The organism is Streptomyces sp. NBC_01497, assembly GCF_036250695.1.
GTDB lineage: Bacteria > Actinomycetota > Actinomycetes > Streptomycetales > Streptomycetaceae > Streptomyces.
Window position 1 is genome coordinate 4,259,158 of the sequence record NZ_CP109427.1, and the last position, 57,671, is coordinate 4,316,828.

46 protein-coding genes (1 of these 46 running past the window's edge) are annotated in these 57,671 nt (G+C 72.6%); 23 read left to right on the forward strand and 23 right to left on the reverse strand.

The window, feature by feature from the left end; all coding sequences use genetic code 11:
• Positions 1-48: 48 nt before the first annotated feature.
• Positions 49-948 carry an LLM class flavin-dependent oxidoreductase gene (locus OG310_RS18225; protein WP_329456933.1) on the reverse strand — a complete coding sequence of 300 codons (900 nt, stop codon included), beginning with the start codon at positions 946-948 and terminating at the stop codon, positions 49-51.
• A gap of 557 nt (positions 949-1,505) precedes the next feature.
• Here OG310_RS18225 and OG310_RS18230 point away from each other — a divergent pair.
• The gene (locus OG310_RS18230) at positions 1,506-2,291 is read left to right on the forward strand and encodes a VOC family protein (RefSeq protein WP_329456934.1); all 786 of its coding nucleotides are present in this window, start codon (positions 1,506-1,508) and stop codon (positions 2,289-2,291) included.
• Between the two features lie 10 nt (positions 2,292-2,301).
• Here OG310_RS18230 and OG310_RS18235 read toward each other — a convergent pair whose 3' ends face one another.
• The 3 genes from OG310_RS18235 to OG310_RS18245 form a co-directional block, all read right to left on the reverse strand.
• Positions 2,302-2,832 carry an RNA 2'-phosphotransferase gene (locus tag OG310_RS18235; protein ID WP_329456935.1) on the reverse strand — a complete coding sequence of 177 codons (531 nt, stop codon included), beginning with the start codon at positions 2,830-2,832 and terminating at the stop codon, positions 2,302-2,304.
• Positions 2,833-3,253: 421 nt separating this feature from the next.
• Entirely contained in the window at positions 3,254-4,162 is a 909-nt protein-coding gene (locus tag OG310_RS18240; protein WP_329456936.1) for a metal-dependent hydrolase, read from the reverse strand.
• Positions 4,159-6,105, reverse strand: coding sequence for an SDR family oxidoreductase (locus OG310_RS18245; protein ID WP_329456937.1), 1,947 nt, complete (start codon positions 6,103-6,105; stop codon positions 4,159-4,161). Before OG310_RS18245 ends, OG310_RS18240 begins: the two co-directional genes overlap by 4 nt.
• Before the next feature lie 549 nt (positions 6,106-6,654).
• On the opposite strand from OG310_RS18245, the gene OG310_RS18250 reads away from it, so the two are divergent.
• The 5 genes from OG310_RS18250 (at position 6,655) to OG310_RS18270 (ending at position 11,111) form a co-directional block, all read left to right on the forward strand.
• A complete protein-coding gene (locus tag OG310_RS18250) occupies positions 6,655-7,605 on the forward strand; it encodes an ABC transporter ATP-binding protein (protein ID WP_329460239.1) in 951 nt (316 codons plus the stop codon).
• Complete coding sequence (locus OG310_RS18255) at positions 7,602-8,627, forward strand: ABC transporter permease (protein WP_329456938.1); 1,026 nt, start codon at positions 7,602-7,604, stop codon at positions 8,625-8,627. The genes OG310_RS18250 and OG310_RS18255 overlap by 4 nt, the downstream gene beginning before the upstream one ends.
• Positions 8,624-9,535 (forward strand): ABC transporter ATP-binding protein, encoded by a 912-nt coding sequence (locus OG310_RS18260; RefSeq protein WP_329456939.1) that lies wholly within the window; start codon positions 8,624-8,626, stop codon positions 9,533-9,535. The genes OG310_RS18255 and OG310_RS18260 overlap by 4 nt, the downstream gene beginning before the upstream one ends.
• A gap of 38 nt (positions 9,536-9,573) precedes the next feature.
• On the forward strand, positions 9,574-10,293 hold the full coding sequence (locus OG310_RS18265; RefSeq protein ID WP_329456940.1) for an ABC transporter permease: 720 nt from the start codon (positions 9,574-9,576) through the stop codon (positions 10,291-10,293).
• Between the two features lie 203 nt (positions 10,294-10,496).
• On the forward strand, positions 10,497-11,111 hold the full coding sequence (locus tag OG310_RS18270) for a dihydrofolate reductase family protein (protein ID WP_329456941.1): 615 nt from the start codon (positions 10,497-10,499) through the stop codon (positions 11,109-11,111).
• A gap of 140 nt (positions 11,112-11,251) precedes the next feature.
• On the opposite strand, the gene OG310_RS18275 is transcribed toward OG310_RS18270, so the two are convergent.
• Complete coding sequence (locus tag OG310_RS18275) at positions 11,252-12,646, reverse strand: MFS transporter (RefSeq protein ID WP_329456942.1); 1,395 nt, start codon at positions 12,644-12,646, stop codon at positions 11,252-11,254.
• Between the two features lie 267 nt (positions 12,647-12,913).
• Between OG310_RS18275 and OG310_RS18280 the strand changes: the two genes are divergently transcribed.
• Entirely contained in the window at positions 12,914-15,565 is a 2,652-nt protein-coding gene (locus OG310_RS18280; RefSeq protein WP_329456943.1) for a glycoside hydrolase family 78 protein, read from the forward strand.
• A 396-nt stretch (positions 15,566-15,961) separates the two neighbouring features.
• Here OG310_RS18280 and OG310_RS18285 read toward each other — a convergent pair whose 3' ends face one another.
• Positions 15,962-18,148, reverse strand: coding sequence for an ATP-binding SpoIIE family protein phosphatase (locus tag OG310_RS18285; RefSeq protein WP_329456944.1), 2,187 nt, complete (start codon positions 18,146-18,148; stop codon positions 15,962-15,964).
• Between the two features lie 226 nt (positions 18,149-18,374).
• Here OG310_RS18285 and aspS point away from each other — a divergent pair, with 226 nt between their 5' ends.
• Entirely contained in the window at positions 18,375-20,138 is a 1,764-nt protein-coding gene (gene aspS / locus OG310_RS18290; protein WP_329456945.1) for an aspartate--tRNA ligase, read from the forward strand.
• A 194-nt stretch (positions 20,139-20,332) separates the two neighbouring features.
• On the opposite strand, the gene OG310_RS18295 is transcribed toward aspS, so the two are convergent.
• A complete protein-coding gene (locus OG310_RS18295; protein ID WP_329456946.1) occupies positions 20,333-21,292 on the reverse strand; it encodes a pirin family protein in 960 nt (319 codons plus the stop codon).
• 547 nt (positions 21,293-21,839) lie between these two features.
• Positions 21,840-22,313: an SseB family protein gene (locus OG310_RS18300; RefSeq protein ID WP_329456947.1), complete on the reverse strand. Its 474-nt coding sequence runs from the start codon at positions 22,311-22,313 to the stop codon at positions 21,840-21,842.
• 285 nt (positions 22,314-22,598) lie between these two features.
• On the opposite strand from OG310_RS18300, the gene OG310_RS18305 reads away from it, so the two are divergent.
• Entirely contained in the window at positions 22,599-24,425 is a 1,827-nt protein-coding gene (locus OG310_RS18305; protein ID WP_329456948.1) for an acyl-CoA dehydrogenase, read from the forward strand.
• A 200-nt stretch (positions 24,426-24,625) separates the two neighbouring features.
• Here the strand turns inward: OG310_RS18305 and OG310_RS18310 are convergent, their stop codons facing one another.
• Positions 24,626-25,873: a hypothetical protein gene (locus OG310_RS18310; RefSeq protein ID WP_329456949.1), complete on the reverse strand. Its 1,248-nt coding sequence runs from the start codon at positions 25,871-25,873 to the stop codon at positions 24,626-24,628.
• 292 nt (positions 25,874-26,165) lie between these two features.
• On the opposite strand from OG310_RS18310, the gene OG310_RS18315 reads away from it, so the two are divergent.
• Positions 26,166-27,479: a M18 family aminopeptidase gene (locus tag OG310_RS18315; protein WP_329456950.1), complete on the forward strand. Its 1,314-nt coding sequence runs from the start codon at positions 26,166-26,168 to the stop codon at positions 27,477-27,479.
• 293 nt (positions 27,480-27,772) lie between these two features.
• Positions 27,773-27,997 carry a DUF6458 family protein gene (locus OG310_RS18320; protein WP_329456951.1) on the forward strand — a complete coding sequence of 75 codons (225 nt, stop codon included), beginning with the start codon at positions 27,773-27,775 and terminating at the stop codon, positions 27,995-27,997.
• Between the two features lie 52 nt (positions 27,998-28,049).
• Here OG310_RS18320 and OG310_RS18325 read toward each other — a convergent pair whose 3' ends face one another.
• Positions 28,050-29,897: an NHL domain-containing thioredoxin family protein gene (locus tag OG310_RS18325; RefSeq protein WP_329456952.1), complete on the reverse strand. Its 1,848-nt coding sequence runs from the start codon at positions 29,895-29,897 to the stop codon at positions 28,050-28,052.
• Positions 29,898-29,944: 47 nt separating this feature from the next.
• Between OG310_RS18325 and OG310_RS18330 the strand changes: the two genes are divergently transcribed.
• Together OG310_RS18330 and OG310_RS18335 are read left to right on the forward strand one after the other, a co-directional pair.
• Entirely contained in the window at positions 29,945-30,748 is an 804-nt protein-coding gene (locus OG310_RS18330) for a phosphotransferase (protein WP_329456953.1), read from the forward strand.
• Positions 30,749-30,758: 10 nt separating this feature from the next.
• A complete protein-coding gene (locus tag OG310_RS18335) occupies positions 30,759-31,253 on the forward strand; it encodes an LURP-one-related/scramblase family protein (RefSeq protein WP_329456954.1) in 495 nt (164 codons plus the stop codon).
• A gap of 198 nt (positions 31,254-31,451) precedes the next feature.
• Here the strand turns inward: OG310_RS18335 and OG310_RS18340 are convergent, their stop codons facing one another.
• Positions 31,452-32,693 carry an MFS transporter gene (locus OG310_RS18340; protein WP_329456955.1) on the reverse strand — a complete coding sequence of 414 codons (1,242 nt, stop codon included), beginning with the start codon at positions 32,691-32,693 and terminating at the stop codon, positions 31,452-31,454.
• A gap of 249 nt (positions 32,694-32,942) precedes the next feature.
• Positions 32,943-33,461, reverse strand: coding sequence for a MarR family winged helix-turn-helix transcriptional regulator (locus OG310_RS18345; RefSeq protein ID WP_329456956.1), 519 nt, complete (start codon positions 33,459-33,461; stop codon positions 32,943-32,945).
• A 91-nt stretch (positions 33,462-33,552) separates the two neighbouring features.
• On the opposite strand from OG310_RS18345, the gene OG310_RS18350 reads away from it, so the two are divergent.
• Positions 33,553-34,149 (forward strand): YceI family protein, encoded by a 597-nt coding sequence (locus OG310_RS18350; RefSeq protein WP_329456957.1) that lies wholly within the window; start codon positions 33,553-33,555, stop codon positions 34,147-34,149.
• Positions 34,150-34,361: 212 nt separating this feature from the next.
• Here OG310_RS18350 and OG310_RS18355 read toward each other — a convergent pair whose 3' ends face one another.
• Positions 34,362-35,198: a carbon-nitrogen family hydrolase gene (locus tag OG310_RS18355; RefSeq protein WP_329456958.1), complete on the reverse strand. Its 837-nt coding sequence runs from the start codon at positions 35,196-35,198 to the stop codon at positions 34,362-34,364.
• Between the two features lie 190 nt (positions 35,199-35,388).
• Between OG310_RS18355 and OG310_RS18360 the strand changes: the two genes are divergently transcribed.
• Entirely contained in the window at positions 35,389-36,213 is an 825-nt protein-coding gene (locus OG310_RS18360; RefSeq protein WP_329456959.1) for a maleylpyruvate isomerase family mycothiol-dependent enzyme, read from the forward strand.
• A gap of 125 nt (positions 36,214-36,338) precedes the next feature.
• On the opposite strand, the gene OG310_RS18365 is transcribed toward OG310_RS18360, so the two are convergent.
• The 5 genes from OG310_RS18365 to OG310_RS18385 all read right to left on the reverse strand — a co-directional run bounded on the left by OG310_RS18365 (position 36,339) and on the right by OG310_RS18385 (position 42,791).
• On the reverse strand, positions 36,339-37,589 hold the full coding sequence (locus tag OG310_RS18365; protein WP_329460240.1) for an MFS transporter: 1,251 nt from the start codon (positions 37,587-37,589) through the stop codon (positions 36,339-36,341).
• A 104-nt stretch (positions 37,590-37,693) separates the two neighbouring features.
• Positions 37,694-38,356, reverse strand: coding sequence for a GntR family transcriptional regulator (locus OG310_RS18370; RefSeq protein WP_329456960.1), 663 nt, complete (start codon positions 38,354-38,356; stop codon positions 37,694-37,696).
• 157 nt (positions 38,357-38,513) lie between these two features.
• Positions 38,514-40,658, reverse strand: a complete 2,145-nt coding sequence (locus tag OG310_RS18375) for a translation factor GTPase family protein (protein ID WP_329456961.1) — start codon at positions 40,656-40,658, stop codon at positions 38,514-38,516.
• A 152-nt stretch (positions 40,659-40,810) separates the two neighbouring features.
• Positions 40,811-41,677: an AAA family ATPase gene (locus OG310_RS18380; protein WP_329456962.1), complete on the reverse strand. Its 867-nt coding sequence runs from the start codon at positions 41,675-41,677 to the stop codon at positions 40,811-40,813.
• A gap of 154 nt (positions 41,678-41,831) precedes the next feature.
• Complete coding sequence (locus tag OG310_RS18385; protein WP_329456963.1) at positions 41,832-42,791, reverse strand: ABC transporter substrate-binding protein; 960 nt, start codon at positions 42,789-42,791, stop codon at positions 41,832-41,834.
• Positions 42,792-43,268: 477 nt separating this feature from the next.
• On the opposite strand from OG310_RS18385, the gene OG310_RS18390 reads away from it, so the two are divergent.
• Genes OG310_RS18390 through OG310_RS18405 form a run of 4 tightly spaced genes read left to right on the forward strand, consistent with a single transcriptional unit; the run spans position 43,269 to position 48,422 of the window.
• The gene (locus tag OG310_RS18390; RefSeq protein ID WP_329456964.1) at positions 43,269-46,844 is read left to right on the forward strand and encodes a sensor histidine kinase; all 3,576 of its coding nucleotides are present in this window, start codon (positions 43,269-43,271) and stop codon (positions 46,842-46,844) included.
• Positions 46,831-47,301 carry a roadblock/LC7 domain-containing protein gene (locus OG310_RS18395; protein WP_329460241.1) on the forward strand — a complete coding sequence of 157 codons (471 nt, stop codon included), beginning with the start codon at positions 46,831-46,833 and terminating at the stop codon, positions 47,299-47,301. Before OG310_RS18390 ends, OG310_RS18395 begins: the two co-directional genes overlap by 14 nt.
• A 52-nt stretch (positions 47,302-47,353) precedes the next feature.
• A complete protein-coding gene (locus OG310_RS18400) occupies positions 47,354-47,803 on the forward strand; it encodes a DUF742 domain-containing protein (RefSeq protein WP_443078862.1) in 450 nt (149 codons plus the stop codon).
• Positions 47,754-48,422, forward strand: a complete 669-nt coding sequence (locus tag OG310_RS18405) for a GTP-binding protein (protein ID WP_329456966.1) — start codon at positions 47,754-47,756, stop codon at positions 48,420-48,422. Before OG310_RS18400 ends, OG310_RS18405 begins: the two co-directional genes overlap by 50 nt.
• A gap of 207 nt (positions 48,423-48,629) precedes the next feature.
• Here the strand turns inward: OG310_RS18405 and OG310_RS18410 are convergent, their stop codons facing one another.
• Genes OG310_RS18410 through OG310_RS18420 form a run of 3 tightly spaced genes read right to left on the reverse strand, consistent with a single transcriptional unit; the run spans position 48,630 to position 51,219 of the window.
• Positions 48,630-49,304, reverse strand: a complete 675-nt coding sequence (locus tag OG310_RS18410) for an ABC transporter permease (RefSeq protein WP_329456967.1) — start codon at positions 49,302-49,304, stop codon at positions 48,630-48,632.
• Positions 49,301-50,080, reverse strand: coding sequence for an ABC transporter permease (locus OG310_RS18415; protein ID WP_329456968.1), 780 nt, complete (start codon positions 50,078-50,080; stop codon positions 49,301-49,303). Before OG310_RS18415 ends, OG310_RS18410 begins: the two co-directional genes overlap by 4 nt.
• Entirely contained in the window at positions 50,077-51,219 is a 1,143-nt protein-coding gene (locus tag OG310_RS18420; RefSeq protein WP_329456969.1) for an ABC transporter ATP-binding protein, read from the reverse strand. Before OG310_RS18420 ends, OG310_RS18415 begins: the two co-directional genes overlap by 4 nt.
• A gap of 536 nt (positions 51,220-51,755) precedes the next feature.
• On the opposite strand from OG310_RS18420, the gene OG310_RS18425 reads away from it, so the two are divergent.
• Entirely contained in the window at positions 51,756-52,826 is a 1,071-nt protein-coding gene (locus OG310_RS18425; RefSeq protein ID WP_329456970.1) for an LLM class flavin-dependent oxidoreductase, read from the forward strand.
• A gap of 209 nt (positions 52,827-53,035) precedes the next feature.
• The gene (locus OG310_RS18430; RefSeq protein ID WP_329456971.1) at positions 53,036-53,707 is read left to right on the forward strand and encodes an FMN reductase; all 672 of its coding nucleotides are present in this window, start codon (positions 53,036-53,038) and stop codon (positions 53,705-53,707) included.
• Between the two features lie 271 nt (positions 53,708-53,978).
• Here the strand turns inward: OG310_RS18430 and OG310_RS18435 are convergent, their stop codons facing one another.
• Together OG310_RS18435 and OG310_RS18440 are read right to left on the reverse strand one after the other, a co-directional pair.
• Positions 53,979-55,127, reverse strand: a complete 1,149-nt coding sequence (locus OG310_RS18435) for a MerR family transcriptional regulator (RefSeq protein ID WP_329456972.1) — start codon at positions 55,125-55,127, stop codon at positions 53,979-53,981.
• Between the two features lie 549 nt (positions 55,128-55,676).
• On the reverse strand, positions 55,677-56,108 hold the full coding sequence (locus OG310_RS18440; protein WP_329456973.1) for a hypothetical protein: 432 nt from the start codon (positions 56,106-56,108) through the stop codon (positions 55,677-55,679).
• Positions 56,109-56,279: 171 nt separating this feature from the next.
• Here OG310_RS18440 and OG310_RS18445 point away from each other — a divergent pair, with 171 nt between their 5' ends.
• Positions 56,280-56,756: a DUF7144 family membrane protein gene (locus OG310_RS18445; protein WP_329456974.1), complete on the forward strand. Its 477-nt coding sequence runs from the start codon at positions 56,280-56,282 to the stop codon at positions 56,754-56,756.
• 261 nt (positions 56,757-57,017) lie between these two features.
• Positions 57,018-57,671: the 5' portion of an endonuclease/exonuclease/phosphatase family protein gene (locus tag OG310_RS18450; protein WP_329456975.1), read on the forward strand. The gene runs 330 nt beyond the window's last position; 654 of the gene's 984 nt are visible here — the first part of the coding sequence; the start codon lies at positions 57,018-57,020; its stop codon lies off the right edge, out of view.

Below are 57,671 nucleotides of genomic sequence, written 5' to 3' on the forward strand. Positions count from 1 at the left end.
GTCCCCCTCTGAGCGCCCGGGGACGGCCCCGCCCGCGTCCACCGGTGGTCAGGCGCGCAGTTGGGCCAGGCCCTCGGTGGCGATACGTTCGTAGACCGCGGGGTCGGTGTCGAAGTCGGAGTCCGGGATCGGGGCGTGCACGACGATCTCCGTGATGCCCAGTTCGGCATGGCGTCCCGCGAAGTCGACGAAGGCGTCGACCGACGACATGGGACGGTCGCGCTCCGGGGTGAAGCCGGTGAGCAAGACCTTGTCCAGCTCGCCCGGGTCCCGGTCGATCGCGGCGCAGGCGGCGCCGAGGCGGTCGATCTGACCCCGGATCGCGGCGTGCGACTGTTCCGGCGTGCCGCTCTCGAAGAGGGCGGGGTCACCGGTGGTCACCCAGGCCTGACCGTGCCGGGCGGCCAGCTTCATTCCGCGCGGTCCCGTGACGGCGACGGCGAACGGGAGCCGGGGTCGCTGCACACATCCTGGGATGTTGCGGGCCTCGTCGGCGGAGTAGTACGTGCCCCGGTGGGTGACGGCGGGCTCCGTCAGCAGCCGGTCGAGCAGCGGCACGAACTCGGCGAGGCGGTCGGCCCGCTCCCTCGCCGACCACGGGTCCTGCCCGAGCACGGTCGCGTCGAAGCCGGTGGTACCGGCGCCGATGCCGAGCGTCACCCGCCCGCCGGAGATGTCGTCCAGCGTCATCAGGTCCTTGGCGAGGGTGACGGGGTGCCGGAAGTTGGGCGAGGTGACCAGCGTGCCGAGGCGGATGCGACGGGTGGCCGCGGCGGCCGCGGTCAGGGTGGGCACGGCGCCGAACCAGGTCGTGTCGCGGAACGTGCGCCAGGACAGGTGGTCGTAGGTGTAGGCGGTGTGGAAGCCGAGCTCCTCGGCGCGCTGCCATACCTCCCGGCCCTTGTCGTGCCAGCGGCGGATCGGCAGGATCACAGTGCTCAGACGCATGCGGCCACCCTATCCACGGTCACCGGACCGACGGCGGGAGCCGCCGAGGCGCTGCCCGGAACGGCCCCACCACGGGCGGAGGCCTCCCGTCGGGCGCTGCCCGCACGAGCGGGAGGCCTTCCCGTCGGCCGGCCCCACCGGGAGCGGAGACCCTCCCGTCGGGGGCCGCCCGCACGGCGGACGCGCTCACGGGCCACGCGCTCACCGGCCACGCACGCCCTCCCGGGCCACCCCCTCACCGAGCTGGCTGCCGGACGGGCGGGGGTTTCGGGACGGGCGCGTTGGTGAACGAGGGCCTACGGTCCCGGGGTCTGCCGCCACGACAGGACGGCACTGGTTGCGGGGGTGGCGGGGGCGGGAGACGCTGTAAGCGCGGTGCGCGAAGCGGCGTGCCGTGCGAGGTTTCTGCGTGGGCGCGCGAGGTCGCACGACCGCACCGCCGGCCAGGGCCGGTGACCCGGCAGTCCGGTGGCGGCGGGGCGTGCGTCACCGCGTGGGCGCACGAGGTAGCCGCCGTACCGGCCCCGGCCGGCGGAACTCCCGCTTGGAGGCGAGAGATGCCTGAAGTCACCGATCCGTACCCGCCCGGGACACCCTGCTGGATCGACCTCATGGTGCCCGACCAGCAGGCGGCGCTCGATTTCTACCGGGACCTCTTCGGCTGGCAGGGCGAGGTGGGGTCGCAGGAGTTCGGCGGATACTCGGTCTGCACCCAGCGGGGCAGGCCGGTCGCCGGGATCATGCAGGCCATGTCCCCTAACGGCGAGCCGCTCCCGCCGGCCAGTTGGACGACGTACTTCGCGAGCGCGGACATCGGCAGCACCGAGAGCCGGGTCGTGGACGAGGGCGGGGCGCTCCTGGTGCCGCCGATGCAGGTCGGCGAGCTGGGCTGGATGATGGTCGGCGCGGACCCGCAGGGCGCGGTGTTCGGGCTGTGGCAGGCCAAGGACTTCCCCGGCGCGGGCATCGTCAACGAACACGGGGCGCTGCTCTGGAACCAGCTGATCACATCGGAGATCCCGGCAGCGCGGCAGTTCTACCACGCGTTGGGCATGGAAGCCGCGCCGCTGCCGGGCATGCCCGGGTTCACCGGGTTCAAGGTCCAGGGCCACACGGTCGGCGGTGTCCAGGACATGCACAACATGGACGAGGGCATTCCGCCGCACTGGCTCGTGCACTTCGCGGTGGACGACGCGGACAGCACGGTCGACGCGGTGGTCCGTGCGGGCGGCACGGTGCGGGTGCCCCCCTTCGACCTGGAGAAGGTCGGCAGGATGGCCGTGGTCCAGGATCCGCAGCAGGCGCTGTTCGCGGTGGTCGCGCCGGCCGGGCAGACGGCCTGAGTCAGCTGTCTCACCGGCGGTTCCTGAGACGCAGGTAGCGCGGCGGTACGGCGGCGGTCAGCCATACGTCGTTCGCGGTGCGGTGGAAGGTCAGGCCGGCCGCGTGCATCGCCGCCGCGTCGATGGCGAGGACGACCGGTCTGCCCCGGCGGGCGCCGACGCGGGTGGCGGTCCCCCGGTCGGGGGACAGATGGACATGGTGGCGGCGCATCGGCCGCAGGCCCTCGGCCCGGATCGCCGGGAGGCTCGCGGGCACCGTGCCGTGGTAGAGGTACGCGGGCGGTGTGAGCGCGGGCAGGTCCAGGTCCACGGGGACGGTGTGGCCCTGCTGGGCCCGGATCCGGTCGTTCTCGACGGCGAAGCGTTGTTTGTCGTTCGTGGCGACGACGCGTTCCAGTTCGGCGCGGTCGACGGGGAAGCCGTCGCAGGCGGCGGCTGCGAGGAGCACGTCGATGTCCACCCAGCCCTGTGCGTCGAGGGTGATGCCGATGCGGTCGGGGCGGTGGCGCAGGTGCAGGGACAGGTAGCGGGACACCTTCACGACGTGGCGGTCGTCGGTCCTTCCCGTGCCGTCCGTCCTGTCCGTCCGGTCCCTCTCGTCCGTCTCCCCTGTTCCTCCCGTTTCCGCCGGTTGCCTTGCTTCCCCCGTTCTCCCCGTTCTCCCCGTTCTCCCTGCTTCCCCTGCTTCCCTTTCTCTGTCTTCGCTCATGGTGTCAGCCTGTCGCCGTACCGCACCCGTCCGCCATTGCTTTTCAGATGTTCAGGATCCTGATGTTTGATCCACAGCCAACCCGGCTTATCCACAGGCAGATTGACTCCCCTGTGGACAACTGAAGCGGCTCGGGGGCCCCTTGAGGCTCCGGCACGTGCCCGTACGCGAGTTGGGTTACGACGCGTCAAGACAGGTAATCCACAGCCCTGGTTCACCAAGGAAGCCGCTGCGCAATGTTCTTGAGGGAAGTTCATATGCCGCCGCGGGGACGCGGTATGCGGCCCAGGTACGTCAGCGCGGCCGCCATGGAACCCTCCCGAGAGGGGTGGAACGACCTGCGGAAGTAGCGGGGCACCGCTGCCCCGAGCGACCTCCATGAAGGCAGCAGGCCTTTCTCGATCGCCCTGTTGTGACCCGCCAAGGTGTAGGTGGGCTTTCCTGGGGGGATGGTGGGGTCGTGCCGGATCAGGTGACGGGTACCACGGATCCACAGGCCCAGCAGCGCGGGCGCGGTGACGCACATCGTGCCCCTTCTGCGGAGTCGCCGGAGCGCGCCGGGACCGCCGCAGTGCTCGTACATGTCGAAGGCCACAGACCGGTGTTCGACCTCCTCGGCGCCGTGCCAGCGGAGCAGGTGCAGCATCACCGGGTCGGCGCCGGCCCGGTCGAGTCCGTCCGCAGTAAGCACCCAGTCCCCCAGTACGGCGGTGAACTGCTCGATGGCCGCGACGAACGCCAACCGGTACAGGATCCAGCGGCTCTTGGGCAACGGGACCCACCACGGCGGCACCGGTCCCAGCAGCCGCTCGAAGAGGGCGTCCACCCGTCGTGTGAAGTCCGCCGTGTCCAGGTCCTGAGCGGCCAAGTGGTCGAGTACGTGGGAGTGCTGGACGCTGTGCGTGGCCTCCTGTCCCATGAACCCCTTCACGCGGGCCAGCAGGTCGGGGTCGTGTACGCGGGGCAGCGCCTCCTTGAAGACCTGGACGAACCAGCGCTCGCCCGCGGGCAGCAACAGGTGCAGCACGTTGATGACATGACCGGCCAGCGGCTCGCCCGGGATCCAGTGCAGGGGCGTGCCGTGCCAGTCGAAGTCGACGCGCCGGGGGGCGGGAGGGCCCGGTGCCGATGGCGGGCCCCCGGCGGGGTGTGCGGTCGTCACAGGGGCGGCTCCCGTCGTGCGATGGCCGCCCGCGCGCCGCGGGACAGCCGGGCCAGCGCGCGCAGGCCGTACGCCTCGGGTGTCACGGGGACCACCGCGTCGTTGCGTACGACGGCGCGCAGCACCGCGTCGGCGACACGCTCCGGCGGATAGTCGCGGAGCGCGTACAGGCGGGTGGTCCGGTGCCTGAGGCGTTCCTGCTCCTCGTCGCTGACGCCGGTGAAGCGGGCCGTGGCCGTGATCCCGGTGTGGACGAAGCCGGGGCAGACGGCGGAGACACCGATGTCCCGCTCCGCGAGTTCGGCCCGCAGGCATTCGCTGAGCATCAGCACCGCCGCTTTAGACGTGCTGTACGCGGGCAGCGCACGCGAGGGCTGGAAGGCCGCGGCGGAAGCGGTGTTGACGATGTGTCCGCCCTGTCCGCGCTCGGCCATCAGACGGCCGAAGAGACGGCAGCCGTGGATGACGCCCCACAGGTTGGCGTCGAGCACCTTCCGCCAGTCCTCGGCGGTGGTGTCGAGGAAGGAGCCGGACATCCCGATGCCCGCGTTGTTGACCAGGACGTCGGGCACGCCGTACGTCTTCTCGACCCGGGCCGCCAGCGCCTCCATGGCGTGCTCGTCACCGACGTCGGCGTGCTCGGGCCAGGCCTCGCGGGCGCCCGCGGCGCGGGCTTCGCCCGCGGTGCGCGCGGCGCCCTCGCCGTCGATGTCGACCGCGACGACCCGGGCGCCGGCCCGCGCGAAGGCGAGGACGGTGGCCCGGCCGATGCCGCTCGCAGCCCCGGTCACGAGGATGAGACGGCCGGCGAAGCGTGCGGCGCCGGCCTGCGCGGCGGGAGTGTCCTTCCCGGTCCCGGGGAGCCGAGCGCCGGGCAGCCGGGCCCCGGGCACGGGCCCTGCCCCGGTGGCCGGTTCTCGTCCGTGACCGCGTTGCCCGCCCCGGGCCGGCCCCTCGCCGCGTGCAAGGTCCTCGCCCCGCGCCGAGGTCTCTCCGTGCCCCGCGTCCTCGGTGCCTTCGCCATCCCGCTCCCGGTCCGTCACGAAGTCCGCGATCCAGGTGCTGAGCTGGTCGGGACGGGTACGGGGGAGCCAGTGCTTGGCCCGTACGGTGCGGCGGGTCAGGCGCGGGACCCAGCGGTCGAGGTCGTCGTACAGCCGCTCCGAGAGGTACGGGTCCCCGGTGGGCACGATGAGCTGGACCGGCACATGGGCATGGGCGTCGGGGCGCGGATCGCGCAGCCGCGCGCGGACGTTGTCGCGGTAGAGCCAGGCGCCGTTGGCGGCGTCCTCGGCCAGAGTGGGAGCGGGGTAGACGTCCTCGCCGCCGGTCTCCGGCAGGTTCTCCGCACGCCGCAGCATGGCGGGCCAGCGTCGGCCGAGCGGGCCGCGCCAGGCGAGTTCGGGAAGCGCGGGCGTGTGCAGCGCGTAGACGTACCAGGACTTCGCGCCTTGCGCGAGGAGTTGCGCGGCGGCGCGCGGTGACCTCTCGGCCGCACGGTCGCGCAGCCAGTGCCCCAGGTGGTCCAGGGAGGGCCCCGAGAGCGAGGTGAACGACGCGACGCGGCCCCGGGTGCGGGGGCTCGTGGCGAACTCCCAGCCCTGGACCGAACCCCAGTCGTGGCCCACGAGATGGACCGGCCGGTCCGGGCTGACGGCGTCCGCGACGGCGAGGAAGTCGTCCGTGAGGCGGTCGAGCGTGAAGCCGCCGCGCAGCGGGTGGGGGGCGGCGGAGTGACCGTGGCCGCGGACGTCGTAGAGGGCGACGTGGAAGCGTGGCGCGAGGCGCCGGGCCACCGGCAGCCACACCTCCTTGCTGTCCGGGTAGCCGTGCACGAGGAGGACGGTGGGCCGGTCGGGGCCGGGCGAGCCGAACTCCGCCACGTCGAGGGTGATACGGCCGCTGGGGACCGTGCGGGGGGTGGGCCGTGGGCTGTCGGTCATGATGTGGCGTTCGCCTCCAGGGTTGCGCTACGCGCTGGTAGCGTCACGCGGCAGCGCCGGACGCGTCAAGGGTGATGCGGCGCGGACCCGGGGGCTCCCTGTCCCGGAACCAGCCCCACCGGCACGTCTCCGGCACACCTCCGGCCGGGGAACCAGCCTCACTGACATGCTGCCTGGCCCGGAACCAGCCCCACCGGCACGCCTCCAGCCGGGGAACCAGAGCCGCACCGGCACGCTTCCGGGCCCCGGAAGCAACCAACCGGCACGCCTCCGGGCCCCCGGACGGAGTGTCGCGGACGCCGCTGCCCGGCCCAGGAACCGGGCCTCGCGGATCCGCTGTCCGCCCCCGCGCCGGTGCTTCGTCGTGCGCGTCACCGTCCGGGCCCCGGGGGGCGCCGCCCCTCCCAAGGGCCGCGCCCGCGCTCCCCGGTGTCAGCCTTGCGGGCGGGTGTCCCTGGGCGCACGTACGACCCGAGGCTGATGCCGGGACCGCCGGCAGGGTTGACGACCGGAGCGCGGCGCGCCGTTAGCGTCTGTGACGTGACTGCTGTGATTGCGACCGAAGGTCTGAGCAAACGGTTCCCCCGGGTGACCGCGCTCGACCGGCTCACCCTGGACATCGGGGCCGGTGTAACCGGGCTCGTCGGCGCCAATGGCGCCGGCAAGTCCACGATGATCAAGATACTTCTTGGTCTCTCGCCCGCGACGGAAGGCCGGGCCGCCGTACTGGGGCTGGACGTGTCGACCGGTGGTGGCGCCATCCGGGAACGGGTCGGCTACATGCCGGAACACGACTGCCTGCCGCCCGACGTGTCGGCGACGGAGTTCGTCGTCCATATGGCGCGCATGTCGGGGCTGCCGCCCACCGCCGCGCGGGAGCGCACGGCGGACACCCTGCGCCACGTCGGTCTGTACGAGGAGCGCTATCGCCCCATCGGCGGCTACTCGACGGGCATGAAGCAGCGGGTGAAGCTCGCCCAGGCGCTGGTGCACGACCCGCGGCTGGTCCTGCTGGACGAGCCGACGAACGGGCTCGACCCGGTCGGCCGGGACGAGATGCTGGGCCTCATCCGCCGCGTGTACACCGACTTCGGCATCTCCGTGCTGGTGACCTCGCACCTGCTCGGCGAACTGGAGCGCACCTGCGACCACGTCGTCGTCATCGACGGCGGCAAGCTGCTGCGGTCCAGCTCCACCAGTGACTTCACGCAGATGACCACGACGCTCGCGGTCGAGGTCACCGACTCCGACGCGTACCCGGACGGCACCGGTGCCCTGCGGGACGCGCTGACAGCGGCGGGGGTGACCCTCCTCGCCGCGAGCGAGCAGGGCCTGCCCGGCGCCGGCCACGTCCTCCTCGTCGAGGCGACCGGCGAGGAGATCCACGACACCGTGCGGGACACCGTCGCACGTCTCGGCCTGGGGCTCGTCCGCATGGAGCAGCGGCGTCACCACATCGCCGAGGTCTTCCGGCAGGAGAAGGAAGGGGTCCCCGCATGAGCGTCCCGAACGGCATGGGCGGCCCCGGCGCCGGGAGTACCGCTCCCGGCACGGGCGCCCCCGGCACCACGGTCCCCGCGGGCGGCGGCCCGCCCGCCGGTACGAGCCCGGGTACGGACCCCCGTGCGGGCGCCGGGCCGGGCGCCGACGCCACCACCCGGATCCACAACATCGGCTACCGGAACTACGACGGCGCCCGCCTCGGCCGCTCCTACGCCCGCCGGTCCCTCTACACGCAGTCGCTGCGCGGGGCCTTCGGCCTCGGCAGGTCCGGCAAGTCCAAGGTCCTGCCGATGATCCTGTTCGCCGTGATGTGCCTGCCCGCGGCGCTCGTCGTCGCCGTCGCCGTGGTGACCCACGCGAAGAACCTCAGCGTCGAGTACACGCGGTACGCGATCCTGCTGCAGGCGGTGATCGGCCTGTTCCTCGCGGCGCAGGCCCCGCAGTCGGTCTCGCGCGACCTGCGCTTCCGCAGCGTTCCGCTGTACTTCTCGCGCCCCATCGAGCGGCGCGACTACGTGCTCGCGAAGTTCGGCGCGATGAGCACGGCGCTGTTCGTGCTGACCGCCGCGCCCGTCGTGATCCTCTACATCGGCGCGCTGCTGGCGAAGCTGGACTTCGCCGATCAGACGAAGGGGTTCGGTGAGGGCCTCGTCTCGGTCGCCGTGCTGTCGCTGCTGTTCGGCGGTATCGGGCTGGTGCTGGCGGCGCTGACCCCGCGCCGCGGGTTCGGGGTGGCGGCCGTGATCGCCACGCTCGTCATCTCCTACGGCGCGGTCTCCACGGTCCAGGTGATCGTCTGGGCCGGGACGCCGAGTTCGGCCGTCAGCTGGCTCGGGCTGTTCTCACCCATCACGCTCGTCGACGGCTTCCAGACCGCGTTCCTGGGGGCGAGTTCGTCGTTCCCCGGCGGGATGGGCCCCGGCGCCGGCACCGGTGTCGTCTACCTGCTCGTCATCCTCGGCCTCGTCGCCGGTTCGTACGGAGTCCTCATGCGCCGCTACCGGGAGGTCGGGCTGTGACCACGATCGAGATCGACCACGCCTCCCGCTGGTTCGGCAACGTCGTCGCCGTCAACGACGTCACCATGACGATCGGCCCCGGCGTCACCGGCCTCCTCGGCCCCAACGGCGCCGGGAAGTCCACCCTCATCAACATGATGGGCGGCTTCCTCGCGCCCTCCACCGGTACGGTCACGCTCGACGGCCGGCCGATCTGGCGCAACGAGGACGTGTACCGCGAGATCGGTATCGTGCCCGAGCGCGAGGCGATGTACGACTTCCTGACCGGTCTCGAATTCGTCGTCGCAAACGCCGAGTTGCACGGTCTCGGCGAGCGTGAGGCGCACGCGGCGCTCGCCACGGTCGAGATGGCGTACGCGCAGGACCGCGCCATCTCGACCTACAGCAAGGGCATGCGGCAGCGCGTCAAGATGGCGTCCGCGCTCGTCCACGACCCGTCGGTGCTGCTGCTGGACGAGCCGTTCAACGGCATGGACCCGCGTCAGCGCATGCAACTCATGGAGCTGCTACGACAGATGGGAGCGCAGGGCCGCACCGTGCTGTTCTCGTCCCACATCCTCGAAGAGGTCGAACAGCTCGCCTCGCACATCGAGGTGATCGTCGCGGGACGGCACGCCGCGAGCGGCGACTTCCGGCGCATCCGCAGGCTGATGACGGACCGCCCGCACCGCTATCTCGTACGTTCCAGCGACGACCGGGCGCTCGCCGCCGCGCTCATCGCCGACCCGTCGACGGCGGGCATCGAAGTGGACCTGGCCGAGGGCGCGCTGCGCGTCCAGGCGGTCGACTTCGGCCGCTTCACGACCCTGCTGCCGCAGGTGGCGCGCGCGCACTCCATCCGGCTGCTGACGGTCTCGCCGTCCGACGAGTCGCTCGAATCGGTCTTCTCGTACCTCGTCACGGCCTGATCCCGGCCCACCCACCTCGAAAGGAGTGTGAACGCACCATGTACAACCCCACTGTCGCGCGGCTCACGTACCGCGCCCTGCTGGGCAGGCGCCGGGCCGCGATCCTCTTCATCCTGCCCGCGCTGCTGATCGTGATCTCGGTGGCCGTACGGCTGGTCAAGGGCGCGGACGACGGTACGGCGTCGGACCTGCTGGGCAGTTTCGGCATCGCCACGATGGTGCCGCTGATCGGCGTGATCGCGGGCACCGGCGCGATCGGCCCCGAGATCGACGACGGTTCGATCGTCTACCTGCTGTCGAAGCCGGTGAAGCGGCCCACCATCATCGTCACGAAGCTGACGGTCGCGATCGCCGTGACGATGGCCTTCTCGGCGATCCCGACGCTGATCGCCGGGTACATCCTGAACGGCAACGGCGCGCAGATCGCGGTGGCCTACACCGTCGCCGCGCTGGTCGCGTCGATCGCGTACAGCGCGCTGTTCCTGCTGCTCGGCACGGTCAGCAGGCACGCGGTCGTCATCGGCCTGGTCTACGCGCTGGTGTGGGAGGCGCTGTTCGGCAGCCTGGTCCCGGGTGCGCGGACCCTGAGCGTGCAGCAGTGGGCGCTCGCGCTCGCGCAGCGGATCGCCGGCCACGACGCGGTGTCCTCGGACGTGGGTCTGCCGGTCGCGGTGGTGCTGCTGCTGGTGGTCACCGTCGGGGCGACCTGGTACGCCGGACAGCGGCTGCGGACGCTGAAGCTGGCGGGCGAGGAGTAGCCCCGGGGCGCGCCGGCCGGCGGGAGGACCGCCGCGCGGCGGGCGGCGGCCGGGAGTCGCGGGGGCATACGGCGCACACGAGGACGCGCGGCACACCCGGCACACCCGGCGCGTACGGCGCGTACGGCACATCCGGCGGGCGCGACGCGCGGAGGACGGCGTTCCGGTGCCGCGCCGGGCGCCTGGCTGGTACCTCTTGGGCCATGCGCGACATCGTCCTGTCCCTGTCCGTGTCGCTGGACGGGTTCTTCGAGGGGCCCGGCGGCGACATCAGCTGGCACCGGGTCGACGACGAACTCCACCAGCACCTCAACGACCGGCTCCGCACCATGGGCGGTTTCCTCACCGGCCGCGCCACCCACGAGCTGATGGCGGCGTACTGGCCGACCGCCGACGCCGGCCCGGCGGCCTCCGGGCCCACCGCCGAGTTCGCCGGGATCTGGCGCTCGATGCCGAAGACCGTGTACTCCCGCACGCTCGCGCCGGGCCCCGCGCCCTGGAACGCGACCGTGGTGCCGGAGGTCGTCGTGGCGGACGTACGCGCCCTGAAGGCACAGGAGGGCGGGGACCTCGTGGTCGGCGGCCCGAACCTCGCGGCGACGTTCCTGCGGCACGGCCTGGTCGACGAGTTCCGTACCTACGTGCATCCGGTCCTCGTCGGGGGCGGCACCCGGCTGTTCCCCGAAGTGCCCTTCGCCGGGGCGGACCGTGCGGTGGGGCTGCGGCTCGTGGAGAGCCGCACCTTCGGCAACGGGGTCGTCCTCCTGCGCCACCGTGTGGACGCGGACGACCCGGCCCTGGAGGGCCGTCGGCAGTAGCCGGCCGCCGGGCAGCACCCGGCCGCACCGCCACGTACAGCACGGCACCCGGCGGGGCCGGCACGCACCGTGCCCGGCCGCCACGCACCGCACGGCACCCGGCGGCGCCAGTACGCGTGCCCGGCACCGCCGCCCGGGCACTACCTCGGCGCCACCAGCGCCTCCTTGACGAACCAGCCCTTGCCGCCGTCCGCGTTCCGGTGGCCGGTCTGCGTCAGCAGCAGGTTGTTGGTCTCCGGCGCCCACATCAGCGAGGTCACGCCGCCGATCAGCGACACGGCCCCCATGAACACCATCGACCAGCTCAGTCCCAGGTGGTCCAGGGAGAGCGGCAGCAGGAACGTGCCCATCGCCGCGCCGATCCTGCTGGCCGCCGACGACAGGCCGACGCCGGAGGTGCGGATCGACGTCGGGAAGAGCTCGTCCGGGTAGATGCCCGGCAGGATGCTCATGATCCCGTAGCTGAACAGGTAGCCGAAGAAGCAGACGGTCGCCAGCCACACCGGCAGCACCGCGTCCAGCGCGACGACGAACAGCATCAGCGCGCAGACGAACATCGGCCAGACGAGGATCGTGCGCCTGCCCACGCGGTCCACCAGCCACCAGCCGGTCGCCGCACCGATCAGCGCGATGATCGTGCCGATCAGGGCGCCCGCGAGCGCGGAGCCACCGAGGCCGATCGCCCTGAGGACGGTCGGCTGGAAGAAGGTCAGCGCGAAGTACGGCAGGACGATGCAGATCCAGAAGACGCAGGTGAAGACCGTACGCCGGAGGTAGTCGGGGGAGAACAGATCCCGGTAACGGGTCTCCTCCGCGCGCTCGGAGCGCCAGTCCTCGGTGTCCATCGAGACACCGAGATCCTCCTCGACGATCCGCGCGGCCTCCTCCTGGCGGCCCTTGGAGATCAGCCAGCGCGGCGACTCGGGCAGACCGTGCCGGATCATCAGGCACGCCACGGCGGGGATGGCGCTCGCGGCGAGCGTGTAGTGCCAGGCGCCCGGCCAGTTGGTGTTGACGACGTACCCGATGAGGTAGGCGACGACATAGCCGACGTTCCACAGGATTTCGAGGATCCCGAGGTAGTTGCCGCGTTTCTTGGTGGGCGCGAACTCGGCGAGCAGCGGTGAGCCGATGGAGTAGTCGGCGCCGACGGCGAGACCCATGATCAGCCCGAGCGCGAACACCTGCCAGGCGGCCGTCACGAAGAACATCAGCACGGCGCACGCCAGGAAGACCGACAGGTCGATCGTGAACATGGGGCGGCGGCCGAGCTTGTCGGTCAGGTAGCCGAGGCAGAGCCCGCCGAAGAACGTGCCGATCAGCGTCGAGGACGAGATCAGCGAGTTCCAGGTGGACGTGACGCCGATGTCGCGGGCCATCGCCGTACCGGCGAGCGCGGCGGCGACGGAGGCGAAGACGAACCCGTCGATGAACATCCCGCCGCCGGTGGCGATGGTCAGGCGCCGCAGGAAGCGCCGGGTCGCGGAACTCGCCTGCGTCACCTCACGGGGGGCGTCGTGTGCTGCTGTCGTCATCTGGTGCCTTCCGAGGGACTGATGACCTTGCCCCTCTCCGGAATCCGAAGAAACATTCCTGTGAATACGGTTTACGCGAGATCACGGGGTGGCGCCCGCTCTACTGCACAGGGGCGCGACGCGGCGAACGGGCGCCACCAGCGGGCGCGATCCGTTCGTGGGAGTGGTCGGGGCCGTGGCGCCCTTCCCCGACGAGATCGATCTCGGCACGATCGGGAGCGGGGCCCGGCCGGGCCCGTACGGCGCCACGACCACGAGGAGGGCCCGGTGGCATCGATCGTTCTTGACGCCCCGCGCGCGGAGCACCATCCGGCGGACCGGATCGGGATCGGGGAGCGGCGGCCCCGGCTGTCGTGGACCGTCCGCGAGGCCCCGCACGGCTGGGTGCAGGGCGCGTACGAGGTGCAGGTCACGGAGGAGGCACGGGGCGGCGCGCTGCCCCTGTTCGAGAGCGGCCGGATCGAGGGCGGCGACTCGCTGCTGGTGCCGTGGCCTGCGCCACCGCTGCGGGCGCGGCAGCGGTGCGCGGTGCGGGTACGGGTGTGGGGGCGGGGCGACGGGGCGCACGACGGAGGCCCTTCGCCGTGGAGCCCGTCGCTGACCGTGGAGGCCGGGCTGCTGGCCCCGGCCGACTGGACGGCGGTGATGGTCGGCCCCGACGGGGAGCGCGACCCCGGGGCGTGGGAGCGGGCCGACCTGCTGCGCGGTGCGTTCGAGCTGCCCGCGCCGCCCGCGTACGCCCGCCTGTATGTGACGGCGCGTGGCGTCTACGAGGTGGAGCTGAACGGCGCCCGGGTCGGCGACGAGGTGCTGGCCCCCGGCTGGACCAGCTACCGCCGCCGCCTGCGGTACCGGACACACGACGTGACGGCTCTGCTGCACGCGGGCTCCAACGTGCTCGGCGCGCACCTCGCCGACGGCTGGTTCCGGGGCCGCATCGGCTACGGCGGCGGCACCCGCGACATCTACGGCGAGCGCACCGGCCTGCTCGCGCAGCTGGAGGTGGTCTGCGGGAACGGCACGACCGTCCGCTTCGGCACCGGACCCGGCTGGCGGACCGCGCCGGGCCCGGTCATGCGGGCGAGCCTGTACGACGGTGAGCACCACGACGCCCGCAGGGAGCGGCGCGGCTGGTCGGAGCCCGGCTACGAGGAGGCGGCGCGGGACGCGGGACCGGGGGCCTGGCGTCGCGTGCGGGTCGCGACGGACTTCGACCCGAGGACTTTGCGCGCGCCCACGGGACCGCCCGTGCGGCACACACGGGACATCGCGCCGGTCTCCGTCACGACCTCGCCGTCCGGGCGGACGGTCCTCGACTTCGGGCAGAACCTCGTCGGCCGGCTGCGGCTGCGGCTGCACGGCGACCCGGCCGCGCGCGGCAGCGAGGTGACCGTACGGCACGCGGAGGTGCTCCAGGACGGCGAACTGTGCACCCGGCCGCTGCGGGACGCACAGGCCACCGACCGCTATGTGCGGGCCGGGCGGCACGAGGAGGTGTGGGAACCCCGGTTCACCTTCCACGGCTTCCGCTACGCGGAGATCGCCGGCGGCCCCGAGCAGCTCGACCCGGCGGATGTGACGGCCCGGGTGATCGGCAGCGACCTGCGGCGCACGGGCTGGTTCGCGTGCTCCGACGACGACGTCAACCGGCTGCACGAGAACGTGCTCTGGAGCATGCGCGGCAACTTCGTCGACGTGCCGACGGACTGCCCCCAGCGCGATGAGCGCCTCGGCTGGACGGGCGACATCCAGGTCTTCACGCCGACCGCCGCGTTCCTCCACGACTGCTCCGGCATGCTCGCGTCCTGGCTGGCGGACCTGGCGGCCGACCAGTACGCGGACGGCACGGTGCCGCTGATCGTGCCGGAGATCCCCACCCCCGAGTGGCTGCCGGCCTGGCCGATGGCGGTGTGGGGCGACGCGGCCGTGCTGATGCCATGGGAGCTGTACCGGGCCTACGGCGACGAGGGACTGCTGCGCGACCGGTACGGCAGCGCGCGGGCCTGGGTCGACCGGGTCCTTTCCGGCGGTACGGACGGTTCGACCGGCCGCCAGCTCGGCGACTGGCTCGACCCGGCGGCGCCGCCGGACGACCCGTGGGCGGCGCGCACCGACGCCGGGCTGGTCGCGGCGGCGTACGCGGTCCGCTCGACGCAGGTGCTGGCGCGGATCGCGGCCGTCCTCGGCGAGAGCGGCGACGCGGAGCGCTACCGGGCGGCGGCGGCCGGGGCGCGGGAGCGCTTCGTGGCCACGTACGTCACCGGCGACGGGCGGCTGACCAGCGACAGCCAGACGGCGTACGCGCTGGCCCTGGTCTTCGGCCTGCTGCCGCCCGCCCTGGTGGCAGGGGCGGGCCGGCGGCTCGCGGAGCTCGTCGCGGCGGACGGCCACCACATCGGCACGGGCTTCGCGGGCACGCCGGTGATCTGCGAGGCGCTGACGCGTGCGGGCGCGCTGGACGACGCGTACCGGTTGCTGCTGCAGCGCGGGTGCCCGTCCTGGCTCTACCCGGTGACGCGGGGGGCCACGACGATCTGGGAGCGGTGGGACAGCCTGCTGCCGGACGGCACGGTCAACCCGGGCGAGATGACGTCGTTCAACCACTACGCGCTCGGCGCCGTCGCCGACTGGCTGCACACGCGGGTCGCGGGGCTGTCGCCGGCGGCGCCCGGCTGGCGGCGGGTGCGGATCGCGCCCTGTCCCGGCGGCGGCCTGACCTGGGCACGGGCCCGGCACGAGACGCCCTACGGGACGGCGGAGGTGAGCTGGCGGATCGACGGGGGGCGCCGCCTGGAGACGGAGTTCACCATCCCGATCGGCACCACGGCGGAGGTCGACCTGCCGGGCCTCGACCCGTACGAGGTGGGCCCGGGCAGGCACCGTGCGGGGGTGGACCTGCCGGCGCCATCGGGCAGGTGAGGTGGCCCCTGCGACGCGCGGGGCCCTTGGGGCGGCCCCGGGGGCCGGGGCCGGGCACCCGACGCGCGGGGCACCCCGCGTGCCGGGCCGCTGACACGTGCGGGTGCCCGGCCGTGCACCGCCGCCACGTGCGGGGCGCCCGCCGTGTTCCGCCGCCACCGGAGGGAGCCTGCCATGCCAGGCCCCCGGGGCCGGGCACCCGACGCGCGGGGCACCCCGCGTGCCGGGCCGCTGACACGTGCGGGTGCCCGGCCGTGCACCGCCGCCACGTGCGGGGCGCCCGCCGTGTTCCGCCGCCACCGGAGGGAGCCTGCCATGCCCCGGCCGCCAACAGCCGCCACCGGCCGCGCACCGCAGGGGCCCGGCGCGAGTGTCACGCCCGGGCCGCGGGCGCCGCTACATCGCGGGCGTCTGCTCCCGCAGCTCGAACCAGATCATCTTGCCGTCGCCGCGCGGGTCCACGCCCCATTCGTCGGCCAGGACCTCCATCAGCACGAGGCCCCGCCCGCTGGACGCCATCTCGCCGGGCCTGCGCCGGTGCGGGAGTTCGTCGCTCGTGTCCGCGACCTCCACACGCAGGGTGCGGCCACCCGACTCGCCCGCCGTCTGCGCCGACACCAGGGCGTCGCCGTCGGTGTGCACGAGGACGTTCGTGACCATTTCGGAGACCATCAGGACCGCCGAGTCGACCTGCTCCTCGTCCGGCCAGTCGTGCATCAGGGCGCGCAGCTGGTGGCGGGCGTCCGCGATGCGCTCGGGATCGGCCTGCGCGATGGTGAGGGCCGCGCGGCGCGGCGCGAGCAAGCCGCCGCTCGCGGACGAGGGATCGCGGGAGAGCAGCACCAGGGCGATGTCGTCCTCACGCCGTTCCGCGAGCGGGCCCGTCGTGTAGTGGGAGATCGGCCCGTGCACGGACTCGATGAGCCCGTCCGCCAGCTTCTCCAGGGACTCCTTGTCCAGCGCGCTGTCCGTGTGCTGCTCGATGATCGGCCGCAGCCGGTCCCAGCCGGTGAACATGTCGTGCCCGCCGGTCTCGATCAGCCCGTCCGTGCACAGCATGATCACTTCACCGTGGCCGAGGACCAGCCGGGTCGTCGGATAGTCCGAGTCCGTCTCGATGCCGAGCGGCAGTCCGCCCTCCGTCTTGCGGATGATCGCCGTGCCGTCCGCCATCCGGATCACCGGGTCGGGGTGGCCGGCGCGGGCGATGTCGATGGTGCCGGTGACCGGGTCGACCTCCAGGTAGAGGCAGGTCGCGAAGCGGGGCCCGGCCTCCTCGTCCTCCTCCTCGTACGGAAGCCCGTCGCTGCCCACGATCGGGTGCTGCTGGAGCCCGGAGAAGAAGCGGGACGCGCGGGCGAGCACCGCGTCGGGCCTGTGGCCTTCCGAGGCGTACGCGCGAAGGGCGATCCGCAGCTGCCCCATCAGGCTGGCCGCCCGCACGTCGTGCCCCTGTACGTCCCCGATGACCAGCGCGAAGCGCCCTTCGGCCGCGGAGCCGCCGGGCAGCGGGATCATGTCGTACCAGTCGCCGCCGACGACCAGGCCGCCGCCGGTCGGCACGTACCGCGCGGCGACCGACATGCCGGGCAGGTCCGGCGCGAGCCGGGGCATCATCGAGCGCTGGAGACCCTGCGAGAGCGCGCGTTCGGTCTCGGCGATCTCGGTGCGGGCGAGGGCCTGGGCCAGCATCCGCGCGACGGTCGTCAGCACCGACCGCTCGTCGGGCGAGAACGCGACGCGCTGGTTGAACGCGGCCATCCAGGCGCCGAGCGTGCGCCCGGCGACGACGAGCGGCAGGTACGCCCAGGACGTCCGGCCCATCGGCCGCACGTACGGCCACATCTCCGGGTAGCGGCGCTCGTACTCCTCGGGGGAGGGGATGTAGACGGCGCGGCCCGTGCGGATCACCTCGGACGCCGCGTAGTTCGCGTCGAGGGTGAGGCGCCGGTCGAACTCCTCGGAGGCCTGCATCGGGCCGTAGATCCCGATCAGTTTGATCCGCTCCCCCGTGACGCCGAAGACGGCCAGGCCGTCCGGGGAGAACCCCGGCATCGACAGCGACGCGGCGACCCGGAGCACGTCCTCGGTGGAATGGGCCTCCGCCAGCGCCCGGCCCGCGTCCAGCAGGAACGCCTCGCGCGAGCGGCGCCAGTCCCCCGTGATGTGCGTACCGGAGACGGCCGTGCCCGGCTCGGACTCCGCGACCTCCTGCAGGCCGCCGACGAGCGCGTACATCCGGCCGAGTCCACCGGCCGCGTCGCGCGAGCCGCCCGCCTCACCGTGCACGTACGGCTTGGAGCGCGAACGCACCGTCCGCAGGACGCGGCCCGTCTCGTCCACAATGCGCAGCCGGACCTCGGCGAGGCTGTCCTCGGCGACGGCGAGGCCGATGATGCCGTCCATCTCGTTCCAGTCGACCGGATGCACCCGGGAGCGGATCTCGGGCACGCCGACGACCCTCGCCCTGGCGTCGAACCCCAGCATCCGGGCCGCCTCGGCGTCGAGCGAGACCGTGTGAGAAGTGGTGTCCCAGCGCCACGTGCCCGTCGCGATCGCCGACAGAACGTCCTCTGTGCGCATTTTCCCACTGTATGGACAGGTTCCGATTCCCTGCCACCGAGCGCCCGCCGCCTGCCGCGCCCCGCGCCGGTGGGGCAGAGCCACCTCCCTCACGGGCCGGGCGGCCGGGAAACGCCGTGAAGGGCGTGCGCGGCGGGCGATAGAGTTGCGGTGGCCGTCCGAACCGTCCCGGCCCCGAGTCCGTACGGTTCGCCCACCCCACCACCCCAGGACTGGATGAACGACGATGCATCGGTACAGGTCCCACACCTGCGGCGAGCTCCGCGCCTCTGACGTCGGCACCGACGTCCGGCTGAGCGGCTGGCTGCACAATCGCCGAGACCTGGGCGGCATCCTCTTCATCGATCTGCGCGACCACTACGGTCTCGTGCAGCTGGTGGCCCGGCCGGGTACGCCCGCCGTGGAGGCGCTGTCGCACCTGACCAAGGAGACCGTCGTACGGATCGACGGCACGGTCTCCGCCCGCGGCGCGGACAACGTCAACCCCGAACTGCCGACCGGCGAGATCGAGATCGAGGTCTCCGCGGTCGAGGTGCTCGGCGCGGCGGCCCCGCTGCCGTTCACCATCAACACCGACGACGGTGTGGGTGAGGAGCGGCGCCTGGAGTACCGCTTCCTCGACCTGCGCCGCGAGCGCATGCACCGCAACATCATGCTGCGCACGGCTGTGATCTCCGCTATCCGGCACAAGATGACGACGCTCGGCTTCAACGAGATGGCCACCCCGATCCTCACCGCGACGTCCCCCGAGGGCGCGCGCGACTTCGTGGTGCCGTCCCGGCTGAACCCCGGCAAGTTCTACGCGCTGCCGCAGGCGCCGCAGCAGTTCAAGCAGCTGCTGATGGTCTCCGGCTTCGACCGCTACTTCCAGATCGCGCCGTGCTTCCGCGACGAGGACGCCCGTGCGGACCGCTCGCCCGGCGAGTTCTACCAGCTCGACCTGGAGATGAGCTTCGTCGAGCAGGAGGACGTGTTCGGTCCGGTCGAGAAGCTGATGACCGAGCTGTTCACGGAGTTCGGCCAGGGCCGCGAGGTCACCTCGCCGTTCCCGCGCATCCCCTTCCGCGAGTCGATGCGCAAGTACGGCAGTGACAAGCCGGACCTGCGCGCGCAGTTGGAGCTGCACGACATCTCGGACGTCTTCGAGCATTCCGAGTTCAAGGCGTTCGCGGGCAAGCACGTGCGCGCGCTGCCGGTGCCGGACACGGCGGGTCAGTCGCGGAAGTTCTTCGACCAGCTCGGCGACTACGCGGTGGAGCAGGGCGCGAAAGGCCTGGCCTGGGTGCGTGTCGGTGACGACGGCGCGTTGAGCGGCCCGATCGCGAAGTTCCTCACCGAGGAGAACGTCAAGGTCCTCACCGAGCGCCTGTCGCTCGCCCCGGGCCACGCGGTGTTCTTCGGCGCGGGCGCCTACGACGAGGTCTCGAAGATCATGGGCGCGGTCCGCGTCGAGGCCGCGAAGCGCTCCGGCCACTTCGAGGACGGCGTCTTCCGGTTCTGCTGGATCGTCGACTTCCCGATGTACGAGAAGGACGAGGAGAGCGGCCGGATCGACTTCTCCCACAACCCCTTCTCGATGCCGCAGGGCGGCCTTGAGGCGCTGGAGACGATGGACCCGCTGGACATCCTGGCGTGGCAGTACGACATCGTCTGCAACGGCATCGAGCTGTCCTCCGGCGCGATCCGGAACCACGAGCCCGAGGTCATGATCAAGGCCTTCGGGATCGCCGGGTACGAGCGCGGCGACGTCGAGCGCGACTTCGCCGGCATGCTGCGCGCGCTGCGCTTCGGCGCCCCGCCGCACGGTGGCATCGCCCCGGGCATCGACCGCATGGTGATGCTGCTCGCCGACGAGCCGAACATCCGCGAGACCATCGCCTTCCCGCTCAGCCAGAACGCGCAGGACCTGCTGATGGGCGCGCCGAGCGAGCTCCCGGAGGCGCGGCTGCGCGAGCTGCACATCTCGCTGCGCAAGCCGCAGGGGAAGTGACGCCGTAGCGCCACCGCGCGCACCGAGGGCCGGCCGGGACAGTGATCCCGGCCGGCCCTCGGCCGTTCTCGTCCCCCTCGCCGGCGTCCGTCCCGGGTGCGGAGCCGCTGCGGGGGCGCGGCGCGGGGCACGCACGACACCGCCCCGCGACGGCGGCGGCCGTCACGGGGCGGGGGCTTGGGGGGCGGGTCGGGTCAGGTGTGCGGGAGCGTGGCCGGGGCGGTGCCCAGGCGGCCCGCCTGGAAGTCGTCGAACGCCTGGCGGAGTTCGGCCTGGGTGTTCATCACGAACGGGCCGTAGTGCGCCATCGGCTCCCGGATGGGGCGGCCACCGAGGAGCACGACCTCCAGGTCCGGGGTGTTCGCGTCCTGACTCTCGTCCGCGCGCACGGTCAGCGAGCCGCCCGCGCCGAACACGGCCGTCTGACCCGTGTGCACGGGACGGCGGTCCGTACCGACCGAGCCGCGGCCCGCGAGCACGTACGCCAGGCCGTTGAAGTCCTCGCGCCACGGCAGTGTGATCTCGGCGCCGGGCCTGACCGACGCGTGGATCATGGTGATCGGCGTGTGCGTGACGCCGGGGCCCTCGTGGCCGTCCAGCTCGCCGGCGATGACGCGGAGCAGCGCGCCGCCGTCGGGCGTGCTGAGCAGCTGGACCTGGCCGCCGCGGATGTCCTGGTAGCGGGGGTTCATCATCTTGTCCGACGCCGGGAGGTTCACCCAGAGCTGGAGGCCGTGGAAGAGGCCGCCCGAGACGACCAGCGACTCCGGCGGCGCCTCGATGTGCAGCAGGCCGGAGCCCGCCGTCATCCACTGGGTGTCGCCGTTGGTGATGGTGCCGCCGCCGCCCTGGCTGTCCTGGTGGTCGAAGACGCCGTCGATGATGTAGGTGACGGTCTCGAAGCCGCGGTGGGGGTGCCACGGGGTGCCCTTCGGCTCTCCCGGCGCGTAGTCCACCTCGCCCATCTGGTCCATCATGATGAACGGGTCGAGGTACTGGTAGTTGATCCCCGCGAAGGCCCGGCGCACCGGGAAGCCCTCGCCCTCGAAGCCGCTGGGCGCCGTGGTGACGGCGAGCACGGGACGGGCGGCGGCTTCGGCGGGAGCGGCCACGCGCGGCAGGGTCAGCGGGTTTTCCACGGTCACAGCAGGCATGAGAGCCCTCCTCGGTGTCTTCGTCCCTCAATTTAGTTGAAGAGTGAACATTCCGCAAGCGTGACGGGTCCGCGCGGCGGGCCGCCCCGCCCCGGGCGCGGCCGAACGGGCGGTGCGGAGGGCGATCGGGGAGCGGTGGGGACAGGGCGGGGCGCGTCGAGGCGGGCCGGCTCGACGCCGGAATGGATCGGGCGCCGGTGCGGGACAGGGCCGGTGCGGGACGGGGCCGGCCCGAGCGCCGGCCGAGATCCGGCTCAACCGGCGGGAAAGGAGGTCACGGGCACCCGCCGGTGGTCACGGGCACCCGCCGGTGCGGGACGCCGTCGCCGGAGCGGGCGGTGGCCGGCGAGGCTGCCGGCGCTCGCCGTGCCGGGAGGCTACGGGCGGGGCGCGTCCGTGCGGGCGGCGCGGGGAAGGCGGAGCACACGGAGGCCCCGGGCGGTGAGGCGCCGGGCGTCGAGCTTCCCCACGTCACGGTCGGGGGGCCGGGCGTCGGGGTCCGGCGCCGAGGTCCCGGGCGTCGAGCTGGTGCCCGGTGTGCGGCGACTCAGCCGTACATGCGGCGCATCGCGTAGTCGACCATCTGCTCGACGGCCTTCGCGTCGAAGACCATCCGGTGCTCGCCCTCCATGTCCAGGACGAAGCCGTACCCGGTGGGCAGCAGGTCGATCACCTCGGAGCCGGTGATCACGAAGTACTTGGAGTCCTTGCCCGCGTAGCGGCGCAGCTCCTTGAGCGTGGTGAACATGGGGATGACCGGCTGCTGCGTGTTGTGCAGGGCCAGGAAGCCGGGTCCCTCGCCGCGCGGGCAGTAGACCTTCGACGTGGAGAAGATCTGCTGGAAGTCCTCGGCGGACAGCACGCCCGTGGTGAACGCCTTCACGGCGTCGGCCAGCGACGGAGGGGACGGCTCCGGGTACAGCGGCTGCTCGCCGTAGCCTCCGCCCATCGGCTGCTGCTGCTGATGGCTGGGCTGGGCGTACTGCTGCTGGGCGCCAGGCGTCTGCTCGTAGCCGTACATGGCCGCAAGAATACTGAGGATCGCGGGCCCGTGGGCCGCGGGGCGGCGCCGGTTCCGGCGGGCCTCGCGGGTGCGCCTCCAGGGGTGCGCCCCGTACGCGGTGGCGTCGGCGCGCGAGGGGGAGCCGCGTCACACATCCCTGGCCGGGGTTGCCCTTATTACCGACGGGTAGCATCATCGAAGGCACTGCACAACGCTGAACGCCGGATATCGCCGAACCTGATACATGTCTGAGGAGCCGACCCCCCTCCGGGCCTCCTCGTGAGCCTTTACGGAGCCGTGGCCATGGGGCACTACAAGTCGAACCTCCGCGACATCGAGTTCAACCTCTTCGAGGTGCTCGGCCGGGAGAAGCTGTACGGCAGCGGTCCCTTCGCCGAGATGGACGTGGAGACCGCGAAGAGCATCCTCTCCGAGGTGACCCGCCTCTCCGAGCAGGAGCTCGCCGCGTCCTTCGCCGACGCGGACCGCACTCCGCCGGTCTTCGACCCCGGGACGGGCACCGCGCCGCTCCCCGAGACCTTCAAGAAGTCGTACGCGGCGTTCATGGACTCCGAGTACTGGCGGCTCGGCCTGCCCGAGGAGATCGGCGGCACCACCGCCCCGCGCTCCCTCATCTGGGCGTACGCGGAGCTGGTGCTCGGCGCGAACCCGGCTGTGTGGATGTACTCGTCGGGTCCCGCCTTCGCCGGCGTCCTCTTCGAGGAGGGCACCGAGGAGCAGAAGAAGATCGCGGCGCTCGCCGTCGAGAAGCAGTGGGGCTCGACGATGGTGCTGACCGAGCCCGACGCGGGCTCCGACGTCGGCGCGGGCCGTACGAAGGCGGTCCAGCAGGAGGACGGGTCCTGGCACATCGAGGGCGTGAAGCGGTTCATCACGTCCGGTGAGCACGACCTCTCCGACAACATCCTCCACTACGTGCTCGCCCGTCCCGAGGGTGCGGGCCCCGGCACCAAGGGCCTGTCCCTCTTCCTCGTGCCGAAGTACCACTTCGACCAGGAGAGCGGCGAGCTCGGCGAGCGCAACGGCGTCCGGGCGACCAACGTCGAGCACAAGATGGGCCTCAAGGCCTCCAACACCTGCGAGATGACCTTCGGCGGCGACGTGCCCGCCACGGGCTGGCTGGTCGGCGACAAGCACGAGGGCATCCGGCAGATGTTCCGCGTCATCGAGTTCGCCCGCATGATGGTCGGCACGAAGGCCATCGCCACCCTCTCCACCGGCTACCTCAACGCGCTGGAGTACGCGAAGGAGCGGGTGCAGGGCCCCGACCTCGCGCAGTTCACGAACAAGGCGGCCCCCAAGGTCACCATCACCCACCACCCCGACGTGCGCCGCTCGCTGATGACGCAGAAGGCGTACGCGGAGGGCATGCGCGCGCTCGTCCTCTACACGGCCGCCGTGCAGGACGAGATCACCGCCAAGGAGGCCGCGGAGGAGGACACGTCCGCACTGCACGGCCTCAACGACCTGCTGCTCCCGATCGTCAAGGGCTACGGGTCGGAGAGGTCCTACGAGCAGCTGGCGCAGTCGCTCCAGACGTTCGGCGGCTCCGGCTACCTCCAGGAGTACCCGGTCGAGCAGTACATCCGGGACGCGAAGATCGACACCCTCTACGAGGGCACCACCGCGATCCAGGGCCAGGACTTCTTCTTCCGGAAGATCGTCCGGGACCAGGGTGTCGCGCTGAACACGCTCTCCGAGGAGATCAAGCAGTTCCTCGCGGTGTCCACCGGTGGTACGGACCTGGCGCCCGCGCGTGAGGCGCTCGCCAAGGCCGCAGGCGACCTGGAGGCGATCGTCTCCGCGATGCTCACCGACCTCACCGCCACCGGCGAGGACGTGAAGAGCATCTACAAGGTCGGGCTGAACACCACGCGGCTGCTGCTGGCCTCCGGCGACGTGATCGTCGGCTACCTGCTGCTGCGCGGCGCCGCCGTGGCCGCCGAGAAGCTGCAGACGGCGTCCGCGAAGGACGTGCCGTTCTACCAGGGCAAGATCGCGGCGGCGAAGTTCTTCGCGGCGAACGTCCTGCCGGGCGTCGGCATGGAGCGGACGCTCGCGGAGAACGTGGACCTCTCGCTGATGGAGCTGGACGAGTCGGCGTTCTGACCTCGCCGGTCCGCGGGCAGGTCCCGGGGACCGGCCAGGCCGGCCGCTGCGACGAACGCGAGAGGGTGCCCCCGCACGGGGGCACCCTCTCGCGTTCATGGGCGGTCATTGACGTCTCGGATGTCTTCGACGCCGCGTCCGTCTTCGACGTCATGGATGCCACGGACGTCACGGACGACGTCACGGACGTCACGGACGTCTCAGAAGTCGATCGTCGCGCTGCCGTGCACGCCCGTGTTCCGCAGCGGCCCGAATCCGTCGGCGAGGAGTTCGGCGGAGACGCTCAGCGAACGGCCCTCGGCGCCACCGCTACCGCCGTCCCCGTGGTGGCGGACGTCGCCGGAGGCGCCGGCGCCCCGCCGGAGGGTGGCGGGCCCGGCGGTGCTGGTCGCCGGCGGGCCGCCCACGCCCCGGGGCAGGGTGATCGTGAACGGCACCGCCAGTGCCGCGCCAGGGCGCAGCTCGTGGCCCAGGGCGGCCGGCGTCGCGGCCACCAGCGACCCGCCGGGGAGGCGGGTGACGCTCAGCGCCGTTCCGTCCACGCTCACGCGCACGTCCCCCGGGTCGAGGCCGGCGCTGTCGTCCAGCACGAACCGCGCGCCCACGCCCCGGAAGCGGGGGCCCACCGCCGGCGTGCGGAAGGTGGCCAGGCCGCTGATGCGGTGCCCGGCCGGGGTGTTCGGCGCGTGGTGCAGGGTGACGTCCGCGCTCGTGGTGCCGTCGACGGCGAAGTCGTACGTGATGCCTTCGAGGGTCAGGTTGTCGACGTACGTGTCGAGCGTGCCGGCGGATTCGCCGGGGCCGCCGGCGTTCCCGATGAGACCGACCACCCCGCTCGTGTCGCTGCCGCACGCGTCGGCGAACTCGCCGAGCGGTGCGTCCTGGCCCGCTTCGTGGCCGGGGATCGCGCGCGACGTGCGCCAGATGCCGTCGGGGCCGGACTCCCAGTGCTGCCACACGTCCGGGACGACACCGCCGCGGCCCCGGCCGTCCGTCGCGAGCTGCGGCTGGAAACTCAGCGTGGTGAAGGCGCCGTGGCAGAGCATCGGCAGCTGGAGGCCGGCGCCCGTGCGGACGGCCGTCGTGTGCGCCCCGTCGACGTACGAGTCGTACGAGATCCCGGACGCCAGCAGGGTTCTCAGCGCGACCGGGGTGGTGAAGTAGTGCGCCGCCTGCGACTGCTGTCCGGGTCCGGCCTTCAGGTGGAGGCTGCCGTCGAAGCGGTCGGGTGCGGCCAGCGCCGCGATCTCCTCGACGCCCGGATGCCTGGTCGTCGTCGGATCGTCCCGCAACCGCAGCCAGGCGCGGCCGGGGCCGAGGTCGTTCGCGGTGACCCGCTGGGTCGTGACCTGCGGGGCCCGCGCGGCCTGTGCGGCCGGGGCCGGGCCCAGCAGGGACGCGGTCGCCGCCAGGGCGACGGCGGACAGGCACGCGGTGAGTCGGTTCATGCGGGGGTCTCCGATCGGAGGGCTGCCGCGACGGGCCGCGCTCCGGTCGGAGGGCTGCCGGACGGACTGCGGAGTGCGACGGGGGCCGGGCGTGCTCACTCTCGCCCGGCCGGCCCGTGGCGTGGTGTTCGCCACGTCGCCGACTCACCCGATGAGACTCATAGGAATATGCAACCTTCCTACTGATCGCCGGGGTTTGACGGGTTCGTCACCCCCTCCGGAAGCTGCAGCGCGGACAAATGAAGGCGTGAGGGCGGCGGTCCGGCTCTCACGCGTCGTTATGGTGAACCACATGAGCACTTCCGCCGACCGCCCGGGACCCCGGTTCGACCGGGGCCACACCGACGACCTCATGGCCTTCCTCAGCGCCTCGCCGTCCCCGTACCACGCGGTGGCGAACGCCGCGGCGCGGCTGGAGAAGGCCGGCTTCCGCCAGGTCGCCGAGACCGACGCGTGGGACGGCTCCACCGGTGGCAGATACGTGCTCCGCGGCGGCGCGATCGTGGCCTGGTACGTGCCGGAGGGGGCGTCCCGCCATACGCCGTTCCGGATCGTCGGCGCCCACACCGACTCCCCGAACCTGCGGATCAAGCCGCTCCCGGACTCCGGCGCGTACGGCTGGCGCCAGGTCGCCGTGGAGGTCTACGGCGGCACGCTGCTCAACACCTGGCTCGACCGCGACCTCGGCCTGTCCGGCCGGATCACGCTGCGCGACGGCAGCACCCGCCTCGTCACCGTCGACCGTCCGCTGCTGCGCGTCCCGCAACTCGCCGTGCACCTCGACCGGTCCGTCAACACGGACGGCCTCAAGCTGGACCGGCAGCGCCACATGCAGCCCATCTGGGGCCTCGGCGACGCGCAGGAGGGCGACCTGATCCGGTTCGTCGCGGACGAGGTCGACGTCGACGCGTCGGACATCACCGGCTGGGACCTGATGCCGCACCCCGTGGAGCCGCCCGCCTACCTGGGCCGCGACCGTGAACTGGTCGCCGGGCCCCGGATGGACAACCTGCTGTCCGTGCACGCGGCGACCGCGGCGCTCGCGTCCGCCGTGACGACCACCGGCGCGGACCTCCCGTACATCCCGGTGCTCGCGGCCTTCGACCACGAGGAGAACGGCTCGCAGTCGGACACCGGCGCGGACGGGCCGCTGCTCGGCACGGTCCTTGAGCGGTCGGTACTGGCCCGCGGCGGCACCTTCGAGGACCGCTCGCGCGCCTTCGCCGGCACGTTCTGCCTGTCCTCGGACACGGGCCACGCGGTGCACCCCAACTACGCGGAGCGGCACGACCCGACGCACCAGCCGCGCGCCAACGGCGGCCCCATCCTCAAGGTCAACGTGAACATGCGGTACGCGACGGACGGCGTGGGCCGCGGGGTCTTCGTGGACGTGTGCGAGCGCGCGGGCGTGCCGTGGCAGACCTTCGTCTCCAACAACGCGATGCCGTGCGGGACGACGATCGGCCCGATCACGGCAGCCCGGCACGGCATCACCACGGTGGACATCGGCGTGGCGATCCTGTCGATGCACAGCGCCCGTGAACTGTGCGGCGCGGACGACCCGTTCCACCTGGCCAACGCGCTGACCGCGTTCCTGGAGGGCTGAGGGCCCGTCACCGCCCGGCCGTCACCACCAGCGCCTCGCTGTCGGCGCCCGTCCGTCACCGCCCCGCCGCCGTCACCACAGCCTCGCTGTCGGCGTCCGCCCGTCTCCGCCCCGCCCGTTACGGACCGCCCCGCCTGTCCTGCGTCGCCGCTGGGCCGCCCCGGCCCCCACCGCACACCGTCGCGGCTGGGGCTGACGCGGCCGCAGATGCCGCTGTCCGCATGCTTGTTCGCCGCCTGGGTACCCGGTGTCAAGGCCCGGAAGGCCACCACGCTCACCAGGAGGCGGTACTCATGGGCATCGGCGGATGCATCGCACTCATCGCGGTCGGCGCGATCCTCACGTTCGCGACCGACTGGCACATGAAGGGCGTGAACCTCGACCTGGTCGGGATCATCCTGATGGCTGTCGGCATCATCGGCATCGCGACCTTCACCAGCATCGCCCGCCGCAGGCGGGGAGCCATCATGGAGGAGACCGTGGTGGAGCGCGACCACCACCACGGCCCGATCCTCTGACTCCGCGTCCGGCTCCGGCCCTTCGGCCCGCCCGAGCGGCGGGCCGGGGCGGTCAGCCGGCGTCGGCGCCGGTGTCCATCCCGGCGAGCACCAGGCCCAGACGGCCGGTGCCGTCCGGGGTGACACGGACCGGGACGCCCCAGTCCTGCTGGTGGACATGGCAGGCCGGGTACTCGATGTCCGGGTCGTCGTCGCAGGACGCGGCCATCGCGGACACGTGCAGCACGCCCTCCGTGATCCCGTCGGCGAGCACCAGGTCGCGGGCCAGATCGGTGCCCGCGCCCTCGCCCTTCGCCAGCAGTTCCGGCGGGGTGGACGACACCAGCAGCCGCGTCGAGGGCCCGTAACGGATGTCCAGTTTCTGGCCGTTCGGCGCCGTGAACACCACGTCGAGCCGGACGGTGCCGGGTGCCACATCCGTCGCCGCGCGCTGCGTACGGTGCGCGACGGCCTCGACCCGTACCGCTTCCTCGGGCAGGCGCAGCCTGGTCAGCCGGTGCCGGCCCGACTCCACCACCACGATGTCGTCCCCGGCGAGCACCGCGTCCGAGGGCTCCCGCAGGTCCGTGGCGAGCGTGCTGACCTCACCGCTCACCGGGTCGTAGCGGCGCAGCGCGTGGTTGTAGGTGTCGGCCAGCGCGAGCGAGCCGTCCGGCAGCGCGGTGACGCCCAGCGGATGCTGGAGCAGCGCCTGAGCGGCCGGGCCGTCGCGGTGGCCGAAGTCGAAGAGGCCGAGACCGACCGCCGTGCCGACCGTGTAGGAGCCGTCCTCGGCGCGCTCCACGTACCGCAGCGCGCTGTTCTCGGAGTCCGCGACCCACAGCCGGTCCCCGGCCACGGCCAGCCCGGACGGCTGCGCGAACAGCGCCTCCGCTGCGGGGCCGTCGACCAGGCCCTCGCCGTTCGTCCCGGCGACGGCCTCCACCGTGCCGGCGGCCGGGTCGTACGTCCACAGCTGGTGCACCCCGGCCATGGCGATCCACAGCCGGTCCTGCCACCAGGCGATGTCCCAGGGTGAGGAGAGCGGCACCTCGGTCGCCGGGCCCGAGGTGGGGGACTCGTGCCACCACCACTGCTTGCCGGTGCCGGCGAGCGTCGCGATCGCGCCCGTCCTCGGGTCGAACGAGCGCAGCGCGTGGTTCACGGTGTCCGCGACGGCGACCGTGCCGTCGGGCAGCAGCGCCAGGCCCTGCGGCTCGCAGAAGGAGTCCGGGCCGAAGCCGCGCTCGCCGCTGCCCACGCGCCGCAGCACGCTCTCGCCGTCGGCGGCCAGTTCCACCAGCTGGTGGCGGGTGGTGTCGGAGACGAGGAACGTGCCGCTCTCCGGCAGGATCACGGCCTTGCCGGGGAAGCGCAGGTCGGTGGCGACCGGTTCCGGCTCCACGTACGGCCCGTCGCCGCGGCGCAGCGTGCCCTTGGCCTCGTGCTCGGCCTCCAGCTCCTCGACGAGCCGCTCGATGGCGTGCGTGTGCCCCTCGCCCGCGTGCTGGGCGACGATGTAGCCCTCCGGGTCGATCACGACGAGGGTGGGCCACGCGTGCACCGCGTACTGCTTCCACGTCGCGAGTTCGGGGTCGTCCAGTACGGGGTGGCGCACCTCGTACCGCTCGACGGCGTCGACCACGGCCTCGTGCTCGGCCTCGTGCGCGAACTTGGGCGAGTGGACGCCGACGATCACGACGGTGTCCTGGTGCGTCTCCTCCAACTCCCGCATGGCGTCCATGGCGTGCAGGCAGTTCACGCAGCAGAACGTCCAGAAGTCGAGCACCACGATGCGGCCCCGCAGGTCGGCGAGGGTGTACGAGACGCCGCCCGTGTTCAGCCAGCCGCCCTTGCCGATGAGCTCGGGGGCGCGGATTCGGGCCCGGCGGGGCACGGGCGCGGAAGTCGGGTTGTTCATGATGTCAAGGGTGCCATGGAGGCTTCCGTGCCCTACGTTGCCCATTCATGGGGACAGGGGAGAACGGGACGGCGGCCGGCCCTGAGGGGTCCGGGACGCCGGAGACACCGGGACAGCTGCTCGGATCGGGGCGGGACGCGGACGTCTACGCGTACGCCCGCGCATCCGACGACACGGGTCGCGCCACGGTCGCGGCTGCGGAACCGGGCGACGACACGGGTGGAGGCGCGGGCGGCGGCTGGGTGCTGCGCCGCTACCGCGACGGGCAGGACGCCAGGTGCGAGGCCGCTGTGATGGCGTACCTGCGCGACAGGGGCTACCCGGTGCCGGAACTGTGGCCACCGGGTGCCGGTGGCCCGGTCAGGCCCTCGGACCTGGTGATGCGGCGACTGGCCGGTCCGACCCTCGCGGCGTCGCTGATCGCGGGGGAGACGAGCGCCGTCACGGCGGGCGCGATGCTGGCCCGGCTGCTCCGGCGGCTGCACGAGGTGCCCTCCCGGCTGGGCGGCGGACGGATTCTCCACCTGGACCTGCATCCGGAGAACGTGATCCTCACAGCGGACGGCCCGGTCGTCATCGACTGGTCGACGAGCGACGAGGGCGAACCGGGGCGCGACCGGGCGATGTCGGCGCTGATCCTGGCGCAGGTGGCCGTCGGGGACGTCCCGGTGCCCCGGGAGGCCGTGCGGGCGGTCCTGGCGGAGCTGTTGGTCCACGCGCCTGTTTCACGTGAAACCCTGGCGTGGGCCCGGGGCCGCCGGTGGGCGAATCCGACGATGTCCGCCGCCGAACTGGGGCAGTTGGACGACGCGGTGGCGCTCGTGAGGGAGAGCGGGCCCGCGGCAGGGTAGCGATAGCCGCATGAAATATCAGGTAAGGGACCGGATCTTCGGCATCGGCGACGACTACTGGATCGAGGACGAGCACGGGCGGAAGGCGTTCCTCGTCGACGGGAAGGCGTTGCGCCTGCGGGACACGTTGGAGATCAAGGACGCGTCGGGCCGGGCGCTGATCACGCTCCGGGAGAAGATGTTCAGCATCCGGGACGCGATGACGATCGAGCGCGACGGAGAGGCGCTGGCGACGATCCGCAGGAAGCGCCTGTCCCTGCTGCGCAACCACTACCGGGTCTCCCTGGTCGAGGGCACGGAGCTGGACGTGAGCGGCAAGATCCTCGACCGCGAGTTCGCCGTCGAGTACGACGGTGAGCTGCTCGCGGAGGTCTCCCGGCGGTGGTTGTCGGTACGCGAGACGTACGGCGTGAACGTGGTGCGTGAGGACGCGGACCATGCTCTGCTGCTGGCGGTCGCCGTCTGTGTGATCCGCATGGCGGAGAAGGAGCGCGAGGAGCGCTGAAGGGGCGGCCCGGGGCCGGCGGGACGGGCCGCCGCGCGAGCCCGGCGGGCCACGGCTCGCCGCACCGGGCCGGGCCCGCGCGAACCGGCGCGGCCCGTGCGTCCGGTCCGAGCGGTGGACCGGGCCCGAGCGGTGGGTCAGGTCCTGACGGCGGATCCGGAGCGGGTGGCGGACCGCCCGGCGCCGGACCGGCCCGCGCTACGGCGCGGTCGTCGGTTCCTCTCGTACCGGAGCGGCGGAACGCGCCTCGACGGGCTCTCCGCCCGGCACGGACGAGGCGACCACCTCGGAGCGGCGGCTGCCCCGGTCCATCACCCCGCCGGTCACCGCGAGGCCGAGGCCGGCCAGCGCCAGGACCGCGCCGACCAGCGCGGGCGACGCCCAGCCCCAGCCCGCCGAGATCACCAGGCCGCCGAGCCAGGCGCCGCCCGCGTTGGCCAGGTTGAACGCCGAGTGGTTCGAGGCCGCCGCCATGGTCGGGGCCTTGTCCGCCTTGGCCATGAGCAGCATCTGTACGGGTGTGGTGATCAGCGAGCCCACGGCACCGATGAACGCGATGTTCACGAGTGCCGGGACCGTGCTGTGGACCGCGAAGTAGAACGTGACCAGCGATCCGGCGAGCAGGATGAGTCCCGCGTACAGGGTCGGGCGCAGCGCCCGGTCGGTCAGCGGGCCCGCCACCAGGGTGCCGAGGGTCATGCCGACCCCGTACAGCGCGAGGACCAGCGTGGTCGACGAGTCGGAGAGGCCCGTCAGGTGCGTCAGCATCGGCACGAGGTAGCTGTAGACGGCGAAGAACCCGCCGAAACCCACGACCGCCGTGAGCAGGCCGATCCCCACCTGCCGGTTGCCCATGGCGCGCAGTTCGTGCTTGATGCCGGACTGCTGCCCGCGCGGCTGGTGCGGGACGAGCAGCGCGAGCGCGCCGCACGCGATGATGCCGATCACGGCCACGGCGAAGTACGCGTACCGCCAGCCCAGTTGCTGGCCGAGGGCGGTACCCGCGGGAACGCCGACGATGTTGGCGATGGTGAGCCCGAGGAACATGGTCGAGACGGCGCGTGCCGCACGCTCCGGTGCGACGAGCCGGGAGGCGACGACGGCACCGACGCCGAACAGCGCGCCGTGCGGCAGCCCGGCGAGGACGCGCGCGGCGAAGAGCATCCCGTAGTTCGGTGCGAGCGCGGACGCGGTGTTGCCGACGATGAAGAGGGCGGACAGGAGGAGCAGCAGCCTCTTGTGGGGAATGCGGGCGCCGAGGCCGGTCAGCAGCGGCGCGCCGACGACGACGCCGAGCGCGTAGGCGGAGACGAGGTTGCCGGCGTGCGGGACGGACACGCCGACGCCGTCAGCGATCTGGGGCAGCAGCCCCATCGTGACGAACTCGGTCGTGCCGATGCCGAACGCGACGACAGCCAGGGCCAGCAGAGCCAAGGGCATGGCGAAGGAGAACCTTCCGAAGAGGGGTGAACAGGTCGGTGCCGTGGGGCGCGCGTGCGCCGTGGGCGGACCCCGGCCGGGCACCCTTGCCCGCGCGCACGGAAACAGGGGCCGGCGCTACCGGCCCCCGAGAAGTGCAGCAGTGGCGGGGCGCCGTGCATTCCGGCGCGGACCGGCACCGAAGGTGACGTATGTCGCATCACGCCGGCCGCCCGGACTCTCCCCGGCCGGGGCGGGTGCGGGCGTGCGTCAGCCCGGGGTGTTCAGTTCCTGCTCCAGCAGGCCCATGGCCTTCACGAACGTGGTGCGCTCGTCGGCCCGCAGCTGCTGGAGCGCCCGCATGATCGGAGCGGTGGCTCCCTCCAGCCACACCTCCACCAGCGATTCGCTGCCCGGCACGATCCGGACGAGCGTGCGGCGCCGGTCGGCGGGGTCCGGCGAACGCTCGGCGAAGCCGACGCGCTCCAGGTCGGCGACGAGGCCGCTCACCGTGGCCATGCCCAGGTCCAGGGCGGTGGCCAGGGCGCCGACCGTGACGCCCCGGTTCTCCTGGATCAGCGCGAGCGCGGAGCCGTGCGTCGGGCCCAGCGGCACGTTGTCGAGGACGATCGGCCCGGCGGGCCGGCGGCGCAGACCGCGGGTGATGCGGGGCAGCAGCTGGATCAGCCTTCGCATGCCCTCGTGCGCGGAACACCCGGCTTCCGCCGCCTCGGCGGTGTCCGGGGCAGTCTTCTCCGGGGGCGCGGACTGCGAGCGGTTGACCTTCACGTTCCCGATACTAATGAACCTTTTTGTTTGGAGCACCAAACAGTTATGCTCACCGAACTAATGCGACCGTCCCGCCCAAGGAGAGCCCGCCATGACCCAGGCACCTCAGACACCCCCGACGCCGCAGGCGGAAGCCGTCCGCGAGCTCCTCGCCGACGGCTCGGGCGCCGGTGCGTGGGCCCTGGACCCCGCGTCCAGCAGCGTGCGCATCACAGCCAAGTCGATATGGGGCCTGGTCACCGCCGACGGGACGTTCAGCGACGTGTCGGGCGAGGGCACCCTCACGGCCGACGGCGGCATCAGCGGCCGGCTGACGATCGGGGCCGCGTCCATCGACACCGCGAACGCGAAGCGCGACACGCACCTGCGCTCGGCGGACTTCTTCGACGTCGAGAAGCACCCGCGGATCGTGGTGAGCGTGAGCGGGACCGGCGGCGACCTGACGGGTGACGGTGTCGCGCTGAGCGCGGAGATCACGGTCAAGGGCGCCACCCGGGTGGTGCCGGTGACGGCCGCGGTCGCGCCCGAGCCGGGCACGGGGTCCGGAGCGGATTCCGGGGTGGACGCGGTACGGCTGTCCGTCAAGACGGTGGTCGAGCACCGGGAGTTCGGGATCGTCTGGAGCCCGATGGGCATGCTGAAGCCGCTCACCGCCGTGACGATCGAGGCGGTCTTCCGCCGCGCCTGACGGTACTGACCGTCCGGCCCGTCCTCACCGTTGTGGCCACCCTGACCAGGTGTCGAAGGGAACGGCCCGGGCAGGGGCACGAAAGGTCCGGCCGTCACCGCCCGGCCCGGGCGCCCGAGAACGATCCGCGTGCCCGGACCCGTCCCGTGGCGCCCGGGCCCGGGCACGTTCCGCCGGGGTCCGGGCCCGTTCCGTCCGGGCCGGGCGCGACGTCAGACGATGTCGTCCGGTGCGGCGAGCCCGAGCCGCCGGTCCTTGAGGGCGGGGAACTGCTCCCGCGTCCGGCCCACCTTCGTGATGTCGAGGTCCACGGTCAGGACCTCCTCGTCGGTCCCGGCCTCCGCGAGCACCTCGCCCCACGGGTCCACGACGATGCTGTGCCCTGCCTGTTCGACGCCCGCGTGGGTGCCCGCCGTCCCGCAGGCCAGCACGTACGACTGGTTCTCGACGGCGCGGGCCCGCGCCAGCAGCGTCCAGTGCGCGCCCCGCCGCGCGGGCCAGCCGGCCGGGACGACGAGGACGTCGGCGCCCGCGTCCACGAGGCCGCGGAACAACTCGGGGAACCGCAGGTCGTAACAGGTCGCCAGACCCAGCACCGCGCCCGCCGCGGCCACGGTCGTGACCTCCGAGCCCGCGCCCATCAGGGTCGCCTCGCCCTTGTCGAAGCCGAAGCGGTGGATCTTCCGGTACGTCCGGATGAGCGCGCCCTCGGGCGAGATGACGAGCGACGTGTTGTACAGGGTCTCGCCGGCCGAAGCGCCGCCCGGAGCGGCACCGTTCGCGTCCGGGACCCGTTCGACGACCGAGCCCGCGTGCAGGAACACCCCCGCGTCGCGCGCGGCGGGCGCGAGGGCCCGGAACGTGGGACCGTCGACGGCTTCTGCCTCATCGGCAAAAGATTCGTATGCAAATGCGCCCATCGGCCAGAGTTCCGGAAGGACCACCAGGTCCGCGCCACGCTGTTCCCGCACCAGGGAGGCCACTCGTGCCCTACGGGAATCGACCGATTCGTGCGGATCTACCGCGATCTGGATGAGCGAAGCGCGCACACTACCACCGTCCTGGCATTCGATCCGTCAACGCGGGCCTACGATCGTCACACGAAAGCACTGCCGGGGTGCCACCGGGCAGCGTAACTTAGGCGCCGAACCTCCCACGCAGCCCGCGCAGCCCGGTGCCGGCCACGCCGGCCACAGCCAGCAAGACAGCCCGCGAACCGCAGAACCGCCGAGGGGTCCCGTGACCGTCCATCCCAGCCTTCAGAACTACGCAGACGCCTGGACCCACTCCGTCGAAGCGATAGCCGCCCTGGTGCAGCCGCTCGCCGAGAGCGACTGGAACAGGCGCACGCCGTGTCCAGGCTGGTCCGTCCGCGACCTTGTGTCCCATGTGATCGGCATGGAGTGCGAGATGCTCGGCGATCCGCGCCCCATCCACACGCTTCCGCGCGACCTCTACCACGTGACGGACGAGCTGTCCCGGTACATGGAGATACAGGTGGATGTGCGCCGCCACCACACCTCGCCCGAGATGACGGCGGAGCTGGAGTACACGATCATCCGCCGCAGCCGACAGCTGCGCAACGAGAGCCGTCAGCCCGACGCCACGGTCCGCGCGCCGCTGGGCACGGAGCAGACGCTCGAACAGGCGATGCAGCTGCGGGCGTTCGACATCTGGGTGCACGAGCAGGACCTGCGCACCGCACTCGGCGAGCCCGGCAACCTCGACTCGCCCGGCGCCTACGTGGCCCGCGACACGCTGCTCTCCCGGCTGCCGAAGGTCGTCGCCAAGGACGCGGGCGCGCCCCGCGGTTCGGCCGTCGTCATCGACGTGCACGGTCCGCTGGAGTTCATGCGTACGGTCCGGGTCGACGCGGACGGCCGCGGCAGCATCGACGGCGCGCCCTCGCTGGGGCCCGCGGTGACGCTGGTGCTCGACTGGGAGACGTACTTCCGCCTGGCCTGCGGCCGGGTGCGGCCCGCGGCGGTCGCGGACCAGGTGAAGGCCGACGGAGACCAGGAGCTGGCGGAGGCGATCCTGCGGGAGTTCGCGGTCACGAGGTAACGCGGGCCGCGGCACCGGCGGGCCGTACCGGTCCTCCGCGTCGCCCGTTCGCGCCCCTGTCCCTTCTCCTCGTGTGCGCCGCCGTTGCCGGGCGGGCCGGCCCGGCGCCGGGAGAGGGAGCCCGCTCACACCGGGACGTGGACCGCCTCCACCTTGCTCGCGACCACGTGTTCGCGTTCGCGCTTCGCCGCACGGGCGCGCAGCCGGAGGATCTGGGTGACGCCGAGGATCTCCAGGACGAAGACCGAGGCGAAGGCGATGCGGTAGTCGTTGCCCGTCGCGTCCAGCAGGAGGCCCACCGCGAGCAGTGTCGTCATCGAGGCGGTGAAGCCGCCCATGTTGACGATGCCGGAGGCGGTGCCCTGGCGGGACGGCGGGTTGGCAGGGCGGGCGAAGTCGAAGCCGACCATCGACGCGGGACCGCACGCGCCGAGTACCGCGCAGAGCGTGATGAGCAGCCACATCGGGTCGTGGTGGCTCGGCCAGGCGATGGCGGCTGCCCACAGCAGCGCGGTCGATCCCACCGTGCCGAGCGCGAGCGGCAGCCGTGCCGCGTGGTGGCGGGCGATGATCTGCCCGAACACGAGGCCCACCACCATGTTGGAGAGCACCACCAGGGTCAGCAGCTCTCCGGCGCTCGCGCGGCTCAGCCCCTGCGCCTCGACCAGGAACGGCAGGCCCCACAGCAGCAGGAAGATCATGCCGGGGAACTGGGTCGTGAAGTGGACCCACATGCCGAGCCGGGTGCCGGGCTCGCGCCAGGCCGCCGTGATCTGCGTCCGGACGTGGCGGGCGCCGAGCCCGCCGCGCTCCGAGCGGGGCGGCGGTTCGTGGCCCTCCGGGTGGTCCCTGAGGAACAGCAGCAGCAGGACGAGCACGACGACGCCGGCGAGGGCGCTGCCCGCGAACGTGGCCGTCCAGCCGAGGCCGTGCAGCGTGCGGGCGATGACGACCGTCGAGACGAGGTTGCCCGCCACACCGAACAGCGAGGCGATCTGCGCGATCAGCGGCGCGCGCCGCGCGGGGAACCAGCGGGTGCCCAGCCGCAGGACGCTGATGAACGTCATGGCGTCGCCGCAGCCCAGCAGGGCGCGGGAGGCGAGTGCGGTGGAGTACGAGGGGGACAGTGCGAAGCCGAACTGGCCGAGGGTGAACAGCACCGCCCCGAGCGCGAGGACCTTCTTCGTGCCGAGGTGGTCGACCAGCAGGCCGACGGGTATCTGCATGCCCGCGTAGACGAGGAGCTGGAGGATCGAGAACGTCGAGAGCGCGGACGCGTCGACGTGGAAGCGGGCTTGCGCGTCGAGCCCGGCGACGCCGAGGCTGGTGCGGAAGATGACCGCCACGAAGTAGACGCAGACGCCGATGCCCCACATCCAGGCGGCGCGGCGGCCGCCCGGCGGGTCGCCCGGCAGGGAGAGGGGCGCGGAAGGCGGTCGTCCCGAAGGGGCGGAGGCGGGCAGGCCGGCGGACGGCTCGGTCACCGGTCCTCCCCGCGCACCAGGGTGGTCACCCGGTCGAGGTGGCCGCGGACCCGCCCGGCGGCGAGTTCCTCGTCGCCCGACCGGATCGCCTCCAGCAGCTCGGTGTGTTCGGTGATGTTGGCGGCGATCCGGTCCGGGTGGGCCTCCAGTACGGCGACGCCCATCCGCAACTGGCGGTCGCGGAGCCGGTCGTAGAGCTGGGAGAGGATCTCGTTGCCCGCGGTGCGCACGATCTCCGCGTGGAAGGAACGATCCGCCGCGGCGGCCGCCGCCAGGTCCCCGGTGACCGCGCACGCGCGCTGCGCGTCGAGGAACCCTCGCAGCCGGGTCACCAGCGCCGCCGGTGCGGGCGCCGAGCGCAGGACCTTGCGTACGGCGAACTCCTCGACCAGCAGGCGGGTCTCGACGACGTCGGAGATCTCCTGCGCGGAGACCGCGAGGACGAGCGCGCCCTTCTTCGGGTAGAGCTTGATGAGCCCCTCGACCTCCAGCTTGAGGAGCGCCTCGCGCACCGGCGTCCTGGAGACCCCGACGGCCTCGGCGAGTTCGCCCTCCGTCAGGAGCGTCCCGCCCTCGTAACGGCGTCCGAGCACCCCCTCTTTGATGTGGCTGTAGACGCGGTCGGCTGCGGGCGGCTGTCTGACGGGGGCGGATGTCATGAGCACAGCTTAGATACAACATGGACGCAAGCGATACGCCCGTCCGGGATGCGGACAGCGGCAACGGATGCGGACAGCGGCACGCAGCGAGCGCCGACTGCCCGCACCGCACCGCGCTGTCTGCCCGCACCGCACCTCGCGCGCCGGCGCCCGCCCGTCACGCGCCCGGGTTCCGCACCCGCCGCACCACCCGCAGCAGGTACGCCTCGCGGTCCAGCGGATCGTGGTCCCAGCGCGCCCTCCTCGGCGGCGTGCCCCGCACCGGCGCGTAGTGGTCGAACTCCGTCTCCAGCAGGCCCTCTCCACGCGTCGGGCCGATCAGCCGCTGCTCCAGCGCGTGCACCGACGCCGCGGGGACGTGTCCCCTGACCGTCGTCGTCCCGCCCGCCGCCACCGGCACCTCCGGTACGGCGCCGAACCGCGCGAGGACCGGCAGCGCCGCACCGTAGGTGTCGGACGGCAGGTCGAGCCGGAAGCGGTGGACGGGTTCGTGGACACGGGTGCCCGCGCGGCGCAGCGCGTCCATCAGCACCAGCGGTGTCAGGGCCCGGAAGTCGCCGGCCGTGCTCGACATGCTCTTGTCGAACACGGCGTGGGCGTGGCTCTGCCTGGGCGCGTAGCCGGAGTGCGTCAGCGTCACTACCAGGTCGGTGACCCGCCATCCGCACAGTCCCTGCTCCAGCGTCTCGGTGACCGTCTCCTGAACGGCCCGCATGAAGGCGTACGGCATCGAGCCGAGTTCCACCCCGATCCGGTACTCGACGCCCGATCCTGCGGGCGCCGGGTCCACCCGCAGGCCCACCGTCGCGAGGAACGGGTTCGGGTCCGTCGACTTGAACGCGACGGCCGACCCCGTGCCGAGCGGCCGTTCCCGGCAGATCGCCGTCGTCTCGCGGAACGTGACACCGATGCCGTACTCCTCGGCGAGCGTCGCCTGTACGACCTCCTTCTGCACCTCGCCGTAGAGCGAGACGTGGATGTCCTGCAGGCCGCTCGGCAGCAGCCGGCCCTTGCGGTAGCCGATCAGCGGGTCCTGGTCGGCGAGTTCGGCGAGCGCCGTGTGCAGGGCCGCGCGGTCGGTGTCGCGGTCGGGCACCACCGCCGTCTCGAGCGTCGGCGGTGCGAAGATCCGCCCCGCTCGCCCGTCGGCCCGGGGCGTGCCGGGAACACGAGCACGCGTCCCGTAGGTGCTGACCGTGTCCGGCGCCGAGTGGTGCGGTGCGTGCGCGGGCCCGCCCGTGCCGTATGTGCTGACCGTGTCCCCGATCCGGACCCCGGCGAGGCCGCGCAGTGTTCCGATGCGCCCCGCCGGGAGCGTGTCGCCGGGCACGGCCTCGCCATGGTCGAAGACGGACAGGCCGGTCACCTTCGTCCCGCCCGTGCCGTCCCCGCGTCCGCCGTCCTCACCGGAGGGGCCGCCGAACCTGAGCCGGTCGCGCAGGCGGACCGTCCCCGCGGCGACGTGGACGTACGCCACCTTCTCGCCGCGCGGACCGCGTTCCACCTTGAAGACGCTGCCGGCAAGCGGCGCGTCCGCGTCGCGCCGGACGGAAGGCAGCAGGTCGCGGACGGCCGCCACCAGCGCGTCGGCGCCCGCGCCGGTGATCGCGGAGCCGTAGAGGACCGGGTGGACCAGCGACCGGGCGGTCTGCGCGGCCAGTTCGCGGCGCAGCCGCCCGTACGGCAGCGACGCCTCGTCCGCCACGTACGCGGCGAGCAGCGCGTCGTCCCGCTCCGCGAGGCCCTCGGCGAGCGAGGCGACGAAGCCGGCGTCGTCCGGCCCGTACGGGACGAACGCGGCGTCCGGGCGGCCCGCCGACGCGACCCGCCCCAGCGGGACGAAAGGCGCCCCGAGTCGTCGTGCGAGCTCTGCGGGCAGCCGCTCGTCGGCGCCCCCCGCGCCCGCGCGGTCGATCTTGTTGACGAACACCAGCGTCGGGATGGAGAGCCGCCGCAGCGTGCGCATCAGCACCCGTGTCTGCGCCTGCACGCCCTCCACGGCCGAGACGACGAGCACCGCGCCGTCCAGGACGGACAGGACGCGCTCGACCTCGGCGACGAAGTCCGGGTGGCCGGGGGTGTCGATCAGGTTGACGCTCACCCCGTCGACGGGGAACGACACCACCGCCGACCTGATGGTGATGCCGCGCCGCCGCTCCAGCGCGAGCGTGTCCGTACGGGTGGAGCCCGCGTCGACGCTGCCGACGGTGTCGATGACGCCCGCGCTGTGCAGCAGGCGCTCGGTGAGGCTGGTCTTACCGGCGTCGATGTGCGCCAGGATGCCGAGGTTCAACGTACGCAAGAAGCTTCATGTCCTTAGGGGAGTGCGTGACTGCCTGTCGGTCCTGACGGGCCATCCGGTCGGTCGCGAACGCTCCCCGCATGAACATCTCCTTGGTCGGCTGCCGCTTGCCGGACCAGTGCAGCGCACCCCGCGGCGCGGCGGCAACCGAATTACGCGCTGTGCGCGGCCCCGGGACCCGCGTCCCCGTCGCGCCCGGCGGCGCCCCCGCACCCGCCCGAGCCCCCGGGTGTCCCGGCCGCCGCGTCCTCGCCGGTCCCGGCGGAACACGACGGCCCCGCGTCGAAGGCCACCCCGGTCGGCAGCCCGCGGGTCGCCCGGTCGAGCAGGACGACGGACGCCACCTGTGGCACCGCGCGGAGCCCGTACGCGCCGATCGCGGCCACCAGGTCGCCGAGGCCGCGCACATGCCCGGCGAAGACCCGGCGCGGCACCCGCCGCCCTCGATCCCGCTGCCCCCGCAGGGCATGGGCCGGCGGGACGTCGAGGAGGACGAGGTGCACCCCGGCACTCCGGGCCCCGCCGGCGGCCGCCCGGCCGCGCCGGCGGCGTACGGCGACGGCGAGCAGGCGGCGCAGCCAGGCCCGGCTGCCGCAGTCGTGCACGAGCAGCGGCGCGCCGGAGCGCACGGCGGCGTACAGCCGGGCCAGATGGGCGAGCCGGGCGAACGGCCGGTACACCGCGTACGGCAACCGGGCCGGCATCATCGCCTCCCACCGCAGGTGCGTCACGCGCGGGTCGACGACCAGGACACCCCCGCCGCCCTGGGACAGCGCCCGCAGCAGCGTCGACTTCCCGCTGCCCGGCAGCCCGGACACCACGACGACCGCGCCCGGCGGGTACCGCAGCGCGAACCCGCCGGCGCCGCTCAAGACGCCGCCGCCCCCGGTCGCGTGCCCGCTCGCGGCCTCGTTCCCGGCCCCTGCCCCGTCTCCGGTCCCGGCCCCGGCCCTGTCCGAGCCGGGTACGTAGCCGCCGCGAAGATCCACCACCCCGTGCGGCCGTACTCGCTCCCCCATGCCCGCCCTCCGCCGCGCGCATCGTACCGGCGGCGCCGGACCGCCCCCGGCCCCGCGCGGACGCCTCCGGGGCGGAGCGCCCCTGCCCCCACGCACGGCACCGCCGTCCGGAGTCCTCCTCCGGCGGCGGTGCGCACGTGTCTTCCCGGGCGGATCAGCCCAGGCCGGCCGTGGAGAGCCACTCCTTGGCGACGGCCAGCGGGTCCGCGTTCTGCGACTGGACCTTGGTGTCCATCTCCAGCAGCGACTGCGTGTCGAGCTTCGCCGAGACCGCGTTGAGCGCGTCGACGCCCTTCTGCGACAGCTTCGACTTGTAGACGAGCGGCACCACGTTCTCGAAGCCGAACAGGTTCTTCGGGTCCTGGAGGACGACGAACTTGTCCTTCGGGATACTCGGGTCCGTGGTGAACACGTCGCCGGCCTGGATGTTGTTCGCCTTCAGGGCGGCGATCGTCAGCGGGCCGCCCGCGTCGAGCGCCTTGAACGACTTGTACGTCTGCCCGTAGTCCGACTTCAGGCCGACGAGGCCCTGGTGGCGGGTCTGGAATTCCGGCGAGGCGCCCATGACCAGGTCGGGCGCGGCCTTGGTGAGGTCCGCGATCGTCGACTTGGTGGTCAGGCCGTACTTCTTGGCGGTCTCCGCGTTGAGGACGACGGCGTCCTTGTTCTGCGCGGGGGCCGCGTTCAGGATCTGCAGCTTCGGGTCCAGCTTGGCGGTGACCGCCGCCTGTGTGGTCTCGACGGTCGTCGGGGCGGCCTTGGCGTCGAGGTAGGCGAGCAGGGCGCCGTTGTACTCCGGCAGGACCGTCAGCGTCCCGTTCTTCATCAGGCCGTACGTGGTCTCGCGACTGCCGATGTTGGGCTTGTAGCTGACCTTGAAGCCCTTGGCCTTGAGGGCCTCGCCGTAGAGGTCGCCGAGCAGGATCGATTCGGCGAAGTTGTTGGAACCGACGACCACGGTGTCGCCGCCTGCCGCGGGCTTCTGGAGCGGGTCTCCGGAGCTCTTGTCGGACGAGGAGGAGGACGAACAGCCTGCCAGCACCGTGGTGGCGGCCGCCGCGAGGGCGACCGCGGCGGTGATGGCGCGTCTACGGCTGTTTCCGGTTACGGTCACGTTTGCCAACCTGTGCTCGGTTCGGGGAGTGATAGGACGAGCGGGCATGTGGCGAAGCAGAGGAGCTGTGCACGAGTGCTTGACAAACCTCTGCAAGCACATGGTGACGATCCAAGCCAGGCGGCGCCCCGCGCGTCAAGCTTTTCATGTCACTGATTGACATCGACTGGCGGTAGGGGGCCCGGGGGCGGAGCCAATCCGCGGACCGTCCGGTCGGTCTTGATCGAGTCTTGACGAATCATGATCGAATTGCGTCTGTGCATCCGGCAATTGCCATCGAGCGCAGCCAACTCGGTCTGGTCAATTCTTCCCTGGGGTCGTAGACGACACCGTAGAGCGACTAGATAATCTTCATTCCTCGGACCCGGTCCGCCCCTGCGTGGCCCGACTGAGGTGGTTTCCGCCCGCCGATCCGGCCGGAGTATCCGGTCGCCGCGCCCCGACCCGTCGGAACGGGCGTACAGCCGAGGAGGCTTGGTGCCCACGCACAGGAGGGGCAAGAGGGATGCGAGGGACCCCGGAGACCCGGGGGACCGCGGATTCCGGACGGACCGCGGGGAACGTGCCGACGGGCCGGACCGCGCCGATCGCGTCGGCGACCCCCAGGGACCGGGCCGCACCACCCCGGCCCGCGGGGACGGCCGCGCCCCCCACGGGGACGACCACGCCGCCGACCACGCCCCCCTCGCCCCTCGCGTGCGCCGCCGGGCCTCCGGCGTCCTCGAACGATGGCCGTTCCGGCGCAAGCTCAACGCGATGGTCGTCGTACCGATCGCCGCGATAGCCGCGATGCTCGCGTACGTCACCTACGAGCAGGTCGACCAGGCGCAGTCGGCCGCCGCGACGGCCCGCCTCGTCCGCAGCAGCCAGGCCGTCGCCGAACTCATCGACGGCCTCCAGAACGAACACCGCGAAGCCCTCCTCCTCTCCCTCCACTACGAGTCGCGGATCTCGGAGGCGGAGAGCCCGGCGACCGCCGGGTACCGGGAGGCACAGGACGACGTCAACACGCAGGCACGCGCCGTCGCCACGTCGTTCGGCGACGACCTCCCCTCCGCCGAGGGCGAGGCGCTCAAGGAGATCGGCGGCCTCTCCGCACTCCGCGAGACCATCGAGAGCGGCCCGCTGCCCGCCGACAACATCGACCCCGCCTACAACGCGGCCGTCAACGACCTCATCGACGGCCTCGGGCTCGGCTCGTCCGCCAACCAGTCCGCCTCGTCCTCCACCAACGTGCTGGACGCCCTGCTGCGGGCCGACACGGCCCACGCGTCCTTCGAGACGAGCGTCTTCGCGGCCCGCACCGGCGACCCCAACGCGCTCATCGAGTTCACCGGCGCCGTCGGCGAGTACGCCTCGTACACCTACCAGGCCGACCGGTTCACCCGGTACGCGACCACGGACCAGGGCCAGGAACTCACCGGGATCGAGCGCAGCGAGCCGGAGAACATCATCGGGCAGCACTACGCGGCCCTCCAGGTGGCCCCCGGATCGCTGGTCGCCGAGGACCAGTCGGTCGTGCAGGACGACCTGAGCACCGCGCTCGCGGCCGAGCCCACGTACCTGCGGCAGTCCGACAACCGGTTGCGGATCACCCGCTCCCTGATCGGGCAGATCGCCGGCGAGGCGAGCGACGCCTCGAACGCCGCCTGGTGGCGCGCCGCCTCCCTGACGGCGGCCGCACTCGTCGGGTTCGTCCTGTGGCTGACCTTCTCCGTCCTCGCCCGGCGCTCGGTGATCCGGCCCGTGCAGGCGCTCACGGCCGCGGCGACGCGCGTGGCAGACCTGGCCGGACGGGAGTTGTCGCGGGTCGCCGACGACGACTCCGTGGACACCGCGCCGCCGCGCCTCGAAGCCGTGCCGGTACCGGTGCAGGACGAGATCGGCGACCTGGCCTCCGCGTTCAACCAGGTGCAGGCCACGGCCACGGCACTGCTCGAACGCCAGGTCCTCGGCCGCCGCAACATCGCCGAGATGTTCGGCAACGTGGGCCGCCGCGTGTCCAACCTGACCGTGCGCCAGCTGACGCTGATCGACGCGATCGAGCGCGGCGAGACCAGCCCCGACGTGCTCGAACGCCTCTACAGCATCGACCACATCGCCGTACGCCTGCAACGCAACGCGGAGAGCCTGCTGCTGCTCGCCGGCATCCGGGACGACACCCCGGAGGCCGGTCCCACCGCACTGACGGACGTCGTGCGGGCGGCGCTCGGCCAGATCGAGGGCTACCAGCGGGTCGCGCCGCGGGCGGAGAACGATGTCACCGTCATCCCCGACATCATCGGCGACCTGACCCTGATGATGGCCGAACTGCTGGAGAACGCCGTGGCGTTCTCGCCGTCGGGCAGCCGCGTCGAGGTGATCGTGCGCTCGCGCGCGGAGGGCGGCGAAGGCGACGGCGCGTTCGTCGAGATCGTCGACCACGGTCTCGGCATGAGCCCCGCGCGGCTGGAGGAGGAGAACGCGCGCCTGGTGCGCCGTGAACGCCTCGACCTGGTGCCCACCAAGGTGCTCGGCCTGTTCGTGGTCGGCGGCCTGTCGCGACGCTGGGGCATCCACGTCACCCTGGCCCGTACGACGGGCGGCGGCACGACGGCCTCCGTGCACATCCCGCCGTCGCTGCTGCTCGCCGGTCCGGTGCCCAAGGTCGGCCCGCGCGCGCTCGCCGCCGTACCCGACCGCAGGGCGGTGGGCGGCTCACCGCCGATCGCCATGACCGCGCCGCGGACCCCGCGGCGGGACACCGGCCCCGGCAGGGACACCAGCCCTGTCAGGGGCGTCGGCAACGGCCCGGGCGCGGGTATGGCGCAGGGGCCGGGCCCCGGGGTGCGACCGGGTCCCGCCGAGGGCGCGCGGGACCGCGGACCGGGGGACTTCCCGGCGCACGGCGAAGCCGCCGAACAGCACGGCGGGGCCGGTACGTTCGGCGGCCGGTCCCCGGCCGCGCCACGTGACGCCGATCCGTACGGGCCGCGTCCCGCGGCGGGGTCCGGCGCGGGCACCGGGAGTACGCCGCCGGGGCGGGCCGCGCCCTCCGCGGTGCCGGCGGCCTCGTTCTCCGCCTTCGACCGGGACCCCTCGTCCCGTGAGTCACCGTCCCCGGGGACGGCACCGGGTGCGGCGTCGATATCCGCGCCGGGCACGGGAGTGACACCGCCCCCTGAGGCCGGCGTGCCGCCGCTGCCCCGGCGGGTTCCCCGGCGGACGGCGTCGGAGTCCCCTCGACCCGCCTCGGACGGCCGGGTGAACCAACCGACCCAGCAGCCACAAGGACCCCACCAGCCCCAGCCCCAGCCCCCGTTCCCGTCTCCCTTCCAGGGACAGGCGCAGAGCCCGGATGGCCCGTATCCCTCGGCGCAGACACCGGTGCGGCCACCGCTGCCCCCCGTACGGGCGCACCTGCCCCAGCGCTCCGGGCCGCCCCAGCGGTACGCCCAGCAGCCGCGGCAACCACACGAGCGGCCCCAGCAGCCCCCCCAGCGGGAGCCCCAGCAGCAGCCTCAGGACATCCGGCAGGGTCCCCCGCGGGTGCCACAGGGCCCCCAGAGGCCCCAACAGCGGTTCCAGCAGCCCCCGCCCGGCCCTCAGCAGCCGCCACAGGACTTCCGGCAGCCCCAGGGGCCCCAGGGACCCCGGCAGGACGCCCCGCCACCGCAGCAGCCCCCGTACCAGGCCCGGCAGGACCCCCCGCCGCAGCCGCCGCCCTACCCGCGGACCTCCGCGCCGAGGCGGGCGCGGGAGCCGGTGGCGCAGCCCGACGCCCCCCGCCCGCTGCGGCGCCGGGTGCGCGGTGCCACGCTCCAGGGCCGCGGCCGCTTCGCCGAGGAACTGCCGCGTACGGTTCCGCAGGCCTGGCGGCCCACGGACGCCCAGGCCGCGCGCGAGGCCATCGACGAGTTCGAGGCAGCGGTGGAACGCGCCCACCGCGACAGCGACCCCGGCGCACCCGCCGGTGACAGCACCACCGACGGGCCTCACCGGGCCCACCGGCCCGACAGGCCCTCACGACCCGAACGTATGGAAAGAAAGGCCAGTGACGATGTGGACAGGTGACGCGGGGCAGAATCCGCCGGAAACCACCGACGTACGTGCCGCAGCCGCGGACTTCACCTGGCTGCTGAACCGGTTCGCCACCGAGACCGCCGGTGTCGTCGACGCCATCGCGGTCTCGTCGGACGGCCTGCTGATAGCCGTGTCGCGGCGCGACGCACCCGCCGACTCCGAGCGGCTCGCCGCGATCGTGTCCGGCATCACCAGCCTGGCCATGGGCGCGTCAGGCAACTACGGTCTGGGCGGGCTCAACAAGGTGATCATCGACCTGGAGGGCGGGCACGTCCTCGTGTCGGCGATCGGCAACGGCGCCGTACTCGGCGTCGTGGCCTCCAAGGAGGCCAAGCTCGGCAACATCGCCTACGAGATGACGCTCTTCGCCAACCGGGTCGGCGCGGCCCTCAACCCCCAGCTCGTGCTGGAACTGAAGAACAATGTGGGCGTTTCACCGTCGAGGTGACCGGCCCCGGCCGATGTCCGCCGGGCCGGGCGGACCGTACGCACCGGGAAGGATCGCGAAGGTGACTGGTGAGGCACCGGTCGAAGGGGCCGAGGGGCCCCCTGAGGGGTCCGGCGCGCTCCGGCCGTCCCCCGTCCGGCCCTTCCTGCTGACAGCGGGCCGGGTCGCCGGGACGGCGGGGCCCGGCGCGGGCCCGCCCATCCCGATCGAGACGCAGGTCGTGGCGACGTCGGGCGGGCTCGCCGCGCTCGACAGCTTCGCGTCCGAGTACCGCGACATCATCGCGGCCTGCCGCCGTCCGCAGTCGCTCGCGGAGCTCGCCGCGAAGCTGCGCCTGCATCTGAATGTGGTCCGTGTTATCGCCGAGGACCTGCGCGCCCAAGGGCGGTTGCGGGTCTATGTGCCCCGGGCGAACGCCGCCCAGGACGCCTCTGTTCTGCGAAGGGTGATCGATGGTCTCCGCACCGTCCCCGACTCCAGGGGGTTCCTCCGTGAAGGCTGACCCGCCCGGCACGGTGGCCGCGCGCGACGACGACGTGCTCAACCAGCCGCCGCTGCCCGTGAAGATGGTGATCGCGGGCGGTTTCGGCGTGGGCAAGACGACGACCGTCGCGTCGATCTCCGAGATCGAACCGCTGACCACGGAGGCGTCCATCACGACGGTCGCCGCCGGAGTGGACGACCTGAGCCACACCCCGGAGAAGACGACGACCACGGTCGCCATGGACTTCGGCTGCATCACGCTCGACCCGACGCTGAAGCTGTACCTGTTCGGCACGCCGGGACAGGAGCGGTTCGGGTTCATGTGGGACGACATCGTGGAGGGCGCCCTGGGCGGCCTGGTGATCGTCGACACGCGTCGCCTCGACGACTGCTACGCGGCCGTCGACTACTTCGAGAACCGGGACATCCCGTTCGCGGTCGCGCTGAACGCCTTCGACGGGAAGGTGGACTACGAACTGGACGAGGTCCGCTGGGCGCTGGACGTCTCCGACCATGTGCCGGTGACGGTCTTCGACGCGCGCGAGCGGGGGTCCGTACGGGACACGCTGCTCGTCGTCCTCGAACTGGCGCTGGAGCGGGTGGAAGAGGGCAAGGGCCGGGCTGCCGTCCGGTACTGACGCGGGAGTCCCGGCCGCCGGGCCACGTCGCCCCCGGCCTCCCCCGTACGCGAGGAGGCCGGGACCGGGTCCCACCGGACCGGTCCCGGCCTCCTGCGGGGTGCGCGTGCGCCGAGCGCGTCGCGGGGAACCTCCCGCCGGTTCCTCCGAGTCCCGGGGAGACGGGAGACGGGAGACGGGAGACGGCCGAAGAGGCGGCCGGCGCCCTCAGGGCTGCCGTACGCCCCGTACGCCCCGGGAGACGGCGAACCGCGACGCGAGCGCGAACAGGCCCAGCGTGGCCAGCGCGAGCGCCGCGACGAGGGTCGCGCCGCCCACCACCTTCTCGTAGTTGCGTTGGTACAGGCCGTCCACGATGTACCGGCCCACACCGCCGAAGCTCACGTACGCGGCGATGGTGGCCGTCGAGACGACCTGGATCGCCGCCGACCGCAGCCCGCTCAGGATCAGCGGCAGCGCGACCGGCAGCTCCACCTGGAACAGCACCTTCGCACGGTGCATGCCCATGCCCCGGGCCGCGTCCACCGGAGCCGGGTCGACGGTGCGCACCGCCTCGTACGTCGTGACGAGGATCGGCGGGATCGCCAGCACCACCAGCGGGATCAGCACCGGCAGTTTGCTGAGGCCCATCAGCACGAACAGCAGCACCAGCAGGCCGAAGCTGGGCAGGGCGCGGGCCGCCGTCGCCAGCAGGGCGAGGGCGTTGCCGCCGCGCCCGAAGTGGCCGGTGACGAGGCCGACGGGCAGCCCGACGCCCGCGGCGATGCCGAGCGCGATCAGCGAGTACTCGACGTGCTCCAGCAGGCGGGTGGGGATGCCGTCGTAGCCGTGCCAGTGCGCACCGTCCGAGAAGAACGCGCTGATGAAATGGAAGATCGTCACAGCGCGCTCCCCGCGGTGGGCCGGACATCGGTCGCTGCGCCGTCGAGCGGCTCACCGGTGGCGGGGCCGGTCGAGTCACCGAGCGCCGTCGTATCCGGGGCCGCGCCGTCGGGGCCGCCGCGCCGGGCCCGACGGGCGCCCTTGGGCAGCCACGGCGTCAGCGCCATCCGGATGAGGACGAGCAGGGCGTCGGCGAGGATCGCGAGCACGGCCGTCGTGACCACGGAACTGACCGCGAGGATCGGCCGGTGGTAGAGGTTGGCGTCGGCGAGCAGGTTGCCGAGCGCGCCCTGGTTGCCGATGAGGGCGCCGACGCTGACGAGGCTGATGCTGGAGACGGTCGCGACCCGCAGGCCCGCGAAGATGGCCGGTACCGCGATCGGCAGTTCGACCTGGAGGTAGCGGCGGACGGGCCCGATGCCCATCGCCACGGCCGCCGCGTTGGTCTCCGGCGAGACGGAGCGGACGCCGTCCACGATGGCGGGGACCAGCACGACCAGGCTGTAGAGCGAGAGCGGGATGACGACGGTGGTCTCGCTCTGCCCGGTGTAGTCGATCAGGACGACGAAGAACGCCAACGAGGGGATCGCGTACAGGATCGTCGTCGCCCACAGGACCGGCGGGTAGAGCCACTTGAACCGTACGCACAACTGCGCAATGGGCAGGGCCAGGACCAGGCCGATCGCGACCGGCAGCAGCGCTTCCTGCAGGTGGAGGCCGATCAACCCCAGGTAGCTGTGCTGGAGGTCGCTCGGCATGTCGAAGAAACCGTTCACCGCGCGGCTCCCACATCCACCGGCGCGGTGCCGCGGTGGCCGTGGGCCTCGCGGATCGCGGCCGCGATCGACTCCTGCGAGACGACGCCGACGGCGCGCCCGTCGCCGTCCACGGCGACCGCCCAGCCGGTCGGCGAGAGGACCGCGCAGTCGAGCGCGACGCGCAGCGAGTCCTCGCCCTGGCGGAACGTCTGGCCGTACGGGAGCAGGCCCGACGCCTCGTCGCCGCCGCCCGACGTGCGCAGGCGGTCGGCGTGCGCCCAGCCGAGCGGCCGGCCGTCTACATCGACGACGAGCAGGTACGGCAGGTCGGCGGCGCGCGAGGTGACCTGTGCGGCGGTCGCGTCGACGGCGACGATGCCGGCCCGCTCGACCGGCAGCCCCTCCGTGGTGAAGAACGACAGGCCCCGGATACCGCGGTCGGCGCCGAGGAAGTCCTCCACGGCGGCGTCGGCGGGGTCGGAGAGCAACTGGTCCGGCGGCGCGTACTGCGCGAGCTTCCCGCCGGTGCGGAGCACGGCGATCATGTCGCCGACGCGTATCGCCTCGTCTATGTCGTGGGTGACGAAGACGATGGTCTTGCCCAGTTCGGCCTGGATGCGCAGCAGTTCCTCCTGGAGCCCGCGCCGCACGACCGGGTCGACCGCCGAGAACGGCTCGTCCATCAGGAGCACCGGCGGGTCCGCGGCGAGCGCGCGGGCGACTCCCACCCGCTGCTGCTGACCACCGGAGAGCTGGTACGGGTAGCGCTTGGCCATCGACGTGTCGAGGCCGACGCGCTCCATCAACTCCATCGAGCGCTCGCGGGCCTTGGCCTTGGACCAGCCGAGCATGCGCGGCACGGTGCCGATGTTGTCGACGATCGTGCGGTGCTGGAAGAGGCCCGCGTTCTGGATCACGTACCCCATCGACCTGCGGAGCGCGTTGACGGGCTTGTGCTGGATGTCCTCCCCATCGATGAGGATCCGGCCCCCGCTCAGTTCGATCATGCGGTTGATCATGCGGAGGGTCGTCGTCTTGCCGCAGCCGGACGGCCCGACGAGGACGGTGATCGACCGGTCGGGGATCTCCAGGGAGAGACCGTCGACGGCGACGGTGCCGTCGGGATACCTCTTGCTGACAGCTTCGATGGATATCAAGGCACCAAGCACCCTTCGGTCCGGGCATCCGGGTAAGTGAGGATCACCGAGCGGTCGCCGGGCGGTCGCAGATGGGCAAGTGTAGACATCGCCGGTTACCGGGTGGCGGGCGCGGCGGCGGCCCCGTAGCCGGGCCGCGGGGCGGGTGGGACCCCACAGAGTCGAACGGGCCGGTGGGAACGGGTGGTTGGTGCCGGGGGCCTGCCGCGTGGCGGGCGGGGCGTGCCGTCGCCGTCCCGGTCGCACACCAGGGAGCGCCGGTCGCATACGCACGGTGGTCGCGCCAACGCAGGGTGTGGCTGGGGTTCTGTCTGATGTGGTTCTCGCGGCTCTCGGGGGGCCCGGCGGCAGGGCCGGCGCGGGTTGCGGGCCCCGGCCGAGGGGCCGGGAATAGGAGGTGGGGGGCGTCCGTTACAGTGGCTAGTTCAACGTTCAACAAATTGGATTCGACAGTGCGGCGGGGACCGGCGGACAGCGTGCGGGGACCCCACCGCAGGGCGAAGCCCACCAGCAGAAATGGGAAAGGTGAGTGCGCGATGCAGTTCGGGATCTTCACCGTCGGTGACGTCACTGCCGACCCGACCACCGGACGGACGCCGAGCGAGCACGAGCGGATCAAGGCGATGGTGGCCATCGCGCAGAAGGCCGAGGAGGTCGGGCTCGACGTGTTCGCGACCGGCGAGCACCACAACCCGCCCTTCGTCCCGTCCTCGCCGACCACGATGCTCGGCTACATCGCGGCGAAGACGGACCGGCTGGTCCTTTCCACCTCGACCACGCTGATCACGACGAACGACCCGGTGAAGATCGCCGAGGACTTCGCGATGCTCCAGCACCTGGCCGGCGGCCGGGTCGACCTCATGATGGGGCGCGGCAACACCGGCCCCGTCTATCCGTGGTTCGGCAAGGACATCCGTCAGGGCATCCCGCTCGCCGTGGAGAACTACGCCCTGCTGCACAAGCTGTGGCGCGAGGACGTGGTGGACTGGGCGGGCAAGTTCCGTACGCCCCTGCAGGGCTTCACCTCGACGCCGCGCCCGCTGGACGACGTACCGCCGTTCGTCTGGCACGGGTCCATCAGGTCGCCGGAGATCGCGGAACAGGCCGCCTACTACGGTGACGGCTTCTTCGCGAACAACATCTTCTGGCCGAAGGGTCACTTCCAGAAGCTGATCGAGCTCTACCGGCGCCGCTACGCCCACTACGGCCACGGCACACCCGAGCAGGCGATCGTCGGTCTCGGCGGCCAGGTGTTCATGCGGGCGAAGTCGCAGGACGCCGTGCGGGAGTTCCGCCCGTACTTCGACAACGCCCCCGTCTACGGGCACGGTCCCTCGCTGGAGGAGTTCACCGAGCAGACCCCGCTGACCGTGGGCAGCCCCCAGGAAGTGATCGAGAAGACGCTGGCCTTCCGGGAGACCTTCGGCGACTACCAGCGGCAGTTGTTCCTGATGGACCACGCGGGTCTGCCGCTGAAGACGGTCCTTGAACAGCTCGACCTGCTGGGCGAGGAGGTCGTCCCGGTGCTGCGGAAGGAATTCGCGGTCGGGCGCCCGGCGGACGTGCCGGACGGGCCGCCCGTCCACCCGGCCCTCGCGCAGGCCTGAGGCACGCCCGAGGTAACGGCTGTCGGCCCGGAGCCCGGGGCAGCGGACTCGCGGCTCGGGGCGACGGGCCTCCGCTCCGGCGACGGGCCTCCGCTTCGGCGAGGGCCCCGGCCGGGAGCGGCGGGCTCCGCCCCGGGGCAGCGGGTGAAGGGAACGAACAGGGAGACCACCGGTCGCACGACCGGTCGGCCGAGGAGTTGAGGGACGGGATGAACGAGCTGAAGCTGGTGGCCGTGACGGCGGGGCTGAGCAAGCCGTCGTCGACGCGACTGCTCACGGACCGGCTGGTGAGCGCCGTGACGGAGCACGTACCGGCCGGCACGGCTGTCGACGTACGCGTCGTCGAACTGCGTGACCTCGCGGTCGACATCGCGAACAACCTGGTCTCCGGTTGGCCGTCCGAGGCGCTGAGCGGCGCACTCGACGCGGTCACCGGCGCGGACGGGCTGATCGCGGTGACACCCGTGTTCGCCGGCTCGTACAGCGGACTCTTCAAGTCCTTCTTCGACCTGGTCGAACCGGACGCCCTGACCGGTACGCCGGTCCTGCTGGCCGCCACCGGCGGCACGGCCCGCCACTCGCTGGTCGTGGAGCACGCGATGCGCCCGCTGTTCTCCTACCTGCACGCGCTGACGCTGCCCACGGCGGTCTTCGCCGCGACGGACGACTGGGGCGCGGGCGCCGACACCTACGGCGGCGGCCTCCCGGCCCGGATCACCCGCGCCGGCGAGGAGTTCGCGGCGCTGGTGACCCCGGCGGGCGGCGATGCCGTCCCGCACGCCCGCCGCGAGTCGGCGCCGGGCGCGGGGGAGGGCGAGGGCACGGGGGAGGGCGCCGAACCCGAGGTGGTCCCCTTCGAGCAGCTCCTCGCGGGCCTCTGAGACGGCGACGAGGGGCGAGAAGCGGCCCGAGAGGCCGGCAGGGCTGGCCGCCGGCCGAGCGCGCGCCCGTGAACAGCGGGACGCGCGCCGCGCCGTACGGTTCTCCCTTACGCGACCGGCCGTCCGGTCACCGGGGCACTGATGCGGCGAGGCAGCGGGATGCGTCCTTTCCGCATGCCGCGCGCACGCGATCGGCACGTCCTGGCCAGGCGCCAGGCCGCTGCCTCGGCGAGGTAGCGCGTATGGCGTTCGTGGCCTGCCCCGGCGGCGCTCACAGTGCCACCACGTCGGCCACCACGCACCCGGCGTTGTCCGGCGCTCCCGCCGCCTCCACCAGGGATATCAGCGCTGCCACCGCCGCCTCGGGCGAGGGGGACTCCGAGGGCGCGAGGGCCGCCCGTATCGCGTCCTGTGCGACGACCGCCGACAGCCCGTCCGAGCACAGCAGGAAACGATCGCCGGGCTCGGTGTCGCGCAGCCGCACGTCGAAGGTGCCCACCCCGTGTCCCGTGCCGTCGCTGTCCCCGGCCCCGCCGCCGGTGAGCGCCCGCACCAGCATGGCCCGCTGCGGGTGCGAGGCCGCCTCCGCCGGATCCAGGTCGCCCGCGTCGACCATCGCCTGCACCACGGTGTGGTCGTGCGTGATCAGGAACAGCTCACCGTCCCGCAGCAGATACGCGCGGGTGTCCCCTATGTGCACCAGCGCCAGTTGCGACCCCGTCCACGCCAGCGCGGTGAGCGTCGTACCCGAATCCTCGAAGGGTTCGACCGCACGGCCGGCCGCCTCCGCCGAACTCGCCAGCGCGTTCAGCAGGTCGGCGCCTGACAGCCCCTCCGGGAGACGGGCCCGCAGTGCCTCGATGGCCGCCTCGCCGGCCGGGGCACCCAGTTTCCCGTAGCCGTCCGCGACCGCGAACAGCCGCTCGCCCGCGTACACCGCGTCCTGATTGGTCTCCCTGACCCGGCCCCGCGTCGTGTGCGACGCGTACTTGATCCCCAGCTCGCGAGCCGGTCCGAAATGAGCCTTCGCCATCACGGTCGTACCCCTTCCGGGCGGACCCTGCGGGTCCGCCGTCAGATGCTCGACGAGGAAGTGGGCCAGGTCACGGCGGGCCGCCGTCTCCGACTCAACGACCGCCCAGTACGCGGCGATCTCGCGCCCCGCAGCCACCGGGTCGCTCGCGAACAGGTCGCAGACCCCCTGGATCCGGGCCAGCGGCATCCCGATGTGGCGCAACCACACCACCAGCCGGGCGCGCTCCAACTGCGCGGGCTCGTAGTAGCGGTAGCCCGTCAGGTCGTCCACGCGCGCGGGCCGGAGCAGGCCGAGTTCGTCGTAACGCCTCAGTGCCTTCGCCGAGAGTCCGCTTGCCTGCGCGAACGCCCCGATCGTCAGTCGTGCCGTACCACCGCTCGCCATCCGCCCCACCCTCCTCGTACCGCGCGGTCCTCCCCGCCCGGCCCAACCGATGCTGGGGCTTCCCCCAACGGCAAGGTCAACCCCCGCTTCGGTCCCTGTCGACCCGCCGCCGAGCATCCGGCGCCCCACCCCGCGCGACGCCGCCGGGTACGCGCCTCGCGCCAACGCCACCACGGCGCGTGTCTCCCTGCTCGCTTTCAGCCTACGCAGGTCCCAGCACGCCAGGTGATCGGCAATTCACGCTCTGTGGACAACCCCCGGCCTGTGGACAACTCCGCCCCCCGGACGCCAGAAAGCCCCCGGGGCGCCGAGGTGGATCACCACCCGGTCGACGCCCCGAAGGCATCAGGGATGAGCAGGGAGCGGGGAGAGCAGGGAGCGGGGAGAGCGGGGAGAGCGGGGGGAGCAGGGAGGGGGGAGCGGGGAGAGCGGGGGGAGCAGGGATGTCAGGGAGAGGAGAGGCACCGGGGCGACGGCCAGGGCCCACACATGCCCGCTCGTCACGTCACGGCCCACTGTTCCGCTCCGGCGGCGCGCGCTGCCCGGCTGCTACACGCGGGTGTCCGCACGCTGTTCACGTGTGTACCACCAGTAGTAGGTCACCACCGTGACCGCGGCGCCGATGACCAGCCCGAACCCCACCGAGCGGTAGACGCTGAAGTCGGCGAGCCCCCGCAGGAAGCCGACGGACGTGCCGAGGAAGACGCCCCAGAGGGGCGCCCGCAGCTCACGGCTCATGGTGGGCTGGGCGAAGATGATCGCGTACATGACCGCCGCGAAGGCGACGCCGGACGCCAGCGCCAGCCACAGCTGGGTGAAGCTCGCCGGCCCGCCGGCGCGTGCCAGGAAGGACGCGTAGGCCCCGTAGCCGATGCCGAGGACGAGTGGCAGCCGCAGGGCGATCGCCGAGTGCTGGCCCTGGAGCATGGCCCGGCGGCTTGTGGAACCCCTCCGCGGGGTCGGTGCTGCGTGAGCGGCCATATCGGGGAACTCCTTCCCTCACGCCCCCGGAACCCCCACTGCTTCCGTTTCCAGGGCACACCCGCTGCCGGGTCGCGTCAACCGGGGAGCGGGTGTGCCCAGGGGCGGGAGCGCGGTCAGGTGAGGAGAAGATAAATATCCCTTTTGTCGTTTTGGGCGCACCATGTTCACATGAGCCAGAACACAGCACAACCTCCTCGTGGCGCCGGCTCCGACATGGGTGCGGGGCCCGGCGCAGGACACGGTCGGCACGATCACGACCACACCGCGGCCTGGGCGGCGGGCGGGACGCTGTTCGCGGGCACGCTGCTCCTCGTTTCCGGGATCATGGACATCCTGCAGGGGATCGTGGCCATCTCCAGGGACAGCGTCTACGCCCACGTGCACAACTACGTCTACTCGTTCAACATCACCAGCTGGGGCTGGATCCATCTCGCCCTGGGCGTGCTGATGGTGCTCGTCGGCCTCGGTGTGCTGCGGCGTGCCACCTGGGCCCGGCTGACCGGTATCGCGCTGGCGGCGCTGAACATCTTCGCCCAGTTCATGTTCCTGCCCTTCGCGCCGGTCTGGTCGATCCTCGCGATCGGCGTCTCGGTCTTCGTGATCTGGGCCCTGGCCTGGGACCGCGGGACGCACAGGACCGTGTGACGCGGGACCCTCGCGGCACGGGGTGCCGGGAGACGGCCTCTTGGGTAAGGATGCGGGCGGCGCGCCGGTCGGTCCGGTGCGCTGCCCGCAGCCCGTATCCGTGGGCGGCCGTGGATCCGTCGGCGGACACCGCCGTGTATCCGGCGGCCGCTTCGGAGCCGGGCAGGGACGCGGATCCGTTCCCGTCGCCCGGAAGGCCGGCCGTTGCCCACGTCGTCGCTCGCGCCTCCTCGCACCGAAGGCCCGCCTGTCCGCCGTCCGTTGGCGCTGCGCCTCGTACGCGGTGCCGTCCGCGCGGCCGTCTCGCTGCTGCTGCTCGCCGTGTCGGTGGTGGTGGCCTGCAGGGTGGCGGGGACCGACGGGGTCACCCCCGTACCGCAGTTGCTCGCGCTGCTGCCGTGGCTGCTGGTGCCCGCGGGGATCGCACTGCTCGGTGCCGCGGGCCTGCGATGGCGGACGGGCGTGCTGTGGGCCGTGGTGGCCCTGGTGGTCACCGCCTGGTTCGTACGGCCCTATGGGGCGGGCGCGTCAGCCCCCGTTCCGCCGGGGCCGGTCGTGGCACACCTGACCGTGCTGACCTCCAACGTCGAATTCGGGCAGGCGACGGCGGGCCTGATCGACGAGGTACGGCGGGAGAGCGCGCGCGGACGGAAACCGGACCTGGTCTTCGTGGAGGAGTGTTCGCTGCACTGTTCCGCGCTGCTGGACGCGCGGCTGCCGCACGCGCTCTATCCGTACCGCGACATCGTCCGGGAGGACGGCTCCAAGGGTTCCGCGATCCTCTCCGTGCTCCCGCTCGACGCCACGCCCGGCATCCCGTCCACGATGGCGATGCCCGGCGCGCGGGTCGCGCTCGGGGGCCGGACGGTACGGGTCCAGCTCGCGCACCCCCTGCCGCCGATCCCGGGCCAGGTC

What these genes read in the sequence shown, in the direction of transcription:
- OG310_RS18225 (WP_329456933.1), bottom strand. Translation starts at nt 948, where the DNA reads ATGCGTCTGAGCACTGTGATCCTGCCGATCCGCCGCTGGCACGACAAG.
- OG310_RS18230 (WP_329456934.1), top strand. Translation starts at nt 1,506, where the DNA reads ATGCCTGAAGTCACCGATCCGTACCCGCCCGGGACACCCTGCTGGATC.
- OG310_RS18245 (WP_329456937.1), bottom strand. Translation starts at nt 6,105, where the DNA reads ATGACCGACAGCCCACGGCCCACCCCCCGCACGGTCCCCAGCGGCCGT.
- OG310_RS18255 (WP_329456938.1), top strand. Translation starts at nt 7,602, where the DNA reads ATGAGCGTCCCGAACGGCATGGGCGGCCCCGGCGCCGGGAGTACCGCT.
- OG310_RS18265 (WP_329456940.1), top strand. Translation starts at nt 9,574, where the DNA reads ATGTACAACCCCACTGTCGCGCGGCTCACGTACCGCGCCCTGCTGGGC.
- OG310_RS18270 (WP_329456941.1), top strand. Translation starts at nt 10,497, where the DNA reads ATGCGCGACATCGTCCTGTCCCTGTCCGTGTCGCTGGACGGGTTCTTC.
- OG310_RS18275 (WP_329456942.1), bottom strand. Translation starts at nt 12,646, where the DNA reads ATGACGACAGCAGCACACGACGCCCCCCGTGAGGTGACGCAGGCGAGT.
- OG310_RS18285 (WP_329456944.1), bottom strand. Translation starts at nt 18,148, where the DNA reads ATGCGCACAGAGGACGTTCTGTCGGCGATCGCGACGGGCACGTGGCGC.
- aspS (WP_329456945.1), top strand. Translation starts at nt 18,375, where the DNA reads ATGCATCGGTACAGGTCCCACACCTGCGGCGAGCTCCGCGCCTCTGAC.
- OG310_RS18295 (WP_329456946.1), bottom strand. Translation starts at nt 21,292, where the DNA reads ATGCCTGCTGTGACCGTGGAAAACCCGCTGACCCTGCCGCGCGTGGCC.
- OG310_RS18300 (WP_329456947.1), bottom strand. Translation starts at nt 22,313, where the DNA reads ATGTACGGCTACGAGCAGACGCCTGGCGCCCAGCAGCAGTACGCCCAG.
- OG310_RS18305 (WP_329456948.1), top strand. Translation starts at nt 22,599, where the DNA reads ATGGGGCACTACAAGTCGAACCTCCGCGACATCGAGTTCAACCTCTTC.
- OG310_RS18310 (WP_329456949.1), bottom strand. Translation starts at nt 25,873, where the DNA reads ATGAACCGACTCACCGCGTGCCTGTCCGCCGTCGCCCTGGCGGCGACC.
- OG310_RS18315 (WP_329456950.1), top strand. Translation starts at nt 26,166, where the DNA reads ATGAGCACTTCCGCCGACCGCCCGGGACCCCGGTTCGACCGGGGCCAC.
- OG310_RS18320 (WP_329456951.1), top strand. Translation starts at nt 27,773, where the DNA reads ATGGGCATCGGCGGATGCATCGCACTCATCGCGGTCGGCGCGATCCTC.
- OG310_RS18325 (WP_329456952.1), bottom strand. Translation starts at nt 29,897, where the DNA reads ATGAACAACCCGACTTCCGCGCCCGTGCCCCGCCGGGCCCGAATCCGC.
- OG310_RS18330 (WP_329456953.1), top strand. Translation starts at nt 29,945, where the DNA reads ATGGGGACAGGGGAGAACGGGACGGCGGCCGGCCCTGAGGGGTCCGGG.
- OG310_RS18335 (WP_329456954.1), top strand. Translation starts at nt 30,759, where the DNA reads ATGAAATATCAGGTAAGGGACCGGATCTTCGGCATCGGCGACGACTAC.
- OG310_RS18340 (WP_329456955.1), bottom strand. Translation starts at nt 32,693, where the DNA reads ATGCCCTTGGCTCTGCTGGCCCTGGCTGTCGTCGCGTTCGGCATCGGC.
- OG310_RS18350 (WP_329456957.1), top strand. Translation starts at nt 33,553, where the DNA reads ATGACCCAGGCACCTCAGACACCCCCGACGCCGCAGGCGGAAGCCGTC.
- OG310_RS18365 (WP_329460240.1), bottom strand. Translation starts at nt 37,589, where the DNA reads ATGTGGGGCATCGGCGTCTGCGTCTACTTCGTGGCGGTCATCTTCCGC.
- OG310_RS18370 (WP_329456960.1), bottom strand. Translation starts at nt 38,356, where the DNA reads ATGACATCCGCCCCCGTCAGACAGCCGCCCGCAGCCGACCGCGTCTAC.
- OG310_RS18380 (WP_329456962.1), bottom strand. Translation starts at nt 41,677, where the DNA reads ATGGGGGAGCGAGTACGGCCGCACGGGGTGGTGGATCTTCGCGGCGGC.
- OG310_RS18395 (WP_329460241.1), top strand. Translation starts at nt 46,831, where the DNA reads ATGTGGACAGGTGACGCGGGGCAGAATCCGCCGGAAACCACCGACGTA.
- OG310_RS18405 (WP_329456966.1), top strand. Translation starts at nt 47,754, where the DNA reads ATGGTCTCCGCACCGTCCCCGACTCCAGGGGGTTCCTCCGTGAAGGCT.
- OG310_RS18425 (WP_329456970.1), top strand. Translation starts at nt 51,756, where the DNA reads ATGCAGTTCGGGATCTTCACCGTCGGTGACGTCACTGCCGACCCGACC.
- OG310_RS18430 (WP_329456971.1), top strand. Translation starts at nt 53,036, where the DNA reads ATGAACGAGCTGAAGCTGGTGGCCGTGACGGCGGGGCTGAGCAAGCCG.
- OG310_RS18435 (WP_329456972.1), bottom strand. Translation starts at nt 55,127, where the DNA reads ATGGCGAGCGGTGGTACGGCACGACTGACGATCGGGGCGTTCGCGCAG.
- OG310_RS18440 (WP_329456973.1), bottom strand. Translation starts at nt 56,108, where the DNA reads ATGGCCGCTCACGCAGCACCGACCCCGCGGAGGGGTTCCACAAGCCGC.
- OG310_RS18445 (WP_329456974.1), top strand. Translation starts at nt 56,280, where the DNA reads ATGAGCCAGAACACAGCACAACCTCCTCGTGGCGCCGGCTCCGACATG.